Below are 55827 nucleotides of genomic sequence, written 5' to 3'. Positions count from 1 at the left end.
GGCGCGCGTCAGCGCCACGTACAGGTCGCTCGTGCCGTACAGCCCCGGCTCCACCACCAGCACCGAGTCGAACTCGAGCCCCTTCGACTGACGCGGGTCGAGGAGGACGACGGTCCGCGTGAGGTCGGGCTCCGCTCCGGCAGTCACCCCGTCCAGCCGCGCCGCCAGCCTGCGGTGCAGATGGCGCGGCGCGATGACCGCGAGGCGCCCCTCGGCAGGGGTCAGCTCCACGACCGCCTTGGCGACGGCGTCCGGCAGGTCGTCGGTCGCGCGCACCCAAGGCCGTACCCCCGTCGAACGCACCGAACTCGGGGGCTCGAAGCCGGGGTTCTCGGCCCGCACCACGGCCGCCGCGAGGTCCATGATCTCGGACGGCGTGCGGTAGTTGACGCCGAGGCGGGTGTGCTCCCAGCGGTCCTCGACATAGGGCTCCAGGATGCCTGCCCAGGAACCGACGCCGGCCGCCTCGGCCGTTTGGGCCGGGTCGCCGACCAGCGTCATCGAGCGGGTGGGGCTGCGCCGCATGAGCAGCCGCCAGGCCATCGGCGACAGTTCCTGCGCCTCGTCGACGATGATGTGCCCGAACGCCCAGGTCCGGTCGGCCGCCGCCCGCTCGGCGGCGCTGCGGTGGTCGTCCTCCTCGTGGCGTTCGGCGAAGCGCTCGGCGTCGATGATGTCGTGCGCGGAGAGCACCTCGCTGTCGTCGTCCTCCTTGTCCTCGAACTCGTACGTCCGGGAGGCGTACGACACGTCCAGAACGCCCTGCGCGTACGCGACCTGCGTCTCCCGCTCACGCTCGGCCCGCGCCCGCGCCACCCGGTCGTCCTCGCCGAGCAGTTCGGCGGCCTCGTCCAGCAGCGGTACGTCCGCCACGGTCCACGCCCGCGTCACGGTCCGGCGGATCGCGGCCGCGTCCTCGTCGGGGAGGTAGCCCACGGGGTCGGCGAGGAAGTCCGCGACCAGGCGCTGCGGGGTCAGCCGCGGCCACAACTGGTCGATGGCCGCCCACACTTCGGGGTTCTCGGCGATCTCGTCCCGGATCTGGGTGATGTCGGCGGGATCCAGCAGACTGGAGCCGTCGTACGGGTCGGTGCCGACCCGCTCGGCGTACAGCTCGGTCAGCGTGTTGAGGATGTGGCCCTCGAAGTGCTCACGGGCCGCGTTGTGCTGGAGCTTCGCGGCCCGGGTGCGCTCGCGGGCCATCCGCACCAGGTCGTCGTCGAGCATCAGGACCTCGCGGTCGTGCTCGATCGCGATCACCGGGTCGGGCAGCGCCTGCCAGTCGCGTACGACCTCGGCGAGTACGTCCGCCATGTCGGCGCGGCCCTTCACCGCGGCCGCCTCGCGGGTGTCGGCCGCCGTCGCCCGTACGCCGGGGAACAGTTCGCCGACGGTGGACAGCAGCACGCCCGTCTCGCCGAGCGCGGGCAGGACCTCGCCGATGTAGCCGAGGAAGGCGGGGTTGGGGCCGACGATCAGGACGGCGCGCCTGGCGAGCAGTTCCCGGTGTTCGTAGAGGAGATAGGCGGCGCGGTGCAGGGCGACCGCCGTCTTGCCGGTGCCCGGGCCGCCCTCCACCACCAGCACCCCGCGGTGCGGCGCCCGGATGATCTCGTCCTGCTCGGCCTGGATGGTCTGCACGATGTCGCTCATCCGGCCGGTGCGCGCGGAGTCGAGCGCGGCGAGCAGCACGGCGTCGCCGGTCGGGTCCTCGTGGCCGGTCCGCTCCTGGTCCCCCAGGTCGAGGATCTCGTCGTGCAGGGCGGTGACCGTGCGGCCGCTGGTCGTGATGTGCCGCCTGCGCCTGATGCCCATCGGGGTGTGACCGGTGGCCAGGTAGAAGGGGCGGGCGACGTCGGCCCGCCAGTCGATCAGGATCGGGGTGCGCTCGGCGTCGTCGGTGCGCAGGCCGATGCGGCCGATGTGGTGGCTGACGCCCGAGGCGAGGTCGATCCGGCCGAAGCACAGCGAGCCGTCCACCGCGTTCAGCGCGGCGAGCAGCCCCGAGCGCTCGGCGACGAGGATGTCCCGCTCCAGTCGGGCCTGCATGGGCGTGTTGCCCTGGGCGAGCGCGTCCCCGACGGAGGTCTCGGTGTCGCCGCGCAGCGCGTCCACGCGCGTGTACAGGGAATCGATGAATTCCTGCTCGCGTCGCATTTCACCGTCTTGCAATGCGGTGTTTGACAATTCTGCTCCCGCCCGGATATAGTGTGCTCACTGGACTTCACCGCGACTTCGTCGGGCCCAATCCGAATCGAAGTCGCGAACCATTGAATATACGCAAAGAAAACCCCCGGGCGCAATTGCCCGGGGGTTTTCTTCGTACTCGAAGTGACCGAAGCGGGTCACAGCACGTCGGCGAGCTCCTCCAGGAGCCTGCGCTTGGGCCGTGCCCCCACCATCGACTTCACGGGCTCACCGCCCCGGAACACCATCAGCGTCGGCGTCGACAGCACGCCGTACGCGATCGTGGTGCCCGGATTGTGGTCCACGTCCAGCTGGACGATCCTCAGCCGGTCGCCCTCCTCGCCGGCGATGGCGCTCAGGACCGGCGCGAGCTGGCGGCACGGGCCGCACCACTCGGCCGTGAACTGCACCAGCACCGGCAGTTCGGAGCCGATCACCTCCGCTTCGAAGTCCTCGTCCGTCACCTCTGCCACGCCCGCCGCCTTGATCACAGCTCCTGCCCTCCCAGTTCGCACAACGGTGGTTCCCCCTCGGCGAGCGCGAGCCGCAGGCCGATCTTGGCGCGCACGGCCTGCAACTCCCCGATCAGCGCGTCGAGTTCGTCCAGCTTGCGCCGGTAGACCGCGAGCGAGGCGGGGCACGTGTCGCCTTCCGGGTGCCCGGCCCGCAGACACTCCACGAACGGCCGCGTCTCCTCCAGGTCGAACCCGAAGTCCTGGAGCGTGCGGATCTGCCGGAGCAGTTTCAGGTCGCTCTCGTCGTACGTCCGGTAGCCGTTGCCGCTGCGCCGCGCGGGCAGCAGCCCTCGCGACTCGTAGTAGCGCAACGTGCGCGTCGTGGTCCCGGCCCGTGCGGCCAGCTCGCCGATTCGCATGCCTACGAACGTAATCCTTGACGCCGACGTCAGGGCAACCGCGGCAGGAGCGGCTTTCTGCGCAGCGGGGAGGACAGCACGATCGACGTCGTCGTACGGCCCAGCGCCGAGGTCTGTTCGAGGACGTCCTCCAGGTGGACGGTGTCCTCGACGGCGACCTTGAGGATCCAGCAGTCCTCGCCGACCACGTGGTGGACCTCGATGATCTCCGGGCGGTCGAGCAGCTCCAGGGTGCGGGGGTGCTTGAGGGTGTAGCCGCCGTGCGGGTTGACCCGGATGAATGCCTGGATGCCGTAGCCGAGCCGGGCGGGGGCGACATGGGCGCCGTATCCCGTGATCGCGCCCGCCGCCTCCAGCCGCCGTACCCGCTCGGTGACGGCTGCCGGGCTGAGTCGCACGCGGCGGCCGAGCTCGCTGAGCCTGATCCGGCCGTCGGTCTGGAGCAGTTCGAGGATCTGCCGGTCCACGGCGTCGAAGGCCACCGATATTTCGTCGGCGGCCGGGCGCAGATGCCGTGGTTCTTTCGGCACGGAGGCCTGATCTCCCATGTGTTCCCCTTCAGGACGCGGTGCGGGGCCAGGAGAATTATGGTCATGCGCAAGGCACGAGAAGTACTGGTCATCGGCGGCAACCGCTATTTCGGCAAGCGGCTGATCGCGCGACTGCTGCTCGCCGGGGACCGGGTGACGGTACTCAATCGCGGATCGTCGGCGCCGCCGCCGGGCGCGGTCCAGCTCGTCGCCGACCGCGGCGACGAGAAGTCACTGACGGCGGCGCTGGGTTCACGGACGTTCGACGCCGTCGTCGACCAGGTCTGCTACACACCGCGCCAGGCCCAGATCGCCCGCCGGGTCTTCACCGGCCGCACCCGTCGTTACGTGCTGACGTCGACGGTGGAGGTGTACGAGTACGAGGACTCGACCGCCCCCGTGCGCGAGACGGCCGTGGATCCGCTGGGCGTGGCCGTCGACCTCGAACTCCCCTGGGACGACCCGGAGTTCCTCGACGTCCAGTACGGCGAGGGAAAGCGGCAGGCGGAGGCCGTCTTCGCCGCCGGCCCGGAGTTCCCGTACACGGCGGTGCGTGTCGCCCATGTGCTGGGCGGGGACGACGACTTCACGGGCCGCATGACGCACTACGCGAGCCGCATCCGCGCCGGTGCGCCGATCACCGTGCCGGTGGTGAACCACCCCGCGACGTACATCCACGTCGAGGAGATCGCCGACTTCCTGTTCTGGGCGGTGGGCCAGGACTTCACGGGGCCGGTCAACGCCGCCTCGCACGGCCTGCTGACCACCGAGGACCTGTGCGACGCGATCAGCGCGCACCTCCCGGACGGCAAGGCCGTCTTCCGGCACGTCGAGGTCGGCGAGGTGGGCGAGGTCTCCCCGCTGTCCTTCAGCCGCTCCTACGGCATGGACAACTCCCGTGCCACCCGGCTGGGTTTCCGCTTCACGCCCGCCCGGCAGTGGCTCCCGAAGGCCGTCGCCGAGACCCTCGGGAAGGCCGGCTGACGTGCGGTATCGCGCGTCAGCCGGCACCCACGGGCCCCGGCGGGCCCTACTCGCCGGTCTCAGCGCGGTCGACCGGCCGGCTCACCGCCGCCCGGAGCCGGCGCCCCGAGGTGGCGTGCCCCGAGGTCGGTGGCCTTCACCAGCGCCGGCGTGACGAGAGCCACCGCCACCTTCCAGACGGGATCCGGCACCAGCGCCACGGCCGCCGCCACGGCGAGCAGCGGGACGAGTGCCCGAGTGACGCGGACGCCCCTGCTCGGCCGCGTGTGTGCCTGTGCGTCGAGGTACCCACCGGTCAGCACCGCCAGTTCGGCGACGACCAGCATGAGTGCCAGGGTGATGTCCACGGGAATCCTCCGCTCAGTCTCCGGCCGAGCTGCAGTCCCAGTGCCCGGCCGCCCTGGTGCTGTTGGCCACGACGGCCGGAGCGGCGTCCGTGCCGCCACCGGGCGGGTTCGCCTTCCACTCGCAGCCGAAGTCCTTCATGAAGTGCTTGAACGTGTAGTTGTGGTACTTCGCCTGGATCTTCTTCAGCCTCGCGATGCCCGCCGGGGTGGCGTTGAAGGCCTTGCTGTACTCCTTGGCGTCCTTCACCAGGCAGCCGGCGGAGACGATCGCCCCCACCCAGCCCGCGCCCTTGGAGGCGATGGTCTTCCCCAGCGAGGAGACACTGACACCGGTGGCCAGCAGCGAACCGCACACGCCGGCGATGCTCTTGTAGTCACGCCCCGCGGACGGCTGGGCCGCCCCCGAGGCCGCCTGGGCCGGAGCCACACCGGCCGCGAGGAGCACGGCCCCGGTGGCCGTGCCGATCAATGCCTTACGAATTCTGTCCATGGGTTCCCCCGGACTTCCTCTGTGTCCTTGACGGTCACCCCTGGAGAGGTACGGAAGATCAACCGGGGTTGGGCAAGGACGGGTAAGGGAACGCAATCTTCCGGTAATGCCGTCAGGCGCACGGCAGTTGCCGTGCGCCTGAAGAAATTCCGACCGGGCGGCTGAGAGACGGGGGAGCAGCCCAGCCGCCCGGAGTGTGCTGGCCGGACGCCCGGCCCCGGTTCAGGTGGGGCCGGACGCCCGGAGCGAGGAGGGGCCGTAGGGCCCGACCCCGACGGCGCCTACGCCTTGGCGAGTTCCTTCTCGTCGCCCTGCTGCGACGCCTCGGCCGGGGCGTCGTGGCCGTCGTTCTGGAGGGTCGCCTCGTCGAACGGGAGCTGACCGGCGAGCACCTGGTCGACACGCCCGCGGTCGATCTCCTTGGTCCAGGTGCCGATCAGGACGGTGGCGACGGCGTTGCCCGCGAAGTTCGTCAGAGCACGGGCCTCGCTCATGAAGCGGTCGATACCGACGATGAGGCCGATGCCGTCCACCAGGGCCGGCTTGTGCGACTGCAGACCACCGGCCAGCGTGGCCAGACCCGCACCGGTGACACCGGCGGCGCCCTTGGAGGCGACCAGCAGGAAGAGCAGCAGCGGGATCTGCTCACCGATGGACATCGGCGTACCCATGGCGTCGGCGATGAACAGGGACGCCATGGTCATGTAGATCATGGTGCCGTCGAGGTTGAAGGAGTAGCCGGCCGGGACGGTGATGCCGACCACCGGCTTGCTGACACCCAGGTGCTCCATCTTCGCGACGAGGCGCGGCAGCGCGGACTCGGAGGAGGAGGTGGACAGGATCAGCAGGAACTCGCGGCCCAGGTACTTGAAGAGCGTGAGGATGTTGAGGCCGGCGACGATGCGCAGCAGGGCGCCGAGCACGATGAAGACGAAGAGGAAGCAGGTCGCGTAGAAGCCGAGCATCAGGATGGCGAGCTTCTTGAGCGCGTCGACGCCGGCGGATCCGGTGACGGCGGCGATGGCGCCGAAGGCACCGACGGGGGCGGCCCACATCACCATGGCCAGGATGCGGAAGACGAGCCGCTGGATGTGCTCCACGCCGCGCAGGATCGGCTGTCCGGCCGAGCCCATGGCCTGCAGCGCGAAGCCGGCGAGCAGGGCGATGAGCAGGGTCTGCAGGACCGTTTCCGAGGTGAAGGCGGAGACCATCGTGGTCGGGATGAGGCTGAGCAGGAACTCGGTGGTGTTCTTGGCCTCCGAGTCGACCTGCTCGTGACCGGCGTCCTTGATGGCGTCGGTGATGTGCAGACCCGTGCCCGGCTCCAGGATGTTGCCGACGACGAGACCGATACCGAGGGCGACCAGCGACATCACGAGGAAGTAGCCCAGCGCGATACCGCCGACGGCACCGACCTTGGCGGCCTTCCGTACCGAGCCGATACCCAGGACGATCGTGCAGAAGATGATCGGCGAGATCATCATCTTGATCAGGTTCACGAAGCCCGCTCCGATGGGCTTCAGCTCGACCGCGAAGTCGGGCGCGACGAGGCCCACGGTGATACCGAGGGCCACCGCGATGATCACCGCGATGTAGAGGTAGTGCGTGCGGTCCCGCTTGGCGACGGGTGCGGCAGGTGCCGTATCGGGGGATTTGGCGGCGGCCACGGCTGCCCTCCTTGACGTCTTCGTCGGTATCACCGGCGTGCGGCTCACGTCCGGGGTGGGGGTTCGCTGACGGGGAAGCGCGCCCCGGGGAGCGGGGGTCGTACTCCAGCGATGCCGCGACTATCCCCTGCCGTGTGAGGGCGGTCACCCTTCCGTTCATTTAGTTCACCGCACGCTTACATGACAGCGGCGCGCGGGACGTTCGTGAGGGGGGCGTCGCCGAGCCCCGACCAGTGGGTGATCTGGGTCACGTCCTGTCACAACGAACGCGGACGCGGTGTCTTGAGGCCGAACCCCCTGGAACCGGAGGAGGCACCGTGACCGAGAACAGCAACGTCATCGTGGTCGGCGGCGGATACGCGGGCGTCATGGCGGCCAATCGCCTGACTCAGCGCGCCGACGTGACCGTGACCCTGATCAACCCGCGCTCGACCTTCGTGCACCGGATCCGCCTGCACCAGCTGGTGGGCGGGTCCGACGACGCGGTCGTCGACTACCGGGAGGTCCTGGCCGGGGACGTCCGGCTGATGGTCGACAGCGTGACGCGGATCGACGCGGCCGAGCGCAGCGTGACACTGGCGACCGGCGGCACGGTCGGCTACGACCACCTGATCTACGCGGTGGGCAGTGGCAGCGCCGACCCGGGCGTGCCCGGAGCGGCCGAGTTCGCCTACCCGATCGCCGGCCTGGAGGAGGCGCAGCGGCTGCGGCCGGTCCTGGACGCCGCGTCCGCGAAGGCCCCGGTGACGGTCGTCGGAGCCGGGCCGACCGGTATCGAGACGGCCACCGAGCTGGCGGAGGCCGGCCGTACCGTGACCCTGGTCTGCGGCGGGGTGCTCGGCCCGTATCTGCACCCGCGGGGGCGACGCTCGGTCGCCAGGCGGATGGCCGAACTCGGTGTGACCGTCCTCGCGGGCCCCGACGCGAAGGTGACGGCCGTGACCCGGGATGCCGTACGGCTCAGTGGCGGCCGTACGCTGCCGAGCGAGGTGACCATCTGGACCGCCGGCTTCGGCGTGCCGGACCTGGCCGCGCGCAGCGGGCTGAGCACCGACGCCCTGGGCCGCCTGCTCACCGACGAGACGCTGACCAGCGTGGACGACCCGCGCATCGTCGCGGCCGGGGACTCGGCGGCACCGTCGGGCCTGCCGTTGCGGATGAGCTGCCAGGCCGCGATACCGCTGGGCGCACGGGCCGCCGACACGGTGCTCAGCCGGATCGCGGGTGAGCAGCCCTCGACCCTCAACCAGGTGTTCGCCGGGCAGTGCATCAGCCTGGGCCGCGGCGCCGGCATCTTCCAGTTCGCCCACCGGTACGACGTCGCGCTGTGGTTCCACATCGGCGGCCGCCCCGGCGCGAGGCTCAAGGAGTTCGTCTGCAAGGGCATCGTCGATCATCTGGCCGCCGAGTCGCGCAAGCCCGGTTCCTACCGCTTGCACCGCGTCTCGGGAGGTACCAAGCGTCAGGAGCTGCTGCGGGCCACGCGCGGCACGGCCCCGGCCGCGACTGCGGACGAGACCCCGGCCGCCGTCGAACACGTGGCCTAACCCGAGCGCGAACAGGGGAGAGACCTGGGCATGAGTGATCACGCCACCGATGCGGCGACCGAGGCCTTCGTCGCCCACCGCAACCTGCTCTTCACCGTCGCGTACGAGATGCTCGGCTCGGCGGCCGACGCCGAGGACGTCCTGCAGGAGACGTGGCTGCGGTGGGTCGAGGTCGACCTGGAGCAGGTGCGCGACCAGCGCGCCTACCTGGTCCGGATCACGACCCGCCAGTCGCTCAACCGGCTGCGCACGATGACCCGCCGCAAGGAGGCCTACGTCGGCCCCTGGCTGCCCGAGCCCCTGCTCACCGCGCCGGACGTGGCCCAGGACGTCGAGCTCGCGGAGAGCGTGTCGATGGCGCTGATGCTCGTCCTCGAAACACTCTCCCCGACCGAGCGCGCCGTCTTCGTGCTGCGCGAGGTCTTCGACGTCGACTACGACGAGATCGCGGCCGCCGTCGACAAGAGCCCCGCGGCCGTCCGCCAGATCGCGCACCGAGCCCGCCGGCACGTCGATGCCCGCCGCCCTCGCGCGGCGGTCTCCGCGAGCGCGACCCGGGCGGCCCTGGAGTCGTTCCAGCACGCGCTCGCCACCGGTGACCTGCAGGGCTTCCTCGACGTGCTCGCCCCCGAGGTCGTCCTGATGAGCGACGGCGGCGGCGTCAAGCAGGCCGCACCCCGGCCGATCGTCGGCGCCGACAAGGTGGCCCGGTTCATCGTCGGCGGCACGGGCAGGCTCGAAGCCACGCTCACCACCGGCCTCACCGTGGTCAACGGCAACCCGGCGCTCGTCCTGCGCCTGGACGGCGAGATCGACGGCGTCATGGCCGTGCGCGTCGAGGACTCCCGCATCACCGGCCTCTACTACGTCCGCAACCCGGAGAAGCTGACCCGCGTCGAATCGGAGACCCCGCTCAGCCTGCGATGAAGGAGACCCCGCTCACCCTGCGATGAAGAGGCATACGGCGAGCATCACCCGGCGATGAATACGGCGAACACCGCCCAAGCGGACGTCCCATCCACAGGGGCAAGCGGTTTTCCACAGGGGGGAGCGGCCAAAATCGGCCATGGGGCAGACTGACGACATGCGCATCTCCGTCCCGAGGCCCCGCAGCCTGGCCGGCCAGCTCTTCGCCATGCAGGCCGTGCTGATAGCGGTGCTCGTCGCCGGGTACGCGGTGTTCACCTACGTCAGCGACCGCGGCCAGGCCGAGGACGCGGCGCGCCGCCAGGCCATGGCGGTGGCCCAGTCGATCGCCGACGCCCCGTCCGTACGGGAGGCGATCCGCACCCCCGATCCGACGGCCGACCTCCAGCCGTACGCGCTGCGCGTCCAGCACCACACCGGCGTCGACTTCGTCACGATCATGAACCCTCAGGCGATCCGCTGGACGCACCCCGACGAGGACCAGATCGGCCAGCACTTCCGCGGTCACACGGAGCGCGCCCTGCGAGGCGAGCCCTTCACCGAGACGTACACCGGCACCCTGGGCGCGTCCGTCCGCGCGGTCGTACCGATCTACGACGGGGGTACGGCCCCGAAGGACATCGTCGGGCTGGTCAGCGCGGGCATCAGGGTCGAGGAGATCAGCAAGCGGGTGCAGGAGCAGCTGACGGCCCTGCTCGGCGTGGCGGCGGGCGCGCTCGCCCTGGGCGCGATCGGCACGTACGTCGTCAACGCCCGCCTGCGCCGCCACACCCATGGCATGAACGCGGCCGAGCTGAGCCGGATGCACGACTACCACCAGGCCGCGCTGCACGCGGTGCGCGAGGGGCTGCTGATGCTGGACGGGCAGTACCGGGTGGCGCTGATCAATGACGGCGGGCGGGAACTGCTCGGGGTGGGCGGCGACGTGGTGGGGCGGTCGGTCGCGGACCTGGGCCTGCCCGCACCGCTGACCGGGGCGCTGCTGGCGTCCGAGCCACGGGTCGACGAGGTGCATCTGACGGCGCAACGCGTGCTGGTGGTGAACACGTCCCCCGTGTCGGGCGGCGAGCGGCGTGGCACGGTCGTCACGCTGCGGGACGTGACCGAACTCCAGTCCCTGATGGGCGAGCTGGACTCCGAACGGGGCTTCACCCAGGCGCTGCGGTCGCAGGCGCACGAGGCGGCGAATCGCCTCCACACGGTCGTCTCGCTGATCGAACTCGGACGCGCCGAGGAGGCGGTGGAGTTCGCGACGGCAGAACTGGAGCTCGCGCAGGCCCTGACGGACCAGGTGGTGGCCGCGGTGAGTGAGCCTGTGTTGGCGGCGCTGCTGCTGGGGAAGACGGCGCAGGCCAACGAGCGGGGCGTCGAACTCGTCGTATCGGAGGACAGCCGACTGGACGACAACCTGCTGCCGCCTTCCCTGCCGGCCCGGGATCTGGTGACGATCCTCGGCAATCTGATCGACAACGCCGTGGACGCCGCGCAGGGAAGCGTGCGGGGGCGGGTGACGGTGACGGCGTACACGGAGGGCGCGGAGCTGGTGCTGCGCGTGTCGGACACGGGGGCCGGGGTGGACCCCGCACACGTGGAAGTGGTGTTCGAACGCGGCTTCTCGACGAAGCCGGCCGGGCCGGGCGGGCGGGGGCTGGGGCTGGCGCTGGTACGGCAGGCGGCGCATCGGCACGACGGGACCCTGTCGGTGGCGGAGGCTGCCGGGGGTGGGGCGGAGTTCGAGGTGCGGTTGCCGCTGGGAGAGGGTGTGAAGCACGCGCCGGGTGCCGGGGCCTCGCCGGGCGCCGAACTCCCACCAGGTGCCGAACCCGTGCCGGGCGGCAGGCCCGCGCGACAGGCCGAGCCTGTGCAGGGTTCCGAGGGCGCCGTGGTTTCGAGAGGTGACATATGACGGGGCCGGCCGAGCAGGCGATTCGCGTCCTGGTCGTGGAGGACGACCCGGTCGCGGCGGACGCGCACGTGATGTACGTGGGCCGGGTGCCGGGATTCGTCGCGGTCGGCAAGGCGCACACGGGCGCGGAGGCGCGGCGCGCGCTGGAGCGGACGCCGGTGGACCTGCTGTTGCTGGACCTGCACCTGCCGGATGTGCACGGGCTGCAACTGGCCCGGTCACTGCGGGCGGCCGGGCATCACGCCGACGTGATCGCGGTGACCTCGGCACGGGATCTGGCCGTGGTGCGCGAGGGGGTGTCGCTGGGGGTCGTGCAGTACGTACTGAAACCCTTCACGTTCGCGACCCTTCGGGATCGGCTGGTGCGGTACGCCGAGTTCCATGCGGCGGTGGGCGAGGCCAGCGGGCAGGACGAGGTGGACCGGGCGCTGGCTTCGCTGCGGGCGCCTTCGCCTGCGGCGCTGCCCAAGGGGTTGAGCGCGCCGACGCTGGAGCGGGTGACGGGGGCTGTGCGGGAGGCCGCGGAGGGGCTTACGGCGGCGGGGGTTGCGGAGGCCGTGGGGATTTCGCGGATCACGGCTCGGCGGTATCTGGAGCATTTGGTGGAGGCGGGGAGGGCTGAGCGGAAGCCGGTTTATGGGCAGGTGGGGAGGCCTGAGCTGGTTTATCGGTGGGTTCGGGCTCCTCGCTGAGGGCGGTGGCGTCGGCTCGTGCTTCGGCTGCTTCGGTGGGGGCGTTGGCTCGGGTATAGGCGTCGGCGGCTTGGAGGTAGGTGGTGCGGGCCCGGGTGGGGTGGCCGTTCGCCTTGTGAGCCATGGCCAAGTGGGAGAGAGTCCTGCCCACCCCGTACCAGTCGTCCAGCTCCTGATAGATCTCCAGGCTTTTGCCGTAAGCCTTGATCGCCTCTTCCGTACGGCCCACTTGGTACATGGTGTGCCCGAGGGCGCCCCATGCGACGGCCTCGTTGGGGCGGTCGCCGACGGATCCGAGAAGTTCCAGTCCACGCGTGTGCGCATCGATCGCTTCCTCCGCCCGGCCCGTCGCCCGCAGCGCGTTGGCGAGGTTGTTCAACGAGATGCCCACGCTTCGGGGGTCATCGACGCGTCCGAGATCGAGGGCCTGTGTGTACGCGTCGATCGCCTCCTCCGCCCGGCCCGCCGCCAGCAGGGCGAGCCCCATGTTGTTCCACGCGATGCTCTGGCCCTCGCGGTCTCCGTCCGCCTTCAGCAGGTCGCGGGCACGGGCGTGGGCGGCGACCGCTTCCTCCGCCCGGCCCGTCTCCCGCAGGGCGTGGCCAAGGGTCTCCCAGGACATGGCCTGGAACCACCCTTTCCCCGTGCGCTGAGCGGCCTCCTGGGCAGTGGTGGCGACGGTCATCAAGTCCCCGAAGTACCGGCCGAACCGCAGGTACGTCGTCAGGTGGAAGGCGAGCCACAACGCGTCGTCCACGTGCCGCTCCTCCCGCCCCCACTGCACCGCCGCCACCAGCCCCGCCCGCTCCCGGTCCAGCCACGCCAGCGCCGCCGCCCGGTCCGTGAACCGCTCCGGCTCGGGCATCCCTGACGACCAGCGCAACTGCCGATCGGCCTCATAGGCCCACCGGTCGTAGAACTTGAGCACCCGCTGCCTCGCCGCCTCCCCCTCCTCCCGCAACTCCGCGTCCCTCGCCACCAGACCCACCCCGAACGCACGCACAAGGTCATGCATCCGCCACCCCCGCCTGCCGCTCCCCCGCTCCACGAGATGCGCGCGTGCCAGTGCCCGCAGGTCACCTGCCGGGGGCGTGTCGACCCCGGCCAGCACGGCAGCCACCTCATCGCCCACCTCCGGCCCCGGTGCCAGGGCGAGCAGGCACAGCAAGCGGGCCTGGGAGGCCGGGAGGCGGCGGTAGGAGAGGTCGAAACCGGCCCGGACGTTCCGCTCGCCGTCGTCGAGGTGGTCGAGACGGTCATGGGACTCGGCGAGTTCACCGACGAGTTCGCCCACCGGCTTTCCCGGGTCCTCCACCAACAGCGCGGCCGCGATCTCCAAGGCCAGCGGCAGATGACCGCAGAGGACGGCAAGCCGTTCGGCCGCTGCGGCATCATCGGTGACGCGGCTGTCGTCCGGATCGGCGATCCTCAGGGCCAGGTCGAGGAGTTCGTACGCGGCCGGGGCGGTGAGCGGCGCCAGCGGAACGAGTCTCGCCGCGAGTTGGGGCAGCCGGTCGCGGGATGTGACCAGCACCCGATGACAGGCGTCTCCCGGGAGGAGAGGGCGGACCTGGTCCGACGACGAGGCGTTGTCGGCCAGGACCAGCACCGCGCCTCGCTCCCTGACCCGCTGGGCGAGCATCGACCGGTAGAAGACCGCGCGTTCGTCCGCAGTGGCCGGGATGTGCTCCGGCTCGACCCCGAGGGCCCGCAGCAGGGACTGGAGGGCCTGGTCGGCCGTGGCCGGGGAGTCGTCGTAGCCGTGCAGGTCCACGAAGAGCGTCCCGCCGGGGAACCAGCCCCGCTCCCGGGCCGCGTGCGCCGCCTGCACCGCCAGCGCGGTCTTCCCGATACCTCCGAGTCCGGAGACGGCGGTGACGAGCACGGCCTGCGGTGCGCCGGGCGCGGCCGGGTCGAGGGCGTCCAGCAGACGGGCCAGTTCCGTGTCCCGCCCGGTGAAGCCGGCCGCCTTGGCGGGCAGGGCGTCCAGCGCGGTGGGCGCGGGGGCCTTCCCGAGGACCGGCCCGTGAAAGGTGCCGCCCCGGAAGTCGACATGATCCCCGTACCGCTCAGGGCCCGCCCCGCTCATGCCACATCATCCCCCGCGCCGAACGGCACGGCGTAGAGCACCACGTACACCCCCAGCCCCACCACCGCCAGCGCCTCGACCACGGAGACGACCAGCAGCCCCGCCGTGACCGCTCCGGCGGCCCAGTACACGGCGAGCGCACTCAGCGGCACGACACAGAACGCCAGCAGGTCGACCACAAGCTGCACGACCTTCCGCGACACCCGCCGCGCGTCCCCGCGCTGAAAGCTCTCCCACCGGAAGGCGGCGCCCTCGGTATCGGCGAGTCCGGCGAGCCGAGGCCCCAAGTCCTCCCGCACGTAGGCCCCGATGGCCGAGATCTTCACGTCGTTGACGAGGTAGGTCCACCCGAGTACGACACACACCGGCGGCAACGCCAGCAGCATGGAGGCCTGCTTGGCCTGCGCCGCGGCCGCGACGACCGCGGCGACCACGCCGAGCGTCACGTAGAGCAGGTTGTCCCGGAACCCGATCCTCGCCTTCTGCTCGTCCTTCACACTCTGGTACTCGGCGAGCAGCAACTGCCCGACGGTGACGTCCCGTTCCGGCACTCGATTCCCTTCCCCCGGCTGTACGTTATGAGTGTGCCTGAGACTCAGCCCACTGTTCTCGTCCTGACCGCGCTCCCCCTCGAATACGCCGCCATCCGCGCGTACGTCGAGAATCGGCAGGAGCTCGTGCACCCTGACGGGACCCGGGTCGAAGAGGGCCAACTACCCGACACAGCCTGGCATGTTGCCCTCGCCGAGCTGGGCATGGGCGCCGAGCGGGCCGCCGCTCTCACCACGCAGCTCATCAACTGGCTGCATCCCGAGGCCGTGCTCTTCGTCGGTGTCGCCGGCAGCCTGAAGGACGACGTCGGGATCGGCGACGTCGTCGTGGGCACGCAGGTGTACGAGATCCACGGCGGCAAGCAGACACCCGAGGGTTTCCTGGTCCGGCCGAAGGCCCTGCCGGGCTCGCACGCGCTCGAACAGGCGGCGCGTTCCGCCGTACGGGACATGCCCGACGTACGGGCGCACTTCATGCCGATCGCCACGGGGGACGTGGTTCTGGCGGACGCCGAGTCCGAGATCGCCCAGCACCTTCGCAGGAGCTACAACGACGCCGGCGCGATCGAGATGGAGGGCTCCGGGGCAGCCCACGCGGCCCATCTGAACGGCCAGTTGAACGCTCTGGTGATCCGGGGCATCAGCGACCGGGCCGACGCGGACAAGCGCGCGGCCGACGCCTCGGGTTCGCAGGAACTCGCCGCCCGGCAGGCGGCCTCGGTGACGGTGGCAGTGCTGCACAAACACCGGCCCCGCAAGGGCTCCTCCGACTCCAAGGAGGGACCCCATCACCGCCGGGACGAGGGAGCCACGTACGGCGGGGACCACGTCGACCTCCGGGGCGGTACGTTCTACGGCCCCGTCACCGGCAAGACCGACAGGCGACGGTAGGGGGACCACCCACGGCCCGGTCCCCCGCGCCAGCGCAACCCTGCCGCCCCGCCCCTGGGGCTTCACCGGCCGGTCGGTGGAACTGGACCGTCTGCTCCCGCACCTCGCACCCGGCGAGGACGACACGGCCGCCCTCCCGCTTCTCATCTTCGCCGTCACCGGCATGGGCGGCATCGGCAAGACCGCGCTGGCGGTGGAGGCAGCACACCGGGCCCGAACGCAGGGGTGGTTCCCGGGCGGGACGCTCTTCGTGGACCTGCGGGGGTACGACGACAATCCGGTGACCGCGGATCAGGCGGTGCTGGCGCTGTTGGACGCGCTGGGTGCGCGGGGACCGGATCTGCCACCGACTGCTGCGCGGCAGTACGACGCGTATCGCGCGCTACTGGAGCGGCGCGACCGGATGCTGCTGATCCTGGACAACGCGTCGGATCCGGCTCAGCTCCTCGAGCTGCTGCCGGACACTGATCGGCACCGGGTGCTGATCACCTCTCGGGACCGGCCGGATTCGCTTCCCGTGCGGCTCATCGACCTGGAGACGCTTGATCCGGAGGAGTCCGTCGCCCTTGTGGCTCGCGCCCTGCACAGCGCCGACGAGCGGGACGACCGGGCGGAACGCGAGCCTGACGCCTTGCGCGAACTCACCGCCCTCTGTGGTCACTTGCCCCTTGCTCTCCAGATCGGCGCCGCGTTGCTCCGTCGGCGCCGACTGCGGGACATCGCTTCGCTGGTGACCGAGATCAGGAAGACGGGTGATGCCACCGCTGTACTCGATGAGGGCAGTCCCGGCACGGACCTGTACGGCCGCTCGCTCGTTCTACGCCCTGTGCTGGAGACGTCGTATCGCCGCCTGCCGCCAGACCAGGCCCGGCTGCTGCGCCTGCTCTGCCTCGGCCCCGGCGCGGAAACCAGCACGGAAGCCATCGCCGCATTGGCCGACCTCGGCACGGAGGTCCTGCTGTCCCTCCTGGAAGAGCTCGCCGCCACGCATCTGGTCACACCGGTCCGGTGCGTCGACGGTTCGGTACCTGCCACGCGGTGGCGGGTGCACGACTTGGTGCGAGCGTTCGGTGCTGGGCTGGTGGCGGCGGACGCCGGCCTGCGGGAGGAGGGGGAGGCGGCACGGAAACGGGTGTTGGAGTACTACTGCCGGTGGGCGCATGCGGCTGATGACCGGCTGCGATGGCTGCCGGGTATGCCGGAGCCCGAACGGTTCGCGGCCCGGGCGCAGGCGCTGGCGTGGCTGGACGGGGAGCGGGCGGGTCTGGTGGCGGCGGTGGGGTGGGCACGGGAGGAGCGGTTCGCGGGCGCGGCGGTGCAGCTGGCCGCATGTCTGGGGGAGTACCTGGACTGGCGGCGGCATTTTGACGACTGGATCACCGTCGCGGAAGCCGCGCGGGAGGCCGCCCACCGGTCCGGGGACCGTCTGGACGAGGCCATCGCATGGAACAGCCTCGGCCTCGCCCTGCGGCAGGCAGGCCGGGCGGAGGAGGCGATCGACGCCCATACCCGCGCCCGCGACTTCTTCCAGGCCGCCGGAGACAGCCACCGCGAGGCCATGGCGTGGGGCAACCTCGGCCTCGCCCTGCGGAGGGCGGGCCGGGCGAGGGAGGCAATCAGCGCCCTCCGCCGGGTCCGCGACCTGTTCCAGGCCGCCGGAGACAGCCACCGCGAGGCCAACGCGTGGGGCAACCTCGGCAGTGCCTTGCGGGCGGTAGGCCGGGCGGAGGAGGCGATCGACGCCCACACCCGCGCCCGCGACCTGTACCAAGCCGCCGGAGACCGCCACCGCGAGGCCAGGGCGTGGAACAACTTCGGCCTCGCCCTGCGGCAGGCAGGCCGGATAGAGGAGGCGATCGAGGCCTACGGCAAGTCCCTGGAACTCCGCCGGGAGTTCGAGGACTGGTACGGCGAGGGGCGGACCCTCAGCAACCTGGCCTTCGCTCACGAGGCCGCCCGCCGCCCCGCCGAGGCCCGCACCGCCTACCTCCAGTCCGCCGACGCCTACACCCGAGCCAACGCCCCCACTGAAGCCGCCCAAGCCCGCGCAGCCGCCGAGGCCCTTGCATAGCCCCGTCATCCCACCCCCGCATACCCCCGCCCCCTCACAAGACCGCACTCCAGCCACGCCCGCGGCCCGGAGTTCAGCGACGCGGAATCCCACATGGCGGCTCTCCCAGAGGTCGTCTGCCAGGGCGTGGATGAGGCGGGCGGGGCGAGCGCGAGGGCTTGCGCGGCAGAACCGTTCTGCGGAGAGGGCACCAACTGCTTCCGCATAGGCACCGATCCCCACGGCAACGCCTACATCGCCACCGCAACCACCACCGCCCAATCCGCCGCACACTCATTGACCTGACTAGACCACTCGACCTACGTTCACCGGGCAGCCATCCCCGCGCCACAACGAAGTGCGCCCGCAGGAGGTCATGCCCGTGCGCCCCACCGCCGCCCGCCCCGCTCGCCCTGCCCTCCCCACACTCCTCGCCCTCTCCCTCGCCGCCGCAGCCACCCTCACCGCCTGCGGCAGCGGCTCCGGCAGTGACCCCGACACCATCAAGGTCTCCTTCAAACAGTCCACGGACAACTCCATCAAGGTGATGGACACCTACCTCGCGGACATCAAGAAGCAGTTCGAGAAGGCGAACCCCGGCAAGAAGGTCGAGTTCGTCCCCATCAAGGCCCCGGACTCGGAGTACTACACCAAGCTCCAGCAGATGCTCCGCTCCCCCAAGACCGCCCCCGACCTGGTCTACGAGGACACCTTCCTCATCAACTCGGACATCACCAGCGGGTACTTGAAGCCCCTGGACCCCTACCTCGCCAAGTGGCGGGACTGGAAACAGTTCATCGACACGGCCAAGGAAGCCGCCAAGGGCGAGGACGGCAAGACGTACGGCATCCCGGACGGCACCGACACCCGGGGCCTGTGGTTCAGCAAGGACATCTTCAAGAAGGCCGGCCTGCCTGCCGACTGGCAGCCGAAGACCTGGAACGACGTCCTGGACGCCGCCCGCACCATCAAGCAAAAAGCCCCCGACGTCATCCCCCTGAACGTCTACACGGGCAAGCCCGTCGGCGAGGCCGCCACCATGCAGACGTTCGAAATGCTGCTCTACGGCACCACGAATGACGGCAACACAGACCCCCTGTACGACAAGTCCGCCAAGAAATGGGTCGCCGGCAGCCAGGGCTTCAAGGACGCCCTCACCTTCGTCGAGACCGTCTACGAGGAGAAACTCGGCCCGGACGTGTCCGACGCCCTCGACCCCAACGTCATGACCCGCGTCCGCGGTGAGTGGCTCCCCCAGGGCAAGCTCGCCATCGCCCTCGACGGCTCATGGCTCCCGCAGGACTGGCTCCCCGGCAGCGGCCACGAGTGGCCCGAGTGGTCCGACGAGCTCGGCCTCGCCGCCATGCCGACCCAGAACGGCCAGGCCCCCGGCAAGGTGAGCATGTCCGGCGGATGGACCTGGTCGATCCCGGCGAAGGCGGGCAACCCCGACCTCGCCTTCGAGTTCATCAAGACGATGCAGACGAAGACGAACGCCCAGAAGTGGTACGTCGCCAACTCCGGCATCGCGGTACGCAACGACGTGGCGAAGGACCCGTCGTACGTCAACGCCCAACCCGGCATCAAGTTCTTCACGGACCTCGTCGCGAGCACCCACTACCGCCCCGCCTATCCGGCGTACCCGAAGGTCTCCACCGCCGTCCAGGAGGCGATGGAGGGCGTGACGACGGGCGACATGTCGGTCGAGGACGCGGCGAAGGGCTACGACGAGGAGCTGAGGGCGGCGGCGGACGACCAGGTGATCGAGAAATGAGCGCTGCCGAGACGGGCTCCCGCGTATGACGCGGGCCCGCTCACTCAGCCGATCCCTCACCCGCGCCCTCCCGGTCGCCCCCGCCGTCGTCCTCCTGCTCCTCTTCCTCGCCGGCCCCATCGCCTACTGCGCCTACATCGCCTTCACCGACCTCCAGCTCACCGGCCAGGCCGAGGACTCGTTCGTCGGGTTCGACAACTTCCGTACGGCGTTCGGTGACGAGGCGTTCCTCAACGCGGTCTGGCTCACCCTCGTCTTCACCGTCATCTCCGCCCTGCTCGGGCAGAACACCCTGGGGCTGGGCCTGGCCATGCTGATGCAGCGCGCCTCGAAGCCCGTCCGCACCCTCACCGGCGCCGTCGTCATCACGGCGTGGGTCCTGCCGGAGGTCGTCGCCGGCTTCCTCCTCTACGCCTTCTTCCGGCGCGAAGGCACCCTGAACGCCATCCTGGACTGGCTCCGACTCCCCACCCAGAACTGGCTGTTCACCCTGCCGATCCTGGCGGTGTCCTTCGCGAACGTCTGGCGGGGTACGGCCTTCTCGATGCTGGTCTACTCGGCGGCCCTGAACGAGATCCCCAAGGAGATCACCGAGGCGGCCGAGGTCGACGGCGCGGGCGGCTGGCGCCGTATGTGGCACATCACGCTGCCGATGATCCGCCGTTCCATCGGCACGAACCTCATGCTCATCACCCTGCAGACCCTGTCCGTCTTCGGTCTGATCTGGGTGATGACGAGGGGCGGCCCGGGCGGCAAGAGCCAGACGCTTCCGCTCTTCATGTACGAGGAGGCGTTCCAGAAGAGCATGATCGGCTACGGCACGGCGGTCGCCCTGCTGCTGTTGGTGGTGGGCTCGCTGTTCTCGGTGTTCTACCTGCGTCTGCTGCGAACGGAGGTCTGACGCCCATGCCCCGCACTCTCTCCTCCCGACGCACCACCCACCGCCTGGCCGCCGACGCCGGCCTCCTGGCAGTGGCCGCGGCCTTCGTGCTCCCGCTCGCCTGGGTGATCCTCTCCTCCGTGGACACGAACGCGAACCTCCAGGTGAAGCTCCCCGACGGCGTGACCCCCGACAACTTCGACGCGGTCCTTACCCCGGACATCACCTTCACGCCCCTGCTCAACAGCCTGCTCCTGTGCGGTGGCGGGACGGCCCTGACGGTGGCGTGCGCGGCGCTGGCCGCCTACCCGCTGTCGCGGTTCCGGTCGCGCTTCAACCGCCCGTTCCTGCTGACGATCCTGTTCGCGACGAGCCTGCCGATCACGGCGATCATGGTCCCGGTGTACGCCCTGTTCGTGCAGGTGAACCTGATCGACACCATGCAGGGCACGATCTTCTTCTTCGCCGCCTCCCAACTGCCCTTCGCCATCTGGCTGATGAAGAACTTCATGGACGGGGTGCCGAAGGAGCTGGAGGAGGCGGCCTGGACGGACGGCGCGTCGGCGCTTCAGTCGCTGGTGCGGGTCGTGCTGCCGCTGATGGGGCCGGGGGTGGCGGTGGTGACGGTGTTCTCGTTCGTGATGATGTGGGGCAACTTCTTCGTGCCCTTCATGCTGCTGCTCACGCCGGACCAGATGCCGGCTGCCGTGAGCATCAATGAGTTCTTCGGAAATCGGGGGACCGTGGTGTACGGGCAGCTGGCGGCGTTTTCGATCATTTACTCGACGCCGGTGATTTTGCTTTATGTGCTGGTGGCTCGGCGATTGGGTGGGGGATTTGCGCTGGGTGGCGCGGTCAAGGGGTGAGCCGACCGGCGAGCGCGGTGGAGCGTCGGGATTGAGCCGCCTATGGCCTGCCTTCGGGCGGCCGATCCATCGTCGGCCATGGCGCACTCAATTTCGATATCCGCCCGCACAGCCGACAGCCGCGGCATTCCAGCAGTACCCACCCCCGTAATCCACAACAAGATCGGCACCGCACGGCCCGCCGCGAATATGCCCACTGAGCTTGCCATTCACCGAATGCCACCACTCGCCGCAGCCATCATCGGGCCGCCTCGGCGACACCCGCGCCACCCTCCCGCACGCTCCGCAGGCGATCACCACCGAGCGACGAACCCGCCAGTAGCCGTAGCTTCCTACAATCCGTAATCCTGGCTGAACAGACCGTAGTCACCCCACTCCGCCCGGCCTACGTTGTGCCCCGTGCGCCGACCCCCAGCCCAACCGAACCAGCCCCCCAACCGCTCAAGCCGCCGGAACCCACCCACTCCCCCGTTCAACGCCCCCGCCGCCCGCCGCCTGCGTGCCGGCCTCAACATGGGGCCCGAACACGTCGCCTACGGCATGCGAGCCTCGTACGGACTCCCCTACGTCACCGAGGACCTCGTCGTCGCCTGGGAACGCGAGCTCACCGCACCCAACAGCAGCGAGCTCACCGCGCTGGCGGGCGTGCTGTGGTGCTCGCCCAGTGAGCTGCTCGGCAAGCCGCGGACGCTGCGCGAGCACCGCATCGCCCGGGGCCTGGCGCCCGAGGACGTGGCCCGTACCGTCGGGCACGAGCTCGTCGCGTATCTCCGCATGGAGGAGAGCGACGGCTGGCACGGCACCGACCGTCAGTCCGCCGCCCTCGCCGAGGTCCTCGGCCTCACCCTCCCGGACTTCATCACCGTCACCGGCCGGGACGCGAAGCTCGGCGAGCTGCTGCGCAGTGCCGTGTCGACGCGCTGGCAGGCGTACGTACGGCCGGTCGGCAAGATGGTGCCCCTGGACCGGCGTCTGCTGGAGACCGCCCTCCAGGAGCTGCACCAGGACTACCAGGGGCAGATGACCGCCACGCTGAGCTGGGGCGGCGGCGGCAGCGACTCCAGCGCGGCCGGCCGCGAGTTCCTGGACCGGATCGTGGAGCGCTTCTGGACGACGGTCGGGGGTAGTACCGCCTGAACGTCGTGTGCTGGAACACCGGCCTGGAACACCGGCCTGCAAGACCGGCCTGCAAGACCGGCCTGCAAGACCGGCTAGAACACCGACTCCGCCTCGTCCATCCGGTCCTTCGGCACCGTCTTCAGCTCGGTCACCGCCTCCGCCAGCGGCACCATCACCACGTCGGTCCCGCGCAGCGCGGTCATCCTGCCGAACTCGCCCCGGTGCGCGGCCTCCACCGCGTGCCAGCCGAAGCGGGTGGCGAGGACGCGGTCGTATGCCGTCGGCACGCCGCCGCGCTGGACGTGGCCCAGGATGACCGGCTTGGCCTCCTTGCCGAGGCGGCGCTCCAGCTCGAACGCCAGCGCCGTACCGATGCCCTGGAAGCGCTCATGGCCGTACTGGTCGATCGCGCCCTTGCCGTAGTCCATGGTGCCCTCGGCGGGGTGGGCGCCCTCGGCGACACAGATCACCGCGAACTTCTTGCCGCGCGCGAAGCGCTCCTCGACCATCTTCACGAGGTCGCCGGGGTCGAAGGGGCGCTCCGGGAGGCAGATGCCGTGCGCGCCCGCCGCCATTCCGGACTCCAGCGCGATCCAGCCGGCGTGGCGGCCCATGACCTCCACGACCATCACCCGCTGATGTGACTCCGCGGTCGTCTTCAGGCGGTCCATGGCCTCCGTGGCGACCCCGACCGCCGTGTCGAAGCCGAAGGTCCGGTCCGTCGACGAGATGTCGTTGTCGATCGTCTTCGGAACGCCCACCACCGGCAGCCCGGCGTCCGACAGCATCCGCGCCGCCGTCAGGGTTCCCTCGCCGCCGATCGGGATCAGCGCGTCGATGCCGAAGTCACGGGCGATGTCGGGGGCGCTCTCGCACGCCTCGCGCAACCGGTCGCGCTCCAGCCTCGACGATCCCAGGATGGTGCCGCCGCGCGCCAGGATGCCGCCGACCGCCTCCAGGTCGAGACTGCGGTAGCGGCCGTCCAGCAGGCCCGCGTATCCGTCCTCGAAGCCGATCACCTCGTCGCCGTAGTGGGCGACGGCCCGGTGCACGACCGACCGGATCACTGCGTTCAGGCCGGGGCAGTCGCCGCCTGCGGTGAGAACTCCGATACGCATCGTGCTGTGTCTCCTGCTCGCTGTTGATACCGGTGAGCCAGTCCGATTGTTTCACGTCCGCCAGGCCCCTGTTCGACCCTGGATCCTGACGGGCGCCTTATCCACCGGCAAGGGTATTGTCAAGAGGGTTTCGCTCACCCCACTGGGCGATTTTGCGATCCGGCTCCGCCAAGCCGCCGACAGACGAAACGGAGAGCACGCGTGACGCGCAGCGTGTACGTGACCGGCATCGACCGCGGCGACGGCCGCCAGGTTGTCGAACTGGGGGTGATGGAGCTCCTGACCCGGCAGGTCGACCGGGTGGGGGTGTTCCGGCCGCTGGTGCATCACTCCCCCGACCGTCTGTTCGAGCTGTTGCGCGCCCGCTACCGCCTGTCCCAGGACCCGGCGACGGTCTACGGCATGGACTACCACGAGGCGTCCGCCCTCCAGGCCGAGCGCGGGACCGACGAGCTGGTGTCCACGCTGGTCGAGCGGTTCCATCTCGTCGCCCGCGACTACGACGTCGTCCTCGTCCTCGGCACCGACTACGCCGACACCCAGCTCCCGGACGAGCTGTCCCTCAACGCCCGGCTCGCCAACGAGTTCGGCGCGTCCGTGATACCGGTCGTGGGCGGGCGCAAGCAGACCGCCGAGTCCGTGCTGGCCGAGACGCGCAACGCCTATCGGGCGTACGAGGGACTGGGCTGTGACGTGCTCGCCATGGTCACCAACCGGGTCGCCCGGGGCGACCGGGACGAGATCGCCCAGCGGCTTCAGGCGCGGCTGCCCGTGCCCTGCTACGTCGTGCCGGACGAGCCCGCCCTGTCCGCGCCGACCGTCTCGCAGATTGCCCAGTCCCTGGACGCGAAGGTCCTGCTCGGCGACGACTCGGGGCTCGCGCGCGACGCCCTCGGCTTCGTGTTCGGCGGTGCGATGCTGCCGAACTTCCTGACCGCCCTGACCCCGGGCTGCCTGGTCGTCACGCCGGGCGACCGCGCCGACCTGGTCGTCGGCGCGCTGGCCGCGCACAGCGCCGGCACCCCGCCGATCGCCGGCCTGCTGCTCACCCTCGACGAGCGGCCCGGCGACGAGGTCCTCACCCTCGCCGCCCGCCTCGCCCCGGGCACCCCGGTGCTCTCGGTGCCGGGCTACAGCTTCCCCACCGCCGAGCAACTCTTCTCCCTGGAGGGGAAGTTGAGCGCGGTCACCCCGCGCAAGGCGGAGACCGCGCTCGGCCTGTTCGAGCGGTACGTCGAGACCGGCGACCTGCTGAAGCGGGTCTCGGCGCCGAACAGCGACCGCGTCACGCCGATGATGTTCGAGCACAAGCTGCTGGAGCAGGCCCGCTCGCACATGCGCCGCATCGTGCTGCCCGAGGGCACCGAGCCGCGCGTCCTGCACGCCGCCGAGGTGCTGCTGCGGCGCAACGTCTGCGACCTCACGCTCCTGGGGCCGGTCGACCGGATCCGAAAGCAGGCCGCCGACCTCGGCATCGACCTGGGCGACTCCCAGCTGATCGACCCGGCGACCAGCGAGCTGCGCGACTCCTTCGCCGAGAAGTACGCATCGCTGCGCGCCCACAAGGGGGTCACGGTGGAGCTGGCGTACGACGTCGTCTCCGACGTGAACTACTTCGGCACGCTGATGGTGCAGGAGGGCCTCGCGGACGGCATGGTCTCCGGCTCGGTCCACTCGACCGCCGCCACCATCCGTCCCGCCTTCGAGATCATCAAGACCAACCCGGACGCCGACATCGTCTCCTCGGTCTTCTTCATGTGCCTCGCCGACCGGGTCCTCGTCTACGGCGACTGCGCCGTGAACCCCGACCCGAACGCCGAGCAGCTGGCCGACATCGCCATCCAGTCGGCCACCACGGCCCAGCGGTTCGGCGTGGAGCCGCGGATCGCGATGCTGTCGTACTCGACGGGTACGTCCGGTTCGGGCGCCGACGTCGACAAGGTGCGCGAGGCGACCGAGCTGGTGCGCGAGCGGCGGCCCGACCTGAAGATCGAGGGGCCCATCCAGTACGACGCCGCCGTGGAGCCGTCCGTCGCCGCGACCAAGCTGCCAGAGTCGGAAGTCGCCGGGCAGGCAACGGTTTTGATCTTCCCGGACCTCAATACAGGTAACAACACCTACAAGGCCGTGCAGCGCTCGGCCGGCGCGATCGCCGTCGGCCCGGTACTGCAGGGTCTGCGCAAGCCGGTCAACGACCTGTCCCGGGGCGCCCTGGTCCAGGACATCGTCAACACCGTCGCCATCACGGCGATCCAGGCCCAGTCCCCCACCCTGTCGCCCGCCCCGTCCTCCAGCGAGAAGGCAACCGCCCAGTGAGCTCGTCCCGCGTCCTCGTCCTCAACTCCGGCTCCTCGTCGGTGAAGTACCAGCTGCTCGACATGCGCGACAGCAGCCGGCTGGCCCTGGGGCTCGTCGAGCGCATCGGCGAGGAGACGTCCCGGCTCAAGCACACCCCGCTGGCGAGCGGCGGCGAGAGTCGCGAGTGGACCGGGGCGATAGCCGATCACGAGGCCGCCCTGAAGGCCGTGTCGGCGGAACTCGCCAAGGACGGCCTCGGGCTGGACTCCCCCGAGCTGGCCGCGATCGGCCACCGGGTGGTGCACGGCGGCAAGCACTTCACCGAGCCGACCGTCATCGACGACGCCGTGCTCGCCGAGATCGAGCGGCTCATCCCGGTCGCCCCGCTGCACAACCCGGCCAACCTCACCGGGATCCGCACGGCCCGGGCACTGCGCCCGGACCTGCCCCAGGTCGCCGTCTTCGACACCGCGTTCCACACGACGATGCCGGAGTCGGCCGCCCGCTACGCCATCGACGTCGAGACCGCCGACCGGCACCGGATACGCCGGTACGGCTTCCACGGCACCTCGCACGCGTACGTCTCCCGGGCCACCGCGAAGCTGCTGGGCAAGGCACCCGAGGACGTGAACGTCATCGTGCTGCACCTCGGCAACGGCGCGTCCGCGTCCGCCGTACGGGGCGGGGAGTGCGTGGACACCTCGATGGGGCTGACGCCTTTGGAGGGACTCGTGATGGGTACGCGATCCGGTGACATGGATCCCGCCGTCATCTTCCATTTGGCGCGTGTTGGCGAAATGTCCATCGAGGAAATCGACACTCTTCTCAACAAGAAGAGCGGATTGATCGGCCTGTGCGGCGACAACGACATGCGGGAGATCCGCCGACGGATCGACGAAGGTGACGAGCGGGCCCAATTGGCCTTCGACATCTACATTCACCGACTGAAGAAGTACATCGGCGCCTATTACGCGGTGCTCGGCAGGGTGGACGCGATCGCGTTCACGGCCGGGGTCGGCGAGAACGCGGCGCCGGTGCGGGAAGCCGCCGTGGCGGGTCTGGAGCAGCTGGGCCTCGCGGTGGACGCCGAACTGAACGCCGTACGCGGTGACGGGCCCCGACTGATCTCGCCGGAGCACGCGCGCGTGGCCGTGGCCGTGGTGCCCACGGATGAAGAACTGGAGATCGCGACGCAGACCTACGCACTGGTGGGGAAGAGCAACGCCTGAGTAACACGGCTGAGCAAAGCGCAGCTCATTTGTATCTTCCACCAGACGGAATATTCCGCGGCGAAACAAACCGATAGGATCGTCCCATGCGCCGTTCGAAAATCGTTTGTACTCTCGGCCCCGCGGTCGACTCCCATGAACAGCTCGTCGCGCTGATCGAGGCGGGCATGAATGTGGCCCGCTTCAACTTCAGCCACGGCACGCACGAAGACCACCAGGGGCGGTACGAGCGCCTGCGGGCCGCCGCCCGGGAGACCGGGCGGGCCATCGGTGTGCTCGCCGACCTCCAGGGTCCGAAGATCCGTCTGGAGACCTTCGCCGAGGGCCCGGTGGAGCTGGAGCGCGGTGACGAGTTCGTCATCACGACCGAGGACGTCCCGGGCGACAAGCAGATCTGCGGGACCACCTACAAGGGCCTGCCGGGCGATGTCGCCAAGGGCGACCAGGTCCTCATCAACGACGGCAACGTCGAGCTGAAGGTCACCGAGGTCGACGGCCCCCGGGTGAAGACGATCGTCATCGAGGGCGGCGTCGTCTCCGACCACAAGGGCATCAACCTGCCCGGCGCGGCGGTGAACGTGCCGGCGCTGTCCGAGAAGGACATCGAGGACCTGCGGTTCGCGCTGCGTATGGGCTGCGACCTGGTCGCCCTGTCCTTCGTCCGGGACGCCAACGACGTGCAGGACGTGCACAAGGTCATGGACGAGGTCGGCCGCCGCGTCCCGGTCATCGCCAAGGTGGAGAAGCCGCAGGCGGTCGCCAACATGGAGGACGTCGTGATGGCGTTCGACGGCGTGATGGTCGCGCGTGGCGACCTGGCCGTCGAGTACCCGCTCGAGAAGGTCCCGATGGTGCAGAAGCGGCTCATCGAGCTGTGCCGCCGCAACGCCAAGCCGGTGATCGTGGCGACCCAGATGATGGAGTCGATGATCACCAACTCCCGTCCGACCCGCGCCGAGGCCTCCGACGTGGCCAACGCGATCCTGGACGGCGCCGACGCCGTCATGCTGTCCGCCGAGTCGAGCGTGGGCGCGTACCCGATCGAGACCGTCAAGACGATGTCGAAGATCGTCACCGCGGCCGAGCAGGAGCTGCTCTCCAAGGGCCTGCAGCCGCTCGTGCCGGGCAAGAAGCCCCGTACGCAGGGCGGTTCGGTCGCCCGCGCGGCCTGCGAGATCGCCGACTTCCTCGGCGGCAAGGGCCTGGTCGCCTTCACCCAGTCCGGCGACACCGCCCGCCGCCTGTGCCGCTACCGCGCCGCCCAGCAGATCATCGCGTTCACCACGGACGAGTCGACCCGCAACCAGATGACGCTCAGCTGGGGCGTCGAGCCGCACGTCGTGCCGTTCGTCAACAGCACCGACGAGATGGTCGACCTGGTGGACCAGGAGATCGTCAAGCTCGGTCTGTTCAACGAGGGCGACATCGTGGTCATCACCGCCGGTTCCCCGCCCGGCGTTCCCGGTACCACCAACATGGTCCGCGTCCACCACCTCGGTGGCGGCGCGCGGGACTGATCCCACAAGGGCCCTCAAGGCCCCCGTACGGCGCTGAGGGCGCCCCCTGTGATCCAGGGGGCGCCCTCAGCGTTTTCGCGGCTCCCGAACGGGCTTGTGGGGGGCGTCCGTCGAGACGCCCGGTTCAGTCGGCTCAGTCGGTGATGTAGGAGTGCAGCCCGGGCACGTGCAGCGTGCCGCCGAACTGGCCGGCCTGGACGACCTTCACCTTGGTGAAGTAGATCAGCGGGATGTTCAGCGGCGGCGGGTGCTCCGGGTCGAACGTCACCGGGATCAGGCCCAGCAGGTTGCCGGAGATGCTCTCCGTGTACATCACGACCTTGCCGTTGCGGAACGTGGACGTCGAGCCCCCGGCCGCCTGCACGTGGTAGGTCTTGCCGGACTGCTTGTCCTTCACCGTCTGGTGCAGGTCGCCGATGTCGACACCGTCGGAGACGACGTACTTCAGCACCTTCTTGGTGGCGCCGTTGGCCGTCTTCACCTTGACGATGCCCTGGTAGTCGGCGCCCTTGAGCAGCAGCGAGCTGGCGTCCAGGAACCAGGGGTCGTCGGGCAGCGGCACGGTGTTGTCGACGCCGCCCTCCTCGTCCGTGGCGGCCGGGCAGTCCTCCGGGTCCGTGCCGGCGCTCGCGGAGGGGCTGGGCGAGGCGGTGGCCTCGCCGGCCGCCTCGGTGGCGCCCTGCGCCGCCTCGGACACCTTGTCGGTGGCGCCGTCGACGGTGTCCTTCACCGTGTCGGTGACCTTCTCGGCGGTCTCCTTGACGGGGTCGGAGGCCTCGGAGGTGTCCTTGCCGGCGGTGTCCGAGGAGTCAGAGGTGTCCGAGGACCCGGAAGCCGCCTCCTCGCTCGCGCTCGCGGAGGGCGTCGGCGTCGGGCTGGCGCTCTCCTCGGCGGCGGAGCCACCCGTGAAGACGCCGGTGATCGCGTCACCGATCTCCTCCAGCAGGTTGCCGCCGCTCTCGGAGGCAGAGGGGCTCGGCGTGGCGGTGTCGCCGGACTGGGCCTCGCTCGTCCTGCTCGCGGAGGGCGTCGGAGTGGGCTCGGCCCCCTCGTCGGAACCTGAATCCGACGAAGAGGAGTCGCCCGCGGAGCCCGAAGATCCCGTAGAGCCCGAATCGTCGGTGGAGCCGGAGGAGTCCGAGGAGTCCTCGCCGGCGGAGGCCGACGCCGACGGGGTCGGCTCCGCCGCCTCGTCGCTGTCCGTGGAGTCATCAGCGCCCGGGGACGCGGAGGCATCGTCCTCCAGGGCCGCCACGCACTCCTTGTACTCGTCCGCCGTCAGGCTGTTGGACGTCGGCTTCGTCGAGTTGTTGCTGTCGGCCTGCGCGAGGGTGGGCGTGAACCCCATCCCCATCAGGACCGCCGTGGGCATCGCCGCCAGGGCTATCGCCTTGCCTGCCGGCATGTGGAACCTGGTGAACAGCGGCTTCTTGGGCGCCGCGTGACGCGGCCCGGTTCTCACACGGGACTTGTCCACCTCAGTCCCGTGGGTCACCTCGTCAGCCGGCACTGTGCCTCCCGTTCGCCCCGTTCGCCGGGCTCGTTCCTGACAGATCGTTCGACTTGCCCAACTCGGCCGTGTCCTGGACGGGCTTGAGCACCGTGGTGTCCGGGTCCAGGCCTTCAGGAGCGCCACCCGCTCCCGTCGTGTCCCGCTGCGCCTGCTCCGACTCGGGCGGCGCGCCCGGGGCCCACGAGACGGCCATCGCCCCGCCGATGAGGGCGAAGAAGAAGCCGATGAGGAAGCCACCGAGGTTGGACAGCGGGATGGAGACGAGCGCCAGCAGGATCGCCGCGACGCCCGCGAAGGTGCGGACGTGCTTCTGGAACCAGAGAGTGAAGCCCAGGACGACGAGCAGCACACCGATGATCAGGGAGCTGGAGCCCCCCGCGGTCTGCATGGCCAGCGTCAGGTGACCGATCTGGAGGTTCGCGTACGGGAAGTAGGCGATGGGGAGTCCGCCGAGCATGACGAACAGACCGGCCCAGAACGGCCGCGTACCCCGCCAGGCGCGGAACTGCGTCCTCCTGTGGGTGAACTGGCCGGATACGGCAGGAGTCTCGGCGCTCATGGAAAACAGCTCCCTGCTACGGCTTTGCTGTGATGGTGGTGCGGTGGTGGTGAGTTGTAGTGCGTGTGACCGCTTGTGAAGAAAGCGGGTGGAGAGTGGACGGGCGGGGGCGCCATCGGCTCCCCCGCCCGTCACAGAGTGCTTAGTAGCACTCCTTGACACCCGTCGACAGCGACATCTTCAGACCGCTGAGCTTGAAGGTTCCGGCGGTGGTCGCCCACGCCGTCTGCTTCACGCCGACCAGCGTGGCCTTGTCGGCCTGCTGGGCGAACCCGAAGGGGTTGGCCTGCTCGCCGCCACCCTTCATGCCCGGACCCTTGCTGGCGTCCTTGGCGGCCACACCGATGTCGATGTTCTCGAACGTCGCGTCGGCCTCGAGGTCGGCCACGTCGATGTACAGGTTCTTGGCCTCGACCGGCTTGTTCGGGTCCTCGCCCGCCCGAAGGATCAGGCTGACACTCCCGAGGATCGGGATGTCGGGGGTGACCACGGACTGGCACAGGCTGTTGATCGTCGCGGTCTTGAACCCCGAGACGGCGACGGGGTGAACCGTCTTCTTGCCGGAGAGCGTGTAGCCCTCGTCAAGAGCGCCGTACTGCGAGAAACCGTTACCGACGAGCTTGTCGGTGGTGACCTTGAACGACTGCCCCGAAACACTGAACGACGCGGCGAGAGCGCCCTGCGCGAGGGCGACACCTATCGCAGCCGTAGCGGCGACGCTGGGCACCATGACCACAGCGAACCGCTTCCATCTGGTCCCGCCACGCACCTGGGACTCCATATTTCCTCCTTCTCGGACGTACATCTCCTGGTCCTGGCTGCCACCGTCGACTTGACGGCTCAGCCGGGCAGGGATGGGAGAAGTGCTACGTCCTCGGGAAGGAGAGCGCCTGCGCTCGGTGGCGCGAACCGCGCCCGAATCACCGGCGATCACCCCCGAGCGACAACCACTGGTCGCGCCTGACACGCATCACGCACAACCTTGCTGGACAGGCTTCGCCGAGTGGGCGAAGACCCCCCTGTCCAAGAGCCGGCGCCACTGCCGCCGACTCTGCTCGGTGGGGACCCAGGAACTCCCGCGACCCAACCGGCTGTCGGGGTACGGGAATGGACCGAGCGTGGCCGATCGTGGTGCATTCTCGCCGCCCGCACAAGGGGCTTCGTTACTCAGTAGTAACGGCCGGATAACCGAACAACGACCCGCCGGTCTCGGTCAGCGACGCAGGGTGGCCTCAAGCGGCCGGACAAGTCCAGTAATCACCGGACAGAATCCGACAGAACGACGCCTGCGACTTACCCGCAGTAACTGCGGCCGCGATTACCAAGATTTGGTAAAGCGCGGCCGCTTTGATGCTCTGTCGGCAGATCTTTCACTCAGGCAACACGGGCCTGCGCGTTTAGTGACTGGTCAGAACGGGGCCGCCGCCCCGCCCCAAGCCCCGGTCAGAACAGCGCGCGGGCCAACGCCCTGCGTGCCGCCGCCACGCGCGGATCGTCCGCGCCCACGACCTCGAACAGCTCCAGCAGGCGAAGCCGTACGGCCTCCCGGTCGTCACCCACCGTGCGCTGCACGGTCTCGATGAGCCGCCCGAAGGCGTCCTCGACGTGCCCGCCCACCAGATCCAGGTCGGCGGCGGCGATCTGCGCGGCCACGTCGGCGGGCTTGTCGGCGGCGTCCTTGCGCACCTGCTGCGGGTCGGCACCCTGCACGCGCTGCAACAACTCGGCCTGGGCGAGCCCGAGTCTGGCCTCCATGTTGGCCGGGTCCTCGCTCAGCACGTTCTTGTACGCCTGGACGGCACCGGCCAAGTCACCCGCGTCCAGGGCCTGCACGGCGGCTTCGAGCAACGCGTCGTACGGGCCGGCCGGCGCGGCGGGAGCGCTCTGAGCGCCACCGGGCTCGGCGTCGGGGTCGACGGTGATGCCGGTGAGGCCGAACCGCTGCTCGGCGACGGTGACGAGCTGGTCGAGCGTCTGACGGATCTGCGCCTCGCCGGCCGCCCCCTGGAAGAGCGGCAGCGCCTGACCCGCGACGACGGCGAAGACGGCGGGGATCCCCTGCACGCCGAACTGCTGCATCAGCATCTGGTTGGCGTCGACGTCGATCTTGGCGAGGAGGAACCGGCCGTTGTACTCGACGGCGAGCCGCTCCAGCACCGGGCTCAGCTGCTTGCAGGGCTCGCACCACTCGGCCCAGAAGTCGATGACGACGGGCACTTCGGTGGACCGCTGGAGGACCTCCCGCTCGAACCCCGCCTCATCCACATCGATGACGAGGTCCGCGGGCGACACGGCCCCTCCCCCGCCCTGCCGGGCGGCCTCGGCACGCACCTGCTCCGCCTTCGCCTTGGCCTCCTGGGCCGCCTTCACCGCGGCGAGGTCGACGACTCCGCTCATGGACATGTTCCGTGGCTGCATGCGTCTATCCTCCCCCGTTCCCCGCGCACACGTGAAAAGCACTGTGAAAGCCGGTCAGGCCTGATGCTGTTTCGGCGCCGGGTCCCCACCCCACGCCGTGCGTGCAGTCGCTCGCGTACGTCCGTCGCGAGCTTTCGCTACGAGTCGTAGCGTAATGGCATCGAGTGCCGCCGGGGCACCACCCCCGGGTGATCTCCCTCACGACCTCACAGAATCCCCCGATATCTCGGGGATATGGTCGTGGGATGCAGAGCCGCACCTCCGCCGCCCGCCCCGGCCGGCCGCGCAGCGCCGCCGCGGCCACAGCGATCCTGGCCGCGACGCGCGAGGCGCTGGTCGAGGTGGGCTGGTCCAAGCTCACCCTGGGAGACGTGGCCACACGCGCCGGGGTTGCGAAGACGACCCTCTATCGCCGCTGGTCCGGCAAGAACGAGCTGGTGGTGGACGCGGTCGCGGAGCTCTTCGACGAACTGGAGCTCCCCGACCGCGGCACTCTCGCCGCCGACATCGAGGGCGTGGTCCTGCAGTTCGCGGCGATCCTGGCCCGCCCCGAGGCCAAGAGCGGGCTGATGGCGGTGGTGGCGGAGTCGACGCGGGACGACGCCCTGCGCGAGCGCATCCGCGGCTCCATCGTCGAGCGCCAGAAGCGCCTGGTCCTCCAGGGCCGCTCCCGGGCCCGGAAACGCGGCGAGCTTCCCCCGGAGACGGATCCGGAGGAAGCCGCACGCACAGCGGACCTGATCTTCGACGTGGTGGCGGGCGCGGTGGTGCACCGCACCCTGGTGAGCGCGGAGCCGGCGGACGAGGAGTGGGTGCGCAGCTTCACACGCCTCCTGCTCCTGGGCCTCACCGGCGAGGCGTAGCCCAGAGCGCTCAGAAACCCGCCGGCTCGGTGTACACCCCCCACTCCTCGCGCAGCACCCCGCAGATCTCGCCCAGGGTCGCCTCGGCCCGTACGGCGTCCAGCATCGGCTCGATCATGTTGCCGCCGTTCCTCGCGGCGGCGAGCATCGCGTCGAGCGCGGCCCGTACGGCACCGTCGTCCCGCGCGTCCTTGCGGGAGTCCAGCGCCCGCACCTGCTCGCGCTCCACCTCATGGCTCACCCGCAGGATCTCCAGGTCGCCGGTGACGGAGCCGGTGTGGGCGTTGACCCCGACGACCCTCTTGTCGCCCTTCTCCAGCGACTGCTGGTAGCGGAAGGCCGACTCCGCGATCTCCCCGGTGAACCAGCCGTCCTCGATCCCGCGCAGAATCCCGGACGTGATCGGTCCGATGGGGTGCCGCCCGTCGGGGTGCGCCCGCAGCCCCCGCTCCTTTATCTGCTCGAAGATCTTCTCGGCGTCGGCCTCGATCCGGTCGGTCAGCTGCTCGACGTACCAGGAACCGCCCAGCGGGTCGGCCACGTTGGCGACCCCGGTCTCCTCCATGAGGACCTGCTGGGTGCGCAGGGCGATCTCGGCGGCCTGCTCGGAGGGCAGCGCGAGGGTCTCGTCGAGGGCGTTGGTGTGCAGCGAGTTGGTCCCGCCGAGCACGGCCGCGAGCGCCTCCACGGCCGTACGCACGACGTTGTTGTACGGCTGCTGCGCGGTCAGCGAGACACCCGCGGTCTGCGTGTGGAAGCGCAGCCACTGCGCCTTGTCGCTCTGCGCCCCGTACACGTCCCGCATCCAGCGCGCCCAGATCCTGCGGGCGGCGCGGAACTTGGCGATCTCCTCGAAGAAATCGACGTGCGCGTCGAAGAAGAAGGACAGGCCGGGAGCGAAGACGTCGACGTCCAGCCCACGCGACAGGCCCAGTTCGACGTACCCGAACCCGTCCGCCAGCGTGTACGCCAGCTCCTGCGCCGCCGTCGATCCGGCCTCGCGGATGTGGTAGCCGGAGACGGACAGCGGCTTGTAGGCGGGGATGCCGGCCGCGCAGTACTCCATGAGGTCGCCGATGAGACGCAGGTGCGGCTCGGGCTGGAAGAGCCACTCCTTCTGGGCGATGTACTCCTTGAAGATGTCGGTCTGGAGGGTGCCGTTGAGCACGCCCGGGTCGACGCCCTGGCGCTCCGCCGCCACCAGGTACATGCAGAAGACCGGCACGGCCGGACCGCTGATGGTCATGGACGTCGTCACGTCGCCCAGCGGGATGTCCTTGAACAGGACCTCCATGTCGGCGGCCGAGTCGATGGCGACACCGCAGTGGCCGACCTCGCCCAGCGAGCGCGGGTCGTCGGAGTCGCGCCCCATGAGTGTCGGCATGTCGAAGGCGACCGAGAGACCGCCTCCGCCGTTGCGGAGGATCATCTTGTAGCGCTCGTTGGTCTGCTCGGCGTTTCCGAACCCGGCGAACTGCCGGATGGTCCACGTCCGCCCTCGGTAGCCGGTCGGATACAGCCCGCGTGTGTAGGGGTACTCCCCGGGCCACCCGATCCGCTCGAAGCCCTCGTACCTGTCCCCGGGTCGGGGTCCGTACACCGGCTCCACGGGGTCGCCGGAGAGCGTGGTGAAGTCCGCAGTGCGCTTGCGTGCGGAGTCGTAGCGGGCCTGCCAGCGACGGCGGCCCTCCTCGATGGCGTCAGCGTCCATACCTTCGAATTTACTAGGACGTCCTAGTAAATGTCGATGGGAGAACCGCCGTACGCGTCGGTACGGCGGTTTCGTCAGGCCTTGGCGACAGCCGGGACCGGCTCGCTGACCAGGGGTTCGACCTGGCGGGTGACCTTGCGCTCGACGAAGAAGGCGGCGAAGGGAATCGTCCCGGAGAGCAGCACCCACAGCAGCTTGCCGAACGACCACTTGGCCTTGGAGCCGAGGTCGAAGGCGAACACCAGATAGATGATGTAGAGGAAGCCGTGGACCTGGGAGACGGCGAAGGTGACGTCCTCGCCCATGTCGAAGCCGTACTTGAACACCATGCAGGTGCACAGCACGAGCAGCATGACGGCGGTGACGTAAGCCATCACCCGGTAGCGGGTCAGGACGCTCTTCTTCATGCGTACGAGCGTAACCACCCGTTCCGGGAGATCTTGCCCGGGGCCCGCTCAGCCCTCGTCGAAGTCGTGCGCCGCCACCCGCAGCGGGCGCAGCATCGCGAAGATCTCCGCGCACTCCTCGGCGTCGTACACCCCGAGTCCGAAGTCCATGGCCATCAGGTCGCGGGTGGCCGCCTCGACGACCTCGCGGCCCTTGTCGGTGATGGAGGCGAGCGTGCCGCGCCCGTCGTTGGGGTTGGGCCGCTTGTCGACCAGGCCCGACTTGACCAGCCGGTCGACGGTGTTCGTCACGGACGTGGGATGCACCATCAGCCGCTCGCCGATCTTGGACATCGGCAGCTCGCCGGCCTTGGAGAAGTTGAGCAGCACCAGCGCCTCGTACCGTGCGAACGTCAGTCCGTACGGCTTGACCACCGCGTCGACCTCGCCGAGCAGGATCTGCTGCGCGCGCATGATCGAGGTGATGGCGGCCATGGACGGCACGTTGCCCCAGCGCTGCTTCCATAGTTCGTCGGCGCGGGCGATGGGATCGAAGGGAAGACTGAGCGGCTTCGGCACGGGACCGACCTTACCGGCCGGTCACATGCTGGTCAGCCCCGTCTCGCCTTTCGGTCCGGCGCTCAGCCGGCCACCGTCTCCTTCACCTGGAAGAGCGCCGTCCACCGATCCTCGTGCAGACAGGCGTTCATCGGCTCGACCAAGGTCCTGTGCTCGGGGCCGGTGCGCCACCGCTGGATGGCTTCGAGGCTGTCCCACTCGCTGGTGAGCAGCCATTGAGCGGGATCGTCCAGGGAACGGCAGAGCTGTTCACCGAGATGTCCGGGGAATCGCGCGGCCCTGGCGAGTACGTCCTTGTAGGACCTCACGAAGTCCGCTTCCATCCCCGCACGCACCCGCAGCAGGCGGATGACACGCACCCGCTCCGGGGCCGAGGAGCCGCCCGTCATGAGGGGTCGAGGAGGACCGGGAGTTCCGCGAGCCCGCGGAACGCGGGGAACGGCACGGTCAGCCAGCGCGCGTCCTCCGGCGCCCCGGCCAGGGTCATGTCCGGGAATCGCGCGAAGAGCGAGGTGAGGCCGATCTGCATCTCCAGCCGCGCCAGCGGTGCGCCGATGCAGTAGTGCGGGCCGTACCCGAACGCGAGATGCGTCGCCTGGACGTTCGGCCGCCGGACGTCCATCTCGTTGGGCTCGGCGAACATCTCCGGGTCCCGGTTGGCCCCGGTGATCGAGATCTGGACGAGCGCGCCCTTGGGGATGAGCATGTCCCGGATGACGATGTCTTCCTTCGCGTGGCGGAAGGTCGAGTTCTCCACGGAGGTCTCGAACCGGAAGATCTCCTCGATGGCCGCGTTCATGGCGTTCGCGTCCCGGAGCGCCAGTTCCTTCTGATCCGGCCGGCTGAGCAAGTGGTAGACGGCGTTGCCGATTTGGTACGCCGTCGACTTGTGGCCCGCGAAGAGGAGCACCCACGCCGTCGAGACGAGTTCGTGGTCGGTGAGCGCGCCCTCCTGGTCCTGGGCCGTGACGAGGGCGCTGAGCAGACCTCCGTCCGGCTCGTTCCGCTTCCGTGCGCACAACTCCACGAGATAGTCGCGCAGGTTCCCCTCGGCGATTTCCAGCGCTTTTCTCGCCTCCGGTCCGAAACCGGTCTGCGCGACGGTGGCGGACCATTCCTGAGCCTGTTTGCGTTCGTCTTCCGGAACGCCCAGAAGTTCACAGATGACGTGCAGCGGAAGCGGGAAACAGAACTCCGGGAGCAGGTTCACCGAGCCCGATGTCGGGCATTGGTCCAGCAGATCATCGGTGATCTCCTGCACGCGCACCCGCAGCGATTCCACCCTCTTCGGTGTGAAAGTGCTGCCGACGATCCTCCTGAGCCTGGTGTGCTTCGGCGGGTCCGAGAAGAGCATGTTGTCGTCCAGCGCGATCGACGAGTCGCCGAAGATGCGGTGGTAGGCGTCGATGGCGCCGTACATGTCCTTGCTCAGCCGCGGGTCGGCCAGGGCGGCACGCGCGTCGTCGTACCGCGTGATGAGGTACGTCTCGACGCCGTGGGGCGGCGACAGCGGGCACACGGGCGCCGACTCCCGGAGCGCCGCGTACACGGGATGCGGGTTGGCCCGGAACTCCCGGCTGCAGGACGAGGCCGCGGCCGCGGCCGCTTCGGACGACAGGGCCTCGGATTCCTCGGATGCGAACGCTTGCGTCATGACTGGATCCCCGGGGTAGGCGTGGATTCCGGCGGTCGGATTCCGTCGGTCAGAGCCACCGTTTCCCGGGCGACAGCACGCCGCAAACGGCACTGCGCCATATGGGTCGGGTCGTCGTATGACGTGTGTGTGGCAGTCCGGCTTGGTAAACATCGTCGACGTGAGCGGACACGAAGCGGAATCTGTACCAGTTCTCATCGTCGGCGGATCCCTGGTGGGTCTTTCCACTTCGGTTTTCCTGGGGCGCCTTGGCATCGAGCACATGCTCGTGGAGCGCCATGCCGCCACATCGACTCATCCGCGTGGCCGCGGCAACAACGTACGCACCATGGAGATTTACCGGACCGCCGGCCTGGAATCCCGCATTCGGGAGGCGGCCCGCGTTCTCGCCGGAAACGACGGCATTCTCCAGGTGGACACCCTCACCGGGGAACAGCGCCGCTGGATCGTCGGGGACATCTCCGGAGGCATGGACATCTCCCGGGTCAGCTCCTCGGACTGGTGCCTGTGCAGTCAGAACGACCTCGAGCCGGTCCTGCTGAGCTACGCCACCGAGCAGGGGGCCGACATCCGCTTCCACTCGGAGGTGCTCTCCTTCACGCAGCACGGCGAGGGAGTGCAGGCCCGGATCAGGCACCGGGAGACCGGTGAGACCTACACGGTGAACGCCGACTTCCTGGTGGCCGCCGACGGCCCGAGAAGCCCCGTCCGCAACCAGTTGGGGATCGGCCAGTCCGGGCCGGGCGAGCTGTTCCACAACGTCAGCGTGACGTTCCGCAGCAGGGCGCTCAGGAAGCACGTCGGAGAGAAACGATTCGTCGTCTGCTACGTCACCGACCCCCAGGGCGAAGGTGCCTTGCTGCCGGTGGACAACGAGGAGCGATGGGTGATCCACGTGCCCTGGTATCCCGACCGGGGCGAGGGCCTGGAGGACTTCACCGACAAGCGGCTGGCGGCCCACATCCGCGCTGCCGTCGGGGTCGCGGACATCGACGTCGAGATCACGGGGAAGGCGCCCTGGCACGCGTCGAAGCGGGTCGCGGACAGGTACGGCGAGGGCCGGGTCTTCCTGGCCGGCGACGCGGTCCACGAGATGCCGCCCACCGGGGCGTTCGGCTCCAACACCGGCATCCAGGACGCCCACAACCTCGCCTGGAAGCTGGCCTCGGTGCTCCGCGGCTGGGCGGGCCCGCCGCTCCTCGACACCTACGAGCTCGAACGACGGCCCGTCGCCCTCGCGACCGGCACCCGGGCGTGCGTCCAGGCAGCCGACGAACAGCACCCGGGATTCAGTCCCGCCGCGGGACGCAACAACGACCCGGCGGACCTGATGACCGTCGCCCTGTGCTACCGCTATGCGTCCCCTGCCGTGGTGGACGCCCCTGCCGAGCGGCCGATCGTCCCCGATGCCTTCCAGCTGGGCGGCGAGCCGGGGAGCCGTGCGCCCCACATGTGGGTGATGACAGGGAACGGCAGGATCTCCACGCTCGACCTGTACGAGCGTTCCTTCGTGCTGCTCGCCGGGTCCGGAGGGCAGAAGTGGCGGACCGCGGTGGAGAAGGCCTCGGTGAACCTGGGCGTCCCGGTCGAGGCGTATCTCGTCGGCACGGGGCCCGACCACGACCTCGCCCCCGACCCGGACGCCGACTGGGCGGAGCTGCACGGCACGGCCGAGGACGGTGCCGTACTCGTACGCCCCGACGGTTTCGTCGCCTGGCGGGCGGACGCGGCGATGCCGGACGCCGATCGCGTGCTGACGAAGGTGCTGCAGTCCGTGCTCTGCCGCGACTGAAGCCCACTGAACGACCCGAACTGAACGACCCGAACTGAACGACCCGAACTGAACGACCCCCACCGAACGACCCACACCTAGGACGTTGTTATGACCCTTGCCGGACGCGTCGACGTCCATCACCACTTCACCGCCCCCGCCTGGCTGGACTGGGCGGAGGAACGAGGCGTGGTCAACCGCGAGAAGCTGCCCTGGTGGACACGCTGGGACCTGGAGACGGCACTGGAGGTCATGGACAAGACGGGCATCGGCACGTCCGTCATGACCGTCGCGATGCTCGGCCGGCTCCGTGAACGCGCGGAGCGCCAGGAGAGCGCACGCGTCGCCCTGCGGGCGGCGGCCGACGTCGTCGAGAGCCACCCCGCGCGCTTCGCCTTCTTCACCCCCGTGTTCCTCGACGACCTGGAACTCTCCTCGTGGAGCCTGGCGTACGGCCTCGACGAGCTCGGAGCCATCGGGGTGAGCACGCGCACGAGCATGGACGGCGTGGTGCTCGGGGACGAGTCGCACGACCGCCTCCTGCAGGAGCTGAACGACCGGTCCGCGGTCATCAGCACGCACCCCATGGACGTACCGGCCGGGAAGGACGGCGCTGCGGGGCTGCCGGGCATGCCGCCCTTCGTGTGCGACTTCCTCATGGACACCACGCGCGCGGCCATCAACCTCATCAGGAACGGCACCCTGGACCGCTATCCGAACCTCAGCTTCATCCTGCCGCACGGAGGAGGCTTCCTCCCCTACATGGCCACCCGGCTCGAACTCTTCGGCGGGCGCATCACCCCCGCCATCGAGCCCGGCCGGGTCCGTGACTACCTGCACCGGTTCTACTTCGACACGGCAGGCCCCATGTCCCCCTCGGCCACGCCCACCCTGCTGACGACGGTCGACCCCGACCGCATCCTCTTCGGCACGGACTGGCCGCCCACCCCCGCGCATGTCATCGCCGACAGCGTGGCGCCCGCTCTGGACAGCGACCCCTTCCTCTCGGCGGAGCAACTGGAGGGCATCAACCGGGAGAACGCCCTGCGGCTGATGCCGGCGCTCGCGCGTCGGTGACCGGCTGCACGCCAAAGCCGCCGCCCGCGCCTGGTTCAGCGCGGGCGGCGGCTGACTTCGTTCAGTCCCGCTGCCAGTGGTAGAAGCGCCGCGCCATCGCGTCCTTCGGACTCCGCCAGGTCTGCGGGTCGTACGGGCTGACGAACGCTTCGAGCCTCCTGCTGATGTCGACGAACTCGGGGTGCCCGGCCACCTTCGCGATGGCGGGACCCGGGTCCTGCTCGGCCTCGATGAAGTGCATGTACACATCGCCGAACTGGAACAGGGCGCGCTGGGTCACGCCGACGAGGTGCGGGAGTTCGCCGCGGTCGGAGGCCGCGAAGACGTCGGCGATGTCCGGTGCCGACTGCGGGGCCATCCTGGCGACGATCAGGGCGTGGTGCATGAGATCTCCTCGATGCGGTCGCGGATGAGGGCCATCTGGATGGGCGAGTTGCGGTTGATGTTGTCCGTCATCCAGGCGTCGTCGACCGGGGCGTCGGGCTTCATGGCGAAGTCCTGCGTCCAGTGCATCCGGGTGCCGTCGGGGGTCTCCTCGTACTCCCACACGATGTTCATGTACTCGAACGGGCCGGTCTCGACCCTGCGGGCACGGACGATGAGCTTCTCGCGGTCGGCGACCCGTTCCGAGACCCAGCTCCACACCTTGCCGTTCTCGTCGGGGTGCATGGTCAGGCGGAAGGTCACCGTGTCGCCCTCGCGGGACAGCACCTCGCAGGACGCGTACTCGCTGAACAGCTGCGGCCATCTGTCCAGGTCGTTCGTCATGTCCCAGACGAGGTCGACGGGTGCGGCGATGGTGATCTCGTTCTCGGTGTGTCCAGGCACGTCAGGCTCCCGTCGTGAGTGCGCCGTTGACGAGGTCGAGGAAGGCGCGGGGGCTCTTGCAGCGCTCCGCGTCGGTGGGGAGTACCCGGCCGTGCCGGTTCTCCAGCTCGCCCACGATGCCGAGGAGGCCGAGCGAGTCCAGCCCGAACTCGGCGAAGGTGGAGTCGGCCCGGCTTTCGAGGTCGTGCGGGTCGACGGTCACGCCGGCGGCCTGCTTCATCAGCGTGGCCAGCTCCCCGACGGTCAGTTGGGTGATTTCGGTGGTCATGCGGGTTCTCCTTGTCGTACCAGTTGCGGAGGGTCTGAGCGGCCCTGATGAAGTCCGGTGCGGTACCGCGCCCCGTCAGGGGCGCGGGGCCCTGTCGATATGCGGCTCTGCCGCGTGGGCGCGACCGCCCCCACCGGCCCGCGGTCGATCACCGCTGTGCCGGCGGAGCGCCGTGGCGCAGGACGAGCGCCGCGTTGGAGCCCATGAGTCCCCGGCTGAGGACCAGGGCCGTGCGGAGCTCGGCCGGGCGCGCCGTGGCGGTCACCAGGTCGATGTCGTGGCAGACGTCGAAGACGTTCGGGGTCGGCGGTATCTGCCCGTGCTCCATGGACTGCACCGCGGCCACGATGTCCAGCAGGGGTGCCCCGCAGTACGACCGCCCGATGCCGGTCTTGGGGGCCGTGACGGGCACCTTGGTGCCGTGCGGGCCGAGGGCGTCGGCGAGGGCGAGGGCCTCGGCGCGGTCCGCCTCGGGGACGCCGAGCGCGTCGGCGAAGACCACGTCGATCTCCTCCGGTGCGCAGCCGGCCTCGTCGAGGGCGCCGCGGATGGCGTGCGCGAGCCCCTCCCGTGACTGCTCCCAGCGCGAGGCGCCGGTGAAGGTGGCGGAGTGCCCCGCCACGGTGGCCCGGACGGTCGCGGCACGGCGCTGGGCCCGCTCCAGGTCCTCCACGATCAGCACGGCACCGCCCTCCGCGGGCACGAATCCGCAGGCCGCCGCGGTGAAGGGACGGTAGGCGCGCGCCGGGTCCTCGACGGTGCTGAGCTCGGGGTATCCGAGCTGGCAGACCCCCGAGTAGGGGGCGAGCGGGGCCTCGGCCGCCCCGACCACGACCACCTCCGTGCCCCGCTCCACGGCCCGGGCGGCGTGCGCGACGGCGTCCAGGCCGCCCGCCTCGTCGCTGGCCACCACCCCGCAGGGGCCCTTGAAGCCGCTGCGGATGGATATCTGGCCGGTGCTGGCCGCGTAGAACCAGGCGATGGACTGGTAGGGCCCGACGAACCGGGATCCCTGTCCCCACAGCTTCTGCAGTTCCCGCTGGCCGAACTCGCCGCCGCCGGAGCCGGCCGCGGTGACCACGCCGACGGAGTACGGGGAGTCGGCGGCGCTGCTGCTCAGCCCCGCGTCCCGCAGGGCGGCGTCGGCGGCGGCCAGGGCGAAGTGGGTGAACTTGTCGGTCTGGACGAGGAAGGTCTCCTCGATGAGCGCCGACGCGTCGAATCCGCGGACCTCGCCGGCGATACGGAGCGGAAGGTGCTCGCAGCCGTCCCGGGTTATTCGGTCCAGGACGCTCGTGCCGTCCTTGACGGACTTCCAGTAGGTGTCCGCGTGCAGGCCGTTGGGCGCGACCACACCGATCCCCGTGACGGCGGTGTGCCGGGGGCGTATACCACTATCACTCATTTCGTCCTCCCACCCGGCCCCGTCAGGAGCACCGCGGACTGGAAACCGCCGAAGCCGCTGCCCACGGAGAGCACGTTGTCGAGCCTTCGCGGGCGTGCGGTGCGCGGTACGTAGTCCAGGTCGCACTCGGGGTCCGGGGTCTCGTAGTTCGCCGTGGGCGGCACCACCTGCCGGGCCAGGGCGAGCACACAGGCGACGACCTCGATCGCGCCGATCGCCCCGAGCGAGTGGCCCACCATGGACTTGATCGAGCTCATGGGCGTGTCGTAGGCGTGGGAGCCGAGGGACTTCTTGACCGCGGCGGTCTCGTGACGGTCGTTCTGGCGGGTGCCGGAGCCGTGTGCGTTGACGTAGTCGATGTCCGTGGGGTCCACGCGCGCGTGGTCGAGCGCGGCGTCGATGGCCCGGGCCATCTCCAGTCCTTCGCTGGTCAGCCCGGTCATGTGGTAGGCGTTGCCGAAGGTGGCGTAGCCGCCTATCTCGCAGTACACGTGCGCGCCGCGCGCGCGGGCGTGTTCCAGTTCCTCCAGTACGAGGACGGCGGCGCCCTCGCCCATGACGAATCCGTCGCGGTGGGCGTCGAAGGGCTTGGACGCGTGCGCCGGGTCGTCGTTGTTGGGCGAGGTGGCCTTGATGGCGTCGAAACAGGCCATGGTGATCGGGGAGATCGGCGAGTCCGACGCCCCGGTGATGCAGATGTCGGCGCGGCCCTCCTCGATGGTGTGGAAGGCGTAGCCCACCGCGTCGAGCCCGGAGGTGCAGCCGGTGGACACGGTCTGCACCGGCCCCTGGGCGCCGAACCGTTCCGCGACGTCCGACGCCAGCGTGCTGGGCGAGAAGGCCCGGTGCAGGTAAGGGTTCGCGGCGCGGTGGTCGACGTCCCAGCGCTGCCCGCCTTCGCTGACCAGGACGTAGTCGTGCTCCAGCCGGGTCGTGCCGCCCACCGCGCTGCCCAGGGACACGGCCACGCGCCAGGGGTCCTCCGCGCCGAAGTCGACTCCGCTGTCGGTCACGGCCTCCGTCGCGGCGACGACGGCGAACTGTATGTAGCGGTCGGCGCGTTCGACCAGCTCGGGTTCGAGCCCGTGGGCGAGCGGGTCGAAGTCGCACTCGGCGGCTATCCGGGACCGCAGCCCCTCGGGGTCGAACAGGGTGATGCCTCGTGTCGCGGTACGGCCGCCCGAGAGGAGGTCCCAGAACGCGGGCACCCCTATGCCTCCCGGAGCGACCACGCCTATGCCGGTGACCGCCACCCGCCGGGTCATGAGAGGACCCCGCGTCGGTCGGGCCGCCCGCTCTCCTCCTGGACGAGCGGGTACGGCTTGAGGTCGTCGCTGATCTCCGGGGCCTCCGTGTCGACGTGACCGAGGCTCGGCTTCGGGGCCAGCGGGCTCAGATGGAAGACCATCCGGGCTTCCTCGTCACCGACGTTGCGGAAGCGGTGCCGCATGTCGATGGGGATCATGAGGCCCTGGTCGGCGCGGAGGGAAAACGTTTCTCCGTCCAGGTCGACCTCCAGCCGGCCCTCGACGACGTACACGAACTCCTCGGAGTACGGGTGGTAGTGCTCGCTGATGCGTTCGCCGGGCCGCATGATGGCGAGGCCCATGAACCCGCTCGTGGCACCCACCGTGACAGGGGTGAGCAGGGTGCGCAGGTCGCCACCACGCTTGCGGTTGGGCTCGATCTCGTTCACGTCCACGACGCGCGGGCGCATCTTCTCCATGGTCTGTCTCCAGGTCGTTCGGTGGGGTGTGGGTCCCTGCGCTGTGCCGTCAGGGCTGCGCGGCCCTGCGGTCGGTGATCAGCGCCATCTCGGCGTGCGCCAGGAGGCGGGTCGCCTCCCGTTCGCCCGTGGGCACTCCCGCCACGCCGAGTGCGTCACCGTCGAGCAGACGGGCCAGCACGGCGGCCTTGCGCGGGCCGTGGATGCCGAGCGCCCTGACCGGATCGGTCTCGGGGTCGCCGCGTACGTCGATGAGGCGGACGACGATGTCCTCGCGCTGGAAGACGGTGCTGCGGTGCACGGGGCCGGCCGGGTCGGCGGCCGCGGTCTCGTCCTGCCGGGAGAGCAGCCGGGCCAGCGCCATGCCACAGCCCGCCCGGGCCGGGTAGTACAGGGCGTGCCGCGTGAGGCCGTCCGGATCCGGTCCGCCGCGTGCCACGTGGTGGACGGCCGGCATGGCGGCGCGGGCGAAGAAGGCCCGCGCGGACTCGGGGTCGGACAGGTCCCGGTGCTGCTCCAGATGCGGGTTGAGGGCCTCCTCGACAGCCCGCACCTCGGGCTGGCGCGAGACGTGGCGCAGCGCCGCCATCAGGTCGCCCTCGACCTCGACGGTGCGCACGACCCGGTTGCCGTGGATGAACAGGGTGGTGCGGCGCAGCCGCGTGGAGTCGTCGACGCGGGCCTGGGGCGGCGCGTAGCCGGCGAGGATCTCCGTGACCTTGGACTCGGAGCCGGGCTTGACGGTGAAGGTCAGGGCGTGACGCGTCACACCGTCACCCACCCGTACGGCCGTCTGGAGTCCGCCGGCGTCCGGGCGGGCGCGGCCGGTCTCACGGACGACGCCGTAACGCATCGACCGCAGCTCACGGACGCAGCTCTGCAGGGGCTTGACCGTCTCGAGATGCTCTTCACTGTTCACCCAGGCGAGGTACGGCGGGGCGGTGGCCCATTCGCTCGTGATGACCCACTGGGACGGGTTCTCCAGGGACTGGCACAACTGGTCACCGAGGTGACCGGGAACCGACGCGACTCGGTCACGCATGTACTCGTACGCGTCGAGGAACTCTTGCTGGGCGCCTTCGTGGAGATCGACGAGCAGGATGACGCGCATCCTGGAACCGTCGAATGCCGACTGGGATGTATAGGGCGAAGTGGTCATCCGGCGGACCCTTCCTTCGCGGAAGCAAGCGGCGGCCGTCCGCGTTCACCTGCGCTGACGCGGGTTTCGGCCCTGAGCCTTCATCGTGGGTCAGGGCCACGGGGTCCGCGAGCCGCGCGGGCCAATTGAGGGAACTGCCCGCGAAGGCGTGCCCGCCGGCAGCCGACACCACGTCAGGCGGGTACCGGGGTGAGCTCGAAGAGGCGGGTGCCGCTGCGCTGTTCGGGCGAGCGCGGGTGGCCGCCCGGCGCGGGCAGGGCTCGGCCGGGGCTCGGCGGTCGGCCGGTCGGTGTCCCCGGGGCACGGCATGTGCCGTCGCCGGAGCGCGGGTTGAGGGCGGCCGAGTTCCGCGCGAGCGAGGCCGTCACGTCGTAAGCGCACTGCGCCGATGAGAGTCACCCTCGCAAAGAGCTCACGCACCGGGCCACGATCGAGGAGTGAGCCGAAGTGTCCGTTCGTCACTCGGGCTTGGACACGACAGCGCTCCGCGGCATCGAGGTACTGCTCCCCCATCCGATGCCACGGAGCGCCGCTGCCTACTCGGCGAGGTGCCGCTCCACCGTCTCCACCTTGGAGGTGAGGCCGTCCGTCACGCCTGGGCGGATGTCCGCCTTCAGGACCAGCGACACCCGCGGCGCCCGCGCCTCGACGGCGGCCACGGCGCGCTTGACGACGTCCATGACCTCGTCCCACTCCCCCTCGACGGAGGTGAACATCGCGTCGGTGCGGTTGGGCAGGCCCGACTCACGCACCACGCGGACGGCGTCGGCGACGTACTCCCCCACGTCCTCGCCGACGCCGAGCGGCGTCACGGAGAAGGCGACGATCATGCGTTGACCTTTCCTTCCTGGCGGGCGCGGGCGGCGATGACGGCGTCCTCGGCCTCACGCCGCAGCTTGCGCTCGGCGAAGAAGCCGCCGGTCGGCAGGACGGAGAGGACGAAGTAGAGCGCCGCGGTCTTCAGGGACCACTTGGTGCGGTTCCAGGCGTCCGCCCAGAAGATCACGTACAGGATGAAGAGAATGCCGTGGACCGCGCCCATCACGGGCACCGCGTTGAAGTCGGTGGTGCGCTTCAGCACCGAGCAGACGAGCAGGAGCAGGAACGACACCGCCTCGGGGCCGGAGACGAGACGGAGGCGGCGGAGGGCGGTGGCGGTCTTGATGTCCACGGGTCACCTTCGGTGGGTTTCGGTGGGAGAGACGTCGGTCGGCTCGGGTCGGCTTGTGAACGCAAGCACAAACGCTCGCCCATTGTGGCAAACCCCGGGAGGGGGTGTGGCTCGGGGTGCCGTCAGGGGTGATGTCCACCTCCAGGACCTGTTGGCGGCGTCACCCGCGGGCTACCTTTCGCTGCGTGGCGATGTTCCGACTCCAGGGCAGCAAGGTGCTCGCCGTCGACATGACCGGGGATGCCGTCAAGGCGAAGAACGGCTCGATGGTCGCGTACGACGGGCAGATGGCCTTCAAGAAGATGAGCGGTGGCGGTGAGGGCATCCGGGGGATGGTGACCCGGCGGCTCACCGGTGAGCAGATGACGGTGATGGAGGTGAAGGGGCACGGCACGTGCTGGTTCGCGGACCGGGCCTCCGAGATCAACCTCGTGAACCTCCAGGGCGACAAGCTCTACGTCGAGTCGAGCAACCTGCTCGCGACCGACGCGGGGCTGCGGACCGGCACGTCCTTCACGGGGCTGCGCGGCGCCTCGCAGGGCAACGGGCTGTTCACGACCACCGTCGAGGGGCACGGACAGGCGGCGATCATGTCGGACGGGCCCGCGGTGGTGCTGCGGGTCAGCTCGCAGTACCCGCTGACCGTCGACCCGGGGGCCTATGTGGCCCATCAGGGGAATCTGCGGCAGTCCTTCCAGTCCGGTGTGACCTTCCGCACGCTCATGGGCGAAGGCGGTGGCGAGGCCTTCCAGATCCGGTTCGAGGGGGACGGGCTGGTGTACGTACAGCCGAGCGAGCGGAACACGATCGCGGGGGACGTGTGAGATGACCTTCCGCGAGATCAACTCCAAGATGATCGAGGCGACCGTCCTGCCCGGTCAGCGCCTGTTCAGCCAGCGCGGCGCGATGCTCGCCTACAAGGGCGAGGTGTCCTTCACCCCCAACATGGCCGGCGGCCAGGGCGGGATCATGTCGATGATCGGGCGCCGGGTGGCGAACGAGGACACCCCGCTGATGTCCGTCGAGGGCAGCGGCACCGTGCTCTTCGGGCACGGCGGCCACCACGTGCAGGTGATCAACCTCTCCGGCGACACCCTGTGCGTCGAGGCGGACCGCCTCCTCGCCTTCGAGGGCACCCTCCAGCAGGGCACCATGTTCCTCGGCTCGCAGGGCGGCGTCATGGGCATGGTCCGGGGACAGATCAGCGGGCAGGGGCTGTTCACGACCACCCTCAAGGGGCACGGTGCCGTCGCCGTCATGGCGCACGGCGGCGTCTTCGAGATCCCGATCACCCCGCAGCGCCCCGTCCACGTCGACCCCCAGGCCTACGTCGCCCACCACGGCGACGTACGCAACAAGCTCTCCACCGCGCTCGGCTGGCGCGACATGGTGGGCCGCGGCTCGGGCGAGGCCTTCCAGCTGGAGCTCAGCGGCAGCGGTGCGGTGTACGTCCAGGCGTCGGAGGAGAAGCTGTGAGCCCCTACGGAACCCCCGGCGGCTACGGGACCCCCGGCGGCTACGGAACCCCCGCCGGCCCCACGGTCCTCGACCCGGCGACGCTGCCCTGCGACGACAGCGTCAACGCCTACACCTTCTGCGTGGAACTCAAGGGGAGCCAGTGGTTCCTGCAGAAGGGGAAGATGATCGCCTACTACGGCTCGATCGACTTCAACGGCGTCGGGCACGGCCGACTCGACCGACTTGTCCGTACGTCCTTTCATTCGCCTCTGCACGCGAGCGACTGGGTCGTGGCCGAGGGCTCGGGCAAGATGCTGCTGGCCGACCGGGCCTTCGACGTGAACTCGTACGACCTCGAAGACGGCAACCTGACCATTCGCTCGGGCAACCTGCTCGCTTTTCAGCCAAGTCTCGCGCTCAAGCAATCGATCGTGCCGGGTTTTCTGACCCTCATCGGAACCGGAAAGTTCGTGGCCGCATCTAACGGTCCGGTGGTGTTCATGGAACCCCCGATCCGGGTGGACCCGCAGGCACTCGTCGGCTGGGCCGACTGCCCCTCCCCGTGCCACCACTACGACCATGGCTACATGACCGGCGTGATGGGCGGTCTACGTGCACTGACAGGCCTCGGCGGGGCCTCCGGAGAGGAGCATCAGTTCGAGTTCGTCGGAGCCGGCACCGTGCTGCTCCAGTCGACCGAAACCCTCATGGCCGAGCAGGCCACGGGGGCCGTTCCGCCGGAGCCCGGAGTACCCGGTGCCGGCGGGGCCCACACAGGCCCTTCACAAACGGCCGGGACACCGCGCCTTCCCGGACAGCTGGGAGACCTCCAGCGTCGCTTCGGGCTGTGAGCGGTAGTCTGCGGAGTGTGACATCGAACGTGTGCGCACACAGATGTGTCACAGAAAACCCTCACTAGTTCGCCTTTCAACATTTTAGGTAGACTTCATTTATGGAGACCGAGACGGCCACCCCCTGGCTGACCGATGCGGAGCAGTGCGCCTGGCGCACCCACCTGGAGGTCAACAGGCTGTTGACGTACCAGCTCGAAAGGGACCTGCAGCCGTTCGGCCTGACAATGAACGACTACGAGATCCTGGTGAATCTCTCCGAGTCGGAGGACGTACGGATGCGGATGAGCGACCTCGCGTCGGCCACCCTCCAGTCCAAGAGCCGCCTCTCCCACCAGATCACCCGGATGGAGAACGCGAACCTGGTCCGGCGTGAGAACTGCGAGTCCGACCGTCGCGGGCTCTACGCGGTGCTCACCGAGCACGGCATGGAGACGATGAAGAAGGTCGCGCCGCATCATGTGTCGTCCGTGCGGAGGCACTTCATCGATCTGCTGCCCCCCGAGTCCCTGACCGAGCTCGACAAGGCCCTCAAGCCGATCGCGGAACACCTGCGCGGTCAGCGGGGACGCCCGTAACCCGGGCGGACCCGGCGGGCGCCGGCAGACCCGACGTCTACGTCTACGTCTACGTCTACGTCTACTGAGCCTGCGGCAGGCGGAGTTCGAACAGGGCTCCGCCCGCCGGCGCCCGGCCCACGGTGAGCGTGCCACCGTGCCGTACGGCCACGTCGCGGGCGATGGCCAGGCCCAGCCCGGCGCCGCCGTCGTCGCGGCTGCGGGCCTCGTCGAGCCGTACGAACCGTTCGAAGATCCGCTCCTGGTCGGCCTCGGCCACCCCGTCCCCGTCGTCCGCGACGGCCACGACGGCCCAGGCGCCCTCCCCGCCGCCCCCGGCCCCGCCCCCGTCCCCGTCCCCGTCCCGCCGGACGGTCACGGTGACCGCCGAGCGGGCGTGCCGCTGCGCGTTGTCCAGCAGGTTGGTCAGCACCCGCCCCACCTGCCCCCGCGACCCGGCCACCGCCACGACCTGCGCCTGAACCGTCACGCCGGCCCGCCCCTCGGCCTCCTCGCGGGCCAGCGCGCCGAGGTCGAACCGCGCCGGGGGTCCGGGGGTTGTCCCCCGGGAAAATGCAGTACCGGGCCGCTCGCCCGCGTCCAGGCGGGCCAGCAACAGCAGGTCGGCGGCCAGGCCCTGCAGTCGTACGGTGTCCTCCACGGCGCCGTCGAGGTCGAGCAACTCGGGGTGCGCGACGCCCACTTCGAGCTGGGTGCGCAGGGACGCGATCGGGCTGCGCAGCTCGTGCGAGGCGTCGGCGACGAAGCGGCGCTGGCGTTCCACCGAGGTCTGCAGCGCGGCCAGCGTCTCGTTCGTGGTCAGTGCGAGGTGGGCGACCTCGTCGTGCGTGTCCGGCACCGGTACGCGGCGCGCGAGGTCCTCGGAGGCGGTGATCGCGGCCATCTCGCTGCGGATGCCCTCGACCGGACGCAGGGCGCGCCGGGTGACCAGCCAGGTGACGGCCGCGACGACGCCGAGCAGCAGCGGGAAGCCGATCAGCATGACGGTCAGCGCCGTCTTGACGGCGCCCTGTTCGGCGGAGAGCGGGGCGCCCGCGTACACGGTGAGCGTGCCCCTGCCCTTGACCTCGACCTGGACCTTGGCGAAGCGGTAGTCGTCGGTCTCGCCGTCGAGCGTGGCGGTGCCGTTCGTGAAGGTGGTGTGGTCGCTGATCTCGCCCGGCTCCAGGGAGGAGTCGTCGTCCGCGTCGTCGTCGGAGTCCTCACCGCCCTCGCCCCCACCGGGCGAGGTCCGCGGCTGTGGCCGCACCGCGTCGGTGCCCGTGCCGCTGATCCGCTCCAGGTCCTCGCTGGCGGCGAGCAGCCTGTTGTTCTCGTCGACGACCTGGACGGGTTCGTCGTTGTCCACCGACAGCGGCTGGTCCGGCCTCTTGATCGCGATGTCCGTGGCGACGGCCCGTGCGGTGTGTTCCGCCTCCGTGCCGGCCTCTCCGACCAGATTGGACCGAAGCGACAGCAGGACGGCGGTCCCGGCCGCGACCAGCGCCACCGCGACGACGAAGGTGGCGGCCAGCGTGGCCCGGGACCGGACGGAGCCGAAGAGGCGACCTCTCATCGCGCGGCCTCCACTGTCTCCAGCCGGTAACCGGCGCCCCGGACCGTCCGGATGAGCCCGGCGCGCAGCTTGCGCCGCAGGGTGCTGACGTACACCTCGACGATGTTCGGATCGCCCTCGTACGCGAAGTCCCAGACGTGCTCCAGGATCTCGGCCTTGGACACCACCTCGCCGGCCCGCACCACGAGCTGCTCCAGGACGGCGAACTCCTTGGCCGTGAGGGTCACTTCGTCGTCCCCGAGGAAGACGCGGCGGGCGGCGGTGTCGACCTTGAGGTCCCCGTGGACGTGCACGGGAGAGGCTCCGGCACCCTGGCCGCCACGCCGCAGCAGCGCCTTCACGCGGGCGACGAGCACGACGTACGAGAACGGCTTGGTGAGGTAGTCGTCGGCGCCGGTGTCCAGCCCCTCGGCCTCGTCGTACTCGCCGTCCTTGGCGGTGAGCATGAGGATCGGCACGTCGTGGCCGGCGGCGCGCAGGGCGGCGCAGACGCGGTAGCCGTTCATGCCGGGCAGCATGATGTCGAGGATCACGAGGTCGTACGACCCCTCCGAGGCCCGGTACAGCCCTTCCCGGCCGTCGTGGACGACGTCCACGGCGTACCCCTCGGCCGTCAGGCCCTTGGCGAGCGACAGGGCCAGCCGCTTCTCGTCCTCCACGATCAACAGGCGCATGCGTAAAGACTGGCAAAGCGGAGCTGAAGATCTCTTCAGGGGGCTTCAGGTTCCTCTCAGCGTCGCTTCGGCAGATTGGTTCCCGTCGAAACGAAGCGACATGAAGCGGCATGAAGCAGCATGAAGCCGCATGGAACGCCGTGAAGCGCAACGACCCGGGAGGGAACCCCATGAAGCGCAACATCGTCATCGCCACCGTCGCCGCCGCGGCACTGATCGGAGGCGGCACCGTCGCGGCCTACGCGTCCGGTGACGACGACAACGCGCCCACGCAGCGGCAGTCGAACGTACGGGTCGCCGACGACCGGGACGACGCGGAGGACGCCACCGACGACGACGCCACCGAGGTCCGTTCGGCAGCCGCCGCCTCCAAGGTCACCGCCGCCGACGCGATCGCGGCCGCGCTGAAGCACACCCCGGGCACGGCCGTCGCCGCCGACCTGGACGACGACGGTGCGGACGCCTGGGACGTGGACGTCGTGAAGTCCGACGGCACCGAGTACACCGTCTCGGTCTCCCCCAGCACCGGCAAGGTCCTCGGCGCCCAGCGCGACGCCGACGACGACAACGACGGCCGCGAGGACCTCGCCGCGCTGAAGGGTGCGGGCGTGGACGCCCGCGAGGCCGCCCGGGCCGCAGCGGCGAAGGGCACCGTCACCGACGTCGACCTGGACGACGACGGTCCGGCGGCCTGGAGCGTGGAGACCACGAAGGGCGAATGGAAGGTCGACCTCAAGACGGGCAAGGTCACCCCGGACCACGACGACGACCAGGGCGACCAGGACGACCAGGACGACCGCGACGGCGACGACGCCTGACGTCAGGCCGCCTGGACGGCACCCCCGTCCCGCACCTCCTCCGCTTCCTCAGGGGCGCCGCCGTCACGGGCGGCGCCCCTCGCCGCGGCCACGGCCACGGCCGCCAGCAGCGTCACCGCACCGGTCACCGCGAAGCACCACCCCGTCGACAGCCGTCCGACCAGCACCCCGGCGACCGCGGTGCCTGCCGTACCCCCGGCGTTGACGGCCGTGTTCACCCAGGCCCCGGCCTGGACCCGGGCCTCGGGCGCGGCCGCCTCGTCGGCGATGAGGTACGCGGTGGTGAGGGCCGGGGCCACGAAGAGCCCGGCGACCGCCATGGCCGACGCGAGCGTGCCGAGGCCCGGGGCCAGCCCCGCGCCGAGCAGTGCCAGCCCCAGTCCTGCGGCCAGCAGCGGCAGCCGTAGCCCTGCCGAAATCCGCCACGCGACGGCCCCGTTGGCGAGCCCGCCGACGGCGCTTCCGGCCGACAGGGCGGCCAGTACCCAGGCCACGCTGTCACTGCCGTGGCCGCGCCCCTCGGCGAACGCCACGACCAGCAGTTCGACGGCGCCCAGCGCGAGCCCGACGCCCGCGGCGGCGATCACCGGCCGCCCGATCCCGCACAGCACCCGACGCCGGCTCTTGCCTCGCGCCCTCGGCTTCGCGTGGCCGGGGGCCAGGTCCCGCACAGGGGGCGAGGCCACGAACCCCGCCGTCCCGGCCGCGATCAGCACGGCCCCGACGACGATCCCGAGCGCCGGCGGAGCGAACCCGACGACCACGCCGACCAGCAACGGCCCCGAGACGAAGAGCAGTTCCTCGGCGACGGCGTCCAGGCTGTAGGCGCGCTGCACCAACGCCCGGTCGCCGGCGATCCTGCCCCACACGGCCCGCATGGTCGGCCCCAGCGGCGGAGTACAGGTGCCCGCGGCGGCGGTCACGGCGCCCAGCACGAGCGGCGAGGCGACACCCGGGCGCCAGACGATCACCGTCAACAGCCCGAGCAACGCGGTATAGGCCGCGACCATCGGCACGAGCGCCCGGCGCGGCCCGTACCGGTCGATCAGGGCCGCCCTCGCGGGCGACAGAAAGACGCTGGTCCCGGAGAACAGCGCCATCACGACGCCCGCCACCGCATACGACCCGCAGGCCCGGGTCACGGCGAGCATCACGGCCAGCGGGACGATGCCGTACGACAGCCTGCCGAGCAGGGCGGCGGCGAAGCTGCGGCGGGCGTACGGGATCCGGAGAACGGCGGCATACGAAGGCCGCACGACAGACGTGGAAGACACGGAAGTTCCTCGACTCGAGGCGAAAAAGGGGACGCCGGATCGCCGCGACGGTCACGGCCGACGGCCGTCCACCGTGCGCGGGCGAGGCGCGCCCTATGCCAAGAGGAGGTACATGCGGATCAACCTAACAGCGGGCCCCGGGAGTTGACCATGCCGAAGGCCCGGGAGCCGACGAAGCCACAGACAGCCCCGTCGCGCCGACGGCGAGACGCTCCCCTCGGGACCGCCCGCCGGGAGGGACTCAGGCCTGCGTAAGCCCCGCCACCAGCTCGTCCGCCGCCCGGTAGGGGTCCAGCTCCCCGGCGACGATCTTCTCTGCCAGCGCGCCGAGGCGGCGGTCGCCGTGGAGGTCGGCGATGCGTTCGCGCAGGGCGGTGACGGCGATGGTCTCCACCTCGCGGGCGGCGCGGGCGCGGCGGCGTTCCGCGAGGACCCCGCGCTCCTCCATCCACGCCCGGTGCTTCTCCAGGGCCTCCAGGACCTCGTCGACGCCCTCGGCGCGGGCTGCCACCGTCTTGACGATCGGGGGGCGCCAGTCGCCGGGGCCGCGGGACTCGCCGAGGCCGAGCATGTGGTTGAGCTCGCGGGCGGTGGCGTCGGCGCCGTCGCGGTCGGCCTTGTTGACGACGTAGACGTCGCCGATCTCCAGGATGCCCGCCTTCGCCGCCTGGATGCCGTCACCCATGCCGGGGGCGAGGAGGACCACCGAGGTGTCGGCCTGCGAGGCGATCTCCACCTCCGACTGGCCCACGCCCACCGTCTCGACCAGGATCACGTCGCAGCCCGCCGCGTCCAGGACGCGGATCGCCTGCGGGGCGGCCCACGCGAGGCCGCCCAGGTGGCCTCGCGTCGCCATCGAGCGGATGTAGACGCCGGGGTCGGAGGAGTGGTCGGACATCCTCACCCGGTCGCCGAGCAGGGCACCGCCCGAGAACGGCGAGGACGGGTCGACGGCCAGGACGCCGACCCGCTTGCCCTGCTTGCGGTACGCGGTCACC

The 55827-nt window shown here is 70.2% G+C and carries 55 protein-coding genes (2 of these 55 running past the window's edge); 22 read left to right on the top strand and 33 right to left on the bottom strand.

Going from position 1 to position 55827, the window contains the following annotated elements; translation table 11 throughout:
• From PBV52_RS33545 to PBV52_RS33530, 4 genes are all read right to left on the bottom strand, one after another.
• Nucleotides 1-2157, bottom strand: partial view of a UvrD-helicase domain-containing protein gene (locus tag PBV52_RS33545; RefSeq protein ID WP_274243480.1) — the 5' portion only. The gene continues 75 nt to the left of window position 1, outside the view; only the first 2157 of its 2232 coding nucleotides appear in the window; the start codon lies at nt 2155-2157; the stop codon falls past the left edge of the window.
• A gap of 188 nt (nt 2158-2345) precedes the next feature.
• Nucleotides 2346-2678, bottom strand: a complete 333-nt coding sequence (locus tag PBV52_RS33540; RefSeq protein ID WP_274243479.1) for a co-chaperone YbbN — start codon at nt 2676-2678, stop codon at nt 2346-2348.
• Complete coding sequence (locus PBV52_RS33535; protein WP_128434756.1) at nt 2675-3061, bottom strand: MerR family transcriptional regulator; 387 nt, start codon at nt 3059-3061, stop codon at nt 2675-2677. Before PBV52_RS33535 ends, PBV52_RS33540 begins: the two co-directional genes overlap by 4 nt.
• A gap of 29 nt (nt 3062-3090) precedes the next feature.
• The gene (locus PBV52_RS33530; RefSeq protein ID WP_274243478.1) at nt 3091-3609 is read right to left on the bottom strand and encodes an Lrp/AsnC family transcriptional regulator; all 519 of its coding nucleotides are present in this window, start codon (nt 3607-3609) and stop codon (nt 3091-3093) included.
• Between the two features lie 45 nt (nt 3610-3654).
• Here PBV52_RS33530 and PBV52_RS33525 point away from each other — a divergent pair, with 45 nt between their 5' ends.
• Nucleotides 3655-4575 (top strand): NAD-dependent epimerase/dehydratase family protein, encoded by a 921-nt coding sequence (locus PBV52_RS33525; RefSeq protein WP_274243477.1) that lies wholly within the window; start codon nt 3655-3657, stop codon nt 4573-4575.
• A gap of 59 nt (nt 4576-4634) precedes the next feature.
• Here PBV52_RS33525 and PBV52_RS33520 read toward each other — a convergent pair whose 3' ends face one another.
• From PBV52_RS33520 to PBV52_RS33510, 3 genes are all read right to left on the bottom strand, one after another.
• Nucleotides 4635-4922 carry a hypothetical protein gene (locus PBV52_RS33520; RefSeq protein WP_274243476.1) on the bottom strand — a complete coding sequence of 96 codons (288 nt, stop codon included), beginning with the start codon at nt 4920-4922 and terminating at the stop codon, nt 4635-4637.
• Nucleotides 4923-4935: 13 nt separating this feature from the next.
• Nucleotides 4936-5412, bottom strand: a complete 477-nt coding sequence (locus PBV52_RS33515; RefSeq protein WP_274243475.1) for a hypothetical protein — start codon at nt 5410-5412, stop codon at nt 4936-4938.
• A gap of 281 nt (nt 5413-5693) precedes the next feature.
• Complete coding sequence (locus PBV52_RS33510; RefSeq protein ID WP_274243474.1) at nt 5694-7079, bottom strand: cation:dicarboxylate symporter family transporter; 1386 nt, start codon at nt 7077-7079, stop codon at nt 5694-5696.
• Nucleotides 7080-7396: 317 nt separating this feature from the next.
• Here PBV52_RS33510 and PBV52_RS33505 point away from each other — a divergent pair, with 317 nt between their 5' ends.
• From PBV52_RS33505 to PBV52_RS33490, 4 genes are all read left to right on the top strand, one after another.
• Entirely contained in the window at nt 7397-8626 is a 1230-nt protein-coding gene (locus PBV52_RS33505; RefSeq protein WP_274243473.1) for an NAD(P)/FAD-dependent oxidoreductase, read from the top strand.
• Between the two features lie 30 nt (nt 8627-8656).
• The gene (locus PBV52_RS33500; protein ID WP_274243472.1) at nt 8657-9553 is read left to right on the top strand and encodes an RNA polymerase sigma-70 factor; all 897 of its coding nucleotides are present in this window, start codon (nt 8657-8659) and stop codon (nt 9551-9553) included.
• Between the two features lie 157 nt (nt 9554-9710).
• The gene (locus PBV52_RS33495) at nt 9711-11459 is read left to right on the top strand and encodes a sensor histidine kinase (protein ID WP_274243471.1); all 1749 of its coding nucleotides are present in this window, start codon (nt 9711-9713) and stop codon (nt 11457-11459) included.
• The gene (locus PBV52_RS33490) at nt 11456-12151 is read left to right on the top strand and encodes a response regulator (RefSeq protein ID WP_274243470.1); all 696 of its coding nucleotides are present in this window, start codon (nt 11456-11458) and stop codon (nt 12149-12151) included. Before PBV52_RS33495 ends, PBV52_RS33490 begins: the two co-directional genes overlap by 4 nt.
• Here PBV52_RS33490 and PBV52_RS33485 read toward each other — a convergent pair.
• The gene (locus tag PBV52_RS33485) at nt 12033-14240 is read right to left on the bottom strand and encodes a tetratricopeptide repeat protein (protein ID WP_274243469.1); all 2208 of its coding nucleotides are present in this window, start codon (nt 14238-14240) and stop codon (nt 12033-12035) included. The two genes, PBV52_RS33490 and PBV52_RS33485, sit on opposite strands and share 119 nt — an antisense overlap.
• Nucleotides 14237-14791: a hypothetical protein gene (locus tag PBV52_RS33480; RefSeq protein ID WP_274243468.1), complete on the bottom strand. Its 555-nt coding sequence runs from the start codon at nt 14789-14791 to the stop codon at nt 14237-14239. Before PBV52_RS33480 ends, PBV52_RS33485 begins: the two co-directional genes overlap by 4 nt.
• Nucleotides 14792-14818: 27 nt before the next feature.
• Here PBV52_RS33480 and PBV52_RS33475 point away from each other — a divergent pair, with 27 nt between their 5' ends.
• The 6 genes from PBV52_RS33475 to PBV52_RS33450 all read left to right on the top strand — a co-directional run bounded on the left by PBV52_RS33475 (nt 14819) and on the right by PBV52_RS33450 (nt 22389).
• Nucleotides 14819-15682 (top strand): 5'-methylthioadenosine/S-adenosylhomocysteine nucleosidase, encoded by an 864-nt coding sequence (locus tag PBV52_RS33475; protein ID WP_274243467.1) that lies wholly within the window; start codon nt 14819-14821, stop codon nt 15680-15682.
• A 163-nt stretch (nt 15683-15845) separates the two neighbouring features.
• A complete protein-coding gene (locus tag PBV52_RS33470; RefSeq protein WP_274249761.1) occupies nt 15846-17753 on the top strand; it encodes a tetratricopeptide repeat protein in 1908 nt (635 codons plus the stop codon).
• Between the two features lie 355 nt (nt 17754-18108).
• Entirely contained in the window at nt 18109-19506 is a 1398-nt protein-coding gene (locus PBV52_RS33465; protein WP_274243466.1) for an extracellular solute-binding protein, read from the top strand.
• A 25-nt stretch (nt 19507-19531) separates the two neighbouring features.
• Nucleotides 19532-20407 carry a carbohydrate ABC transporter permease gene (locus PBV52_RS33460; protein ID WP_274243465.1) on the top strand — a complete coding sequence of 292 codons (876 nt, stop codon included), beginning with the start codon at nt 19532-19534 and terminating at the stop codon, nt 20405-20407.
• A 5-nt stretch (nt 20408-20412) separates the two neighbouring features.
• Nucleotides 20413-21252 (top strand): carbohydrate ABC transporter permease, encoded by an 840-nt coding sequence (locus PBV52_RS33455; RefSeq protein ID WP_274243464.1) that lies wholly within the window; start codon nt 20413-20415, stop codon nt 21250-21252.
• A gap of 399 nt (nt 21253-21651) precedes the next feature.
• Nucleotides 21652-22389, top strand: a complete 738-nt coding sequence (locus tag PBV52_RS33450; protein WP_373921939.1) for an XRE family transcriptional regulator — start codon at nt 21652-21654, stop codon at nt 22387-22389.
• Between the two features lie 74 nt (nt 22390-22463).
• Here the strand turns inward: PBV52_RS33450 and PBV52_RS33445 are convergent, their stop codons facing one another.
• The gene (locus PBV52_RS33445) at nt 22464-23489 is read right to left on the bottom strand and encodes an ATP-dependent 6-phosphofructokinase (protein ID WP_274243463.1); all 1026 of its coding nucleotides are present in this window, start codon (nt 23487-23489) and stop codon (nt 22464-22466) included.
• A 201-nt stretch (nt 23490-23690) separates the two neighbouring features.
• Between PBV52_RS33445 and pta the strand changes: the two genes are divergently transcribed.
• From pta to pyk, 3 genes are all read left to right on the top strand, one after another.
• Entirely contained in the window at nt 23691-25805 is a 2115-nt protein-coding gene (gene pta, locus PBV52_RS33440; protein ID WP_274243462.1) for a phosphate acetyltransferase, read from the top strand.
• Nucleotides 25802-27016: an acetate kinase gene (locus PBV52_RS33435; protein ID WP_274243461.1), complete on the top strand. Its 1215-nt coding sequence runs from the start codon at nt 25802-25804 to the stop codon at nt 27014-27016. The genes pta and PBV52_RS33435 overlap by 4 nt, the downstream gene beginning before the upstream one ends.
• An 86-nt stretch (nt 27017-27102) precedes the next feature.
• Nucleotides 27103-28533 (top strand): pyruvate kinase, encoded by a 1431-nt coding sequence (pyk, locus tag PBV52_RS33430; RefSeq protein ID WP_274243460.1) that lies wholly within the window; start codon nt 27103-27105, stop codon nt 28531-28533.
• 133 nt (nt 28534-28666) lie between these two features.
• Here pyk and PBV52_RS33425 read toward each other — a convergent pair whose 3' ends face one another.
• From PBV52_RS33425 to PBV52_RS33410, 4 genes are all read right to left on the bottom strand, one after another.
• Entirely contained in the window at nt 28667-30043 is a 1377-nt protein-coding gene (locus PBV52_RS33425; protein ID WP_274243459.1) for a hypothetical protein, read from the bottom strand.
• On the bottom strand, nt 30033-30605 hold the full coding sequence (locus PBV52_RS33420; protein WP_274243458.1) for a DUF6114 domain-containing protein: 573 nt from the start codon (nt 30603-30605) through the stop codon (nt 30033-30035). The genes PBV52_RS33425 and PBV52_RS33420 overlap by 11 nt, the downstream gene beginning before the upstream one ends.
• Nucleotides 30606-30747: 142 nt before the next feature.
• Complete coding sequence (locus PBV52_RS33415) at nt 30748-31386, bottom strand: DUF6230 family protein (RefSeq protein WP_274243457.1); 639 nt, start codon at nt 31384-31386, stop codon at nt 30748-30750.
• A gap of 662 nt (nt 31387-32048) precedes the next feature.
• Nucleotides 32049-33023, bottom strand: coding sequence for a tetratricopeptide repeat protein (locus tag PBV52_RS33410; RefSeq protein ID WP_274243456.1), 975 nt, complete (start codon nt 33021-33023; stop codon nt 32049-32051).
• Between the two features lie 245 nt (nt 33024-33268).
• Between PBV52_RS33410 and PBV52_RS33405 the strand changes: the two genes are divergently transcribed.
• On the top strand, nt 33269-33886 hold the full coding sequence (locus PBV52_RS33405) for a TetR/AcrR family transcriptional regulator (RefSeq protein WP_274243455.1): 618 nt from the start codon (nt 33269-33271) through the stop codon (nt 33884-33886).
• A 10-nt stretch (nt 33887-33896) separates the two neighbouring features.
• Here the strand turns inward: PBV52_RS33405 and PBV52_RS33400 are convergent, their stop codons facing one another.
• The 5 genes from PBV52_RS33400 to PBV52_RS33380 form a co-directional block, all read right to left on the bottom strand.
• The gene (locus PBV52_RS33400; RefSeq protein WP_274243454.1) at nt 33897-35597 is read right to left on the bottom strand and encodes a methylmalonyl-CoA mutase; all 1701 of its coding nucleotides are present in this window, start codon (nt 35595-35597) and stop codon (nt 33897-33899) included.
• A 74-nt stretch (nt 35598-35671) separates the two neighbouring features.
• The gene (locus tag PBV52_RS33395; RefSeq protein ID WP_128434727.1) at nt 35672-36004 is read right to left on the bottom strand and encodes a DUF3817 domain-containing protein; all 333 of its coding nucleotides are present in this window, start codon (nt 36002-36004) and stop codon (nt 35672-35674) included.
• Nucleotides 36005-36052: 48 nt separating this feature from the next.
• Nucleotides 36053-36562: a MarR family winged helix-turn-helix transcriptional regulator gene (locus PBV52_RS33390; RefSeq protein WP_274243453.1), complete on the bottom strand. Its 510-nt coding sequence runs from the start codon at nt 36560-36562 to the stop codon at nt 36053-36055.
• 62 nt (nt 36563-36624) lie between these two features.
• Nucleotides 36625-36951 carry an antibiotic biosynthesis monooxygenase gene (locus PBV52_RS33385; protein WP_274243452.1) on the bottom strand — a complete coding sequence of 109 codons (327 nt, stop codon included), beginning with the start codon at nt 36949-36951 and terminating at the stop codon, nt 36625-36627.
• Nucleotides 36948-38216 carry a cytochrome P450 gene (locus PBV52_RS33380; RefSeq protein WP_274243451.1) on the bottom strand — a complete coding sequence of 423 codons (1269 nt, stop codon included), beginning with the start codon at nt 38214-38216 and terminating at the stop codon, nt 36948-36950. The genes PBV52_RS33385 and PBV52_RS33380 overlap by 4 nt, the downstream gene beginning before the upstream one ends.
• A 118-nt stretch (nt 38217-38334) precedes the next feature.
• Between PBV52_RS33380 and PBV52_RS33375 the strand changes: the two genes are divergently transcribed.
• Both PBV52_RS33375 and PBV52_RS33370 read left to right on the top strand, forming a co-directional pair.
• Complete coding sequence (locus PBV52_RS33375; protein WP_274243450.1) at nt 38335-40008, top strand: FAD-dependent monooxygenase; 1674 nt, start codon at nt 38335-38337, stop codon at nt 40006-40008.
• Between the two features lie 90 nt (nt 40009-40098).
• Nucleotides 40099-41064: an amidohydrolase family protein gene (locus tag PBV52_RS33370; RefSeq protein ID WP_274243449.1), complete on the top strand. Its 966-nt coding sequence runs from the start codon at nt 40099-40101 to the stop codon at nt 41062-41064.
• Between the two features lie 61 nt (nt 41065-41125).
• On the opposite strand, the gene PBV52_RS33365 is transcribed toward PBV52_RS33370, so the two are convergent.
• From PBV52_RS33365 to PBV52_RS33320, 10 genes are all read right to left on the bottom strand, one after another.
• Nucleotides 41126-41449, bottom strand: coding sequence for a TcmI family type II polyketide cyclase (locus PBV52_RS33365; protein ID WP_274243448.1), 324 nt, complete (start codon nt 41447-41449; stop codon nt 41126-41128).
• Nucleotides 41434-41892, bottom strand: a complete 459-nt coding sequence (locus tag PBV52_RS33360; protein WP_274243447.1) for an SRPBCC family protein — start codon at nt 41890-41892, stop codon at nt 41434-41436. The genes PBV52_RS33365 and PBV52_RS33360 overlap by 16 nt, the downstream gene beginning before the upstream one ends.
• A 1-nt stretch (nt 41893) precedes the next feature.
• Nucleotides 41894-42160, bottom strand: coding sequence for an acyl carrier protein (locus PBV52_RS33355; protein WP_274243446.1), 267 nt, complete (start codon nt 42158-42160; stop codon nt 41894-41896).
• A gap of 148 nt (nt 42161-42308) precedes the next feature.
• On the bottom strand, nt 42309-43565 hold the full coding sequence (locus tag PBV52_RS33350; protein WP_274243445.1) for a ketosynthase chain-length factor: 1257 nt from the start codon (nt 43563-43565) through the stop codon (nt 42309-42311).
• Nucleotides 43562-44830, bottom strand: a complete 1269-nt coding sequence (locus PBV52_RS33345) for a beta-ketoacyl synthase (RefSeq protein ID WP_274243444.1) — start codon at nt 44828-44830, stop codon at nt 43562-43564. Before PBV52_RS33345 ends, PBV52_RS33350 begins: the two co-directional genes overlap by 4 nt.
• The gene (locus PBV52_RS33340) at nt 44827-45291 is read right to left on the bottom strand and encodes a cupin domain-containing protein (protein WP_062715244.1); all 465 of its coding nucleotides are present in this window, start codon (nt 45289-45291) and stop codon (nt 44827-44829) included. The genes PBV52_RS33345 and PBV52_RS33340 overlap by 4 nt, the downstream gene beginning before the upstream one ends.
• 49 nt (nt 45292-45340) lie before the next feature.
• Nucleotides 45341-46450, bottom strand: a complete 1110-nt coding sequence (locus PBV52_RS33335; RefSeq protein ID WP_274243443.1) for a SchA/CurD-like domain-containing protein — start codon at nt 46448-46450, stop codon at nt 45341-45343.
• Between the two features lie 173 nt (nt 46451-46623).
• Nucleotides 46624-46818: a hypothetical protein gene (locus tag PBV52_RS33330; protein WP_274243442.1), complete on the bottom strand. Its 195-nt coding sequence runs from the start codon at nt 46816-46818 to the stop codon at nt 46624-46626.
• A 168-nt stretch (nt 46819-46986) separates the two neighbouring features.
• Nucleotides 46987-47280, bottom strand: coding sequence for an MTH1187 family thiamine-binding protein (locus PBV52_RS33325; protein WP_062715249.1), 294 nt, complete (start codon nt 47278-47280; stop codon nt 46987-46989).
• Nucleotides 47277-47621 (bottom strand): DUF3817 domain-containing protein, encoded by a 345-nt coding sequence (locus PBV52_RS33320; RefSeq protein WP_274243441.1) that lies wholly within the window; start codon nt 47619-47621, stop codon nt 47277-47279. The genes PBV52_RS33325 and PBV52_RS33320 overlap by 4 nt, the downstream gene beginning before the upstream one ends.
• A gap of 191 nt (nt 47622-47812) precedes the next feature.
• On the opposite strand from PBV52_RS33320, the gene PBV52_RS33315 reads away from it, so the two are divergent.
• The 4 genes from PBV52_RS33315 to PBV52_RS33300 all read left to right on the top strand — a co-directional run bounded on the left by PBV52_RS33315 (nt 47813) and on the right by PBV52_RS33300 (nt 50508).
• Complete coding sequence (locus PBV52_RS33315) at nt 47813-48445, top strand: AIM24 family protein (RefSeq protein WP_274249757.1); 633 nt, start codon at nt 47813-47815, stop codon at nt 48443-48445.
• 1 nt (nt 48446) lies between these two features.
• Entirely contained in the window at nt 48447-49097 is a 651-nt protein-coding gene (locus tag PBV52_RS33310; protein WP_274243440.1) for an AIM24 family protein, read from the top strand.
• A complete protein-coding gene (locus tag PBV52_RS33305; RefSeq protein WP_274243439.1) occupies nt 49094-49930 on the top strand; it encodes an AIM24 family protein in 837 nt (278 codons plus the stop codon). The genes PBV52_RS33310 and PBV52_RS33305 overlap by 4 nt, the downstream gene beginning before the upstream one ends.
• 101 nt (nt 49931-50031) lie before the next feature.
• Nucleotides 50032-50508, top strand: a complete 477-nt coding sequence (locus PBV52_RS33300; protein WP_274243438.1) for a MarR family winged helix-turn-helix transcriptional regulator — start codon at nt 50032-50034, stop codon at nt 50506-50508.
• A gap of 61 nt (nt 50509-50569) precedes the next feature.
• Here PBV52_RS33300 and PBV52_RS33295 read toward each other — a convergent pair whose 3' ends face one another.
• Together PBV52_RS33295 and PBV52_RS33290 are read right to left on the bottom strand one after the other, a co-directional pair.
• Nucleotides 50570-52063 (bottom strand): cell wall metabolism sensor histidine kinase WalK, encoded by a 1494-nt coding sequence (locus PBV52_RS33295; protein WP_274243437.1) that lies wholly within the window; start codon nt 52061-52063, stop codon nt 50570-50572.
• Complete coding sequence (locus tag PBV52_RS33290; protein ID WP_274243436.1) at nt 52060-52737, bottom strand: response regulator transcription factor; 678 nt, start codon at nt 52735-52737, stop codon at nt 52060-52062. The genes PBV52_RS33295 and PBV52_RS33290 overlap by 4 nt, the downstream gene beginning before the upstream one ends.
• Before the next feature lie 170 nt (nt 52738-52907).
• Between PBV52_RS33290 and PBV52_RS33285 the strand changes: the two genes are divergently transcribed.
• Nucleotides 52908-53555 carry a PepSY domain-containing protein gene (locus PBV52_RS33285; protein ID WP_274249755.1) on the top strand — a complete coding sequence of 216 codons (648 nt, stop codon included), beginning with the start codon at nt 52908-52910 and terminating at the stop codon, nt 53553-53555.
• Nucleotides 53556-53557: 2 nt separating this feature from the next.
• On the opposite strand, the gene PBV52_RS33280 is transcribed toward PBV52_RS33285, so the two are convergent.
• Nucleotides 53558-54829, bottom strand: coding sequence for an MFS transporter (locus PBV52_RS33280; RefSeq protein WP_274243435.1), 1272 nt, complete (start codon nt 54827-54829; stop codon nt 53558-53560).
• A 241-nt stretch (nt 54830-55070) separates the two neighbouring features.
• Nucleotides 55071-55827, bottom strand: the 3' portion of a protein-coding gene (meaB, locus tag PBV52_RS33275; protein WP_274243434.1) for a methylmalonyl Co-A mutase-associated GTPase MeaB. It continues 200 nt past the right edge of the window; the window shows 757 of its 957 coding nt (coding positions 201-957); its start codon lies beyond the right edge, outside the window — the gene reads right to left on this strand; the stop codon is at nt 55071-55073.

This window comes from Streptomyces sp. T12 (assembly GCF_028736035.1).
Lineage (GTDB): Bacteria > Actinomycetota > Actinomycetes > Streptomycetales > Streptomycetaceae > Streptomyces.
Note: the sequence above shows the minus strand (reverse complement) of the source record. Positions and strands in the feature narration are given on the sequence as shown.

Bases quoted from the DNA above. Each gene is read 5' to 3' on its own strand.
- PBV52_RS33535 (WP_128434756.1), bottom strand. From the start codon at position 3,061: ATGCGAATCGGCGAGCTGGCCGCACGGGCCGGGACCACGACGCGCACG.
- PBV52_RS33530 (WP_274243478.1), bottom strand. From the start codon at position 3,609: ATGGGAGATCAGGCCTCCGTGCCGAAAGAACCACGGCATCTGCGCCCG.
- PBV52_RS33525 (WP_274243477.1), top strand. From the start codon at position 3,655: ATGCGCAAGGCACGAGAAGTACTGGTCATCGGCGGCAACCGCTATTTC.
- PBV52_RS33515 (WP_274243475.1), bottom strand. From the start codon at position 5,412: ATGGACAGAATTCGTAAGGCATTGATCGGCACGGCCACCGGGGCCGTG.
- PBV52_RS33500 (WP_274243472.1), top strand. From the start codon at position 8,657: ATGAGTGATCACGCCACCGATGCGGCGACCGAGGCCTTCGTCGCCCAC.
- PBV52_RS33495 (WP_274243471.1), top strand. From the start codon at position 9,711: ATGCGCATCTCCGTCCCGAGGCCCCGCAGCCTGGCCGGCCAGCTCTTC.
- PBV52_RS33490 (WP_274243470.1), top strand. From the start codon at position 11,456: ATGACGGGGCCGGCCGAGCAGGCGATTCGCGTCCTGGTCGTGGAGGAC.
- PBV52_RS33485 (WP_274243469.1), bottom strand. From the start codon at position 14,240: ATGAGCGGGGCGGGCCCTGAGCGGTACGGGGATCATGTCGACTTCCGG.
- PBV52_RS33475 (WP_274243467.1), top strand. From the start codon at position 14,819: ATGAGTGTGCCTGAGACTCAGCCCACTGTTCTCGTCCTGACCGCGCTC.
- PBV52_RS33470 (WP_274249761.1), top strand. From the start codon at position 15,846: ATGGGCGGCATCGGCAAGACCGCGCTGGCGGTGGAGGCAGCACACCGG.
- PBV52_RS33465 (WP_274243466.1), top strand. From the start codon at position 18,109: ATGCCCGTGCGCCCCACCGCCGCCCGCCCCGCTCGCCCTGCCCTCCCC.
- PBV52_RS33460 (WP_274243465.1), top strand. From the start codon at position 19,532: ATGACGCGGGCCCGCTCACTCAGCCGATCCCTCACCCGCGCCCTCCCG.
- PBV52_RS33455 (WP_274243464.1), top strand. From the start codon at position 20,413: ATGCCCCGCACTCTCTCCTCCCGACGCACCACCCACCGCCTGGCCGCC.
- PBV52_RS33445 (WP_274243463.1), bottom strand. From the start codon at position 23,489: ATGCGTATCGGAGTTCTCACCGCAGGCGGCGACTGCCCCGGCCTGAAC.
- pyk (WP_274243460.1), top strand. From the start codon at position 27,103: ATGCGCCGTTCGAAAATCGTTTGTACTCTCGGCCCCGCGGTCGACTCC.
- PBV52_RS33420 (WP_274243458.1), bottom strand. From the start codon at position 30,605: ATGAGCGCCGAGACTCCTGCCGTATCCGGCCAGTTCACCCACAGGAGG.
- PBV52_RS33415 (WP_274243457.1), bottom strand. From the start codon at position 31,386: ATGGAGTCCCAGGTGCGTGGCGGGACCAGATGGAAGCGGTTCGCTGTG.
- PBV52_RS33410 (WP_274243456.1), bottom strand. From the start codon at position 33,023: ATGCAGCCACGGAACATGTCCATGAGCGGAGTCGTCGACCTCGCCGCG.
- PBV52_RS33405 (WP_274243455.1), top strand. From the start codon at position 33,269: ATGCAGAGCCGCACCTCCGCCGCCCGCCCCGGCCGGCCGCGCAGCGCC.
- PBV52_RS33400 (WP_274243454.1), bottom strand. From the start codon at position 35,597: ATGGACGCTGACGCCATCGAGGAGGGCCGCCGTCGCTGGCAGGCCCGC.
- PBV52_RS33395 (WP_128434727.1), bottom strand. From the start codon at position 36,004: ATGAAGAAGAGCGTCCTGACCCGCTACCGGGTGATGGCTTACGTCACC.
- PBV52_RS33385 (WP_274243452.1), bottom strand. From the start codon at position 36,951: ATGACGGGCGGCTCCTCGGCCCCGGAGCGGGTGCGTGTCATCCGCCTG.
- PBV52_RS33380 (WP_274243451.1), bottom strand. From the start codon at position 38,216: ATGACGCAAGCGTTCGCATCCGAGGAATCCGAGGCCCTGTCGTCCGAA.
- PBV52_RS33375 (WP_274243450.1), top strand. From the start codon at position 38,335: ATGACGTGTGTGTGGCAGTCCGGCTTGGTAAACATCGTCGACGTGAGC.
- PBV52_RS33370 (WP_274243449.1), top strand. From the start codon at position 40,099: ATGACCCTTGCCGGACGCGTCGACGTCCATCACCACTTCACCGCCCCC.
- PBV52_RS33365 (WP_274243448.1), bottom strand. From the start codon at position 41,449: ATGCACCACGCCCTGATCGTCGCCAGGATGGCCCCGCAGTCGGCACCG.
- PBV52_RS33355 (WP_274243446.1), bottom strand. From the start codon at position 42,160: ATGACCACCGAAATCACCCAACTGACCGTCGGGGAGCTGGCCACGCTG.
- PBV52_RS33350 (WP_274243445.1), bottom strand. From the start codon at position 43,565: ATGAGTGATAGTGGTATACGCCCCCGGCACACCGCCGTCACGGGGATC.
- PBV52_RS33345 (WP_274243444.1), bottom strand. From the start codon at position 44,830: ATGACCCGGCGGGTGGCGGTCACCGGCATAGGCGTGGTCGCTCCGGGA.
- PBV52_RS33340 (WP_062715244.1), bottom strand. From the start codon at position 45,291: ATGGAGAAGATGCGCCCGCGCGTCGTGGACGTGAACGAGATCGAGCCC.
- PBV52_RS33335 (WP_274243443.1), bottom strand. From the start codon at position 46,450: ATGACCACTTCGCCCTATACATCCCAGTCGGCATTCGACGGTTCCAGG.
- PBV52_RS33325 (WP_062715249.1), bottom strand. From the start codon at position 47,280: ATGATCGTCGCCTTCTCCGTGACGCCGCTCGGCGTCGGCGAGGACGTG.
- PBV52_RS33315 (WP_274249757.1), top strand. From the start codon at position 47,813: ATGTTCCGACTCCAGGGCAGCAAGGTGCTCGCCGTCGACATGACCGGG.
- PBV52_RS33310 (WP_274243440.1), top strand. From the start codon at position 48,447: ATGACCTTCCGCGAGATCAACTCCAAGATGATCGAGGCGACCGTCCTG.
- PBV52_RS33300 (WP_274243438.1), top strand. From the start codon at position 50,032: ATGGAGACCGAGACGGCCACCCCCTGGCTGACCGATGCGGAGCAGTGC.
- PBV52_RS33295 (WP_274243437.1), bottom strand. From the start codon at position 52,063: ATGAGAGGTCGCCTCTTCGGCTCCGTCCGGTCCCGGGCCACGCTGGCC.
- PBV52_RS33290 (WP_274243436.1), bottom strand. From the start codon at position 52,737: ATGCGCCTGTTGATCGTGGAGGACGAGAAGCGGCTGGCCCTGTCGCTC.
- PBV52_RS33285 (WP_274249755.1), top strand. From the start codon at position 52,908: ATGAAGCGCAACATCGTCATCGCCACCGTCGCCGCCGCGGCACTGATC.